This is a genomic window from Streptomyces sp. NPDC047453 (assembly GCF_040643155.1).
Classification (GTDB): Bacteria; Actinomycetota; Actinomycetes; order Streptomycetales; family Streptomycetaceae; genus Streptomyces.
On the sequence record NZ_JBEYTS010000027.1, the window covers coordinates 56848 to 105171 of the forward strand.

Sequence of the window (48324 nt, forward strand, 5' to 3'; positions counted from 1 at the left end):
CGGCCTCGACGCGGCCGTCCCGCACGGCCAGCGCGGTCGGCGGCGGCCCGGCGTCGGCCGGTACCGGCAGACCGGTCCACACGGTGCCGTTGCGGAAGACGGTGAGGGGCATACGTACTCCCAAAGCGAATGCCGTTCGTTTTAGTGGACGCAGGTTAGACTCACGCGACGACGCTTGGGAAGAGGGGCGGGGACACCGGATGAGCGCCGGGACACGAAGGTCGGGACGGCCGAGCACGCCCGTACTCGATCGCGAGGTGATCGTGCGCGGCGCGCTGGACCTGATCGACGAGGTCGGCGCCGAGGGGTTCTCCATCGCCCTGTTGGCCCGGCGGCTCCGGGTCCGGCCCTCGTCGCTCTACAACCACGTCAAGGGCAAGGACGACATCCTGGCCGGAGTGCGCGAGCTGGTGGCCGACCCGATCGACGCGAAGGTCTTCGACACCCTGCCCTGGGACGAGGCCCTGGTGAGCTGGGCCCGGCTCTACCGGGCGGCGTTCGCGGCGCATCCGCAGACCATCTCGCTGCTGGCCACCATGCCGGTGTCCGGTGCGCACCGCACCCTGCGGATGTACGAGTCGGTGGTGGGCGGGCTGGAGCGCGGCGGATGGCCGACCGCTTCGGTCATCCCCGTCATGGTCGGCGTGGAGTCGTTCATCCTGGGTTCGGCGCTGGACCTGGTGGCACCGGCCGCGATGTTCGACCCGGGGCCGGACTCGCCCCAGGTGCCCAGGTTCACCGCCGCGGTGCACGCCCGGGACGAGGTCTCGGCCGCGCGGGGACGGCCCGCCGCGGACCTGGCCTTCGAGGTCGCCCTCGCGGCGCTGGTCGACGGCCTGCGCGCTCGGCTGGCCGCGGAAACCGCCTCTGACGCACGGTAGTTGACGTCAAGTCAAGCTGACGCCCTACCAGGCCGACGGGGAATCAAGTACGGGTCTGGAGGCGCGAGGTGCGCTCAATGGTCACCGTTCCAGCAGCATCCGCTGAAGTTCCCTCGCTGCCCTCGGCGGAGCCACGTCGCTGCGGTGGGCCAGCGCGATCGTGCGGTGCAGTCCGGGCCGGGCGAGCGGGGTGACCCGCAGGCCGTGGCCGGCGCGCGTCGCGACCATGCGCGGGACGACGGCCACCCCCAGCCCCGCCCGTACGAAACCCAGCACCGCGTCCATCTCCCCGCCCTCGACGGCGAGGTCCGGCTCGAAGCCCTCGGCGCGGCACGCGGCGACCGTCAGCTCCCGCAGATCGTAGCCGTGCCGGAACATCACCAGACGCTCACCCTCGAGATCCGCGATGCCGACCGGGCGCCGCCCCCGGCCACCGGGCGCCGGCGCCTCCGGCGAGGAGACCACCACCAGGTCCTCGCGCAGCAGCTCCACCGTGGTCAGGGCCGGGGAGGGGGTGGGCAGGGGGAGCACGACCAGCGCCAGGTCCAGGGCGCCGCGGGCCAGCTCCCGCACCAGGTCGTGGGAACCGCCCTCCTCGACCAGCAGCCGGATGCCGGGGTAGCGGTCGTGGAAGGCGCGCAGCACGTCCGGCAGCAGGCCGGTGCACAGGCTCGGGGTGGCACCGAGCCGCACCCGGCCCCGGCGCAGCTGCACCAGTTCCTGCACCTCGTGCCGTGCCGTGTCGGCGTCGGCGAGGATGCGCCGGGCCAGCGGCAGCAGCGCCTCACCGGCGTCGGTGAGCGTGATGTTGCCCCGCGCCCGCAGGAACAGATCTGCGCCCAACTCCCGCTCCAGCGCCTTGATCTGCTGCGAGAGCGACGGCTGGGCGACATGGACCAGATCGGCCGCCCGGGTGAAGTGCCGGGTCTCGGCGACCGCCACGAAGTACTGGAGCTGCTGGAACTGCACGAGACCAGCATAGCCAATCCCTATCGAAACGAGCCGGACCATGTCTTGGACCGATGGGGTCCTTCGGCCCTAGCGTCCTGAGACATGGCACTGGCAACGCGGACGGACCGACGGCCGTCCATGGCACGCACCGTGTGGGGCTCGACCGTCGGCAAGAAGACCGTGATGGCGGTCAGCGGCCTGATCATGCTGCTGTACCTGGTCGTCCACATGATCGGAAACCTGAAGATCTACTTCGGGGCGGCCGAGTTCAACCACTACGCCCACTGGCTGCGCACACTCGGCGAGCCGTTCATGCACTACGAGTGGACGCTCTGGCTGGTCCGTGTGGTGCTCGTGGCCGCCGTCGTCGCCCACGCCGTCTCCGCCTACCAGCTCAGCCGCCGCGACATCAAGGCGCGGCCCAGCAAGTACGTGCACACCAGGCCCCGGGCCAGTTACGCCACCCGCACCATGCGCTGGGGCGGGATCATCCTCGGCCTGTTCATCGTCTGGCACATCCTCGACCTGACCACCGGCACCGTGCACTCCGGTGGATTCCAGCCGGGCCACCCGTACCAGAACGTCGTGGACACCTTCTCCACCTGGTACGGCAACGTCATCTACATCGTCGCCATGCTGGCGCTCGGTCTGCACATCCGGCACGGCTTCTGGAGCGCCGCCCAGACCCTCGGCGTCGGCAGCCGCACCCGCGACCGTGCCCTGAAGACCGCCGCCAACGTTCTCGCACTGCTGCTCACGGTCGGCTTCATCGCCGTCCCGGTGGGCGTCATGACCGGAGTGGTGAGCTGACATGACCTCCTACGCCGACTACGCGACCGGTGCGCCGGTCGCCGACACCAAGGCCCCGTCCGGCCCGATCAACGAGCGCTGGGACAAGCGCCGCTTCGAGGCCAAGCTGGTCAATCCCGCCAACCGGCGCAAGCACACGGTCATCGTGGTCGGCACCGGCCTCGCGGGCGGCTCGGCCGGTGCCACCCTGGCCGAACAGGGCTACCACGTGGTCCAGTTCTGCTACCAGGACTCGCCGCGCCGCGCCCACTCCATCGCCGCGCAGGGCGGCATCAACGCGGCGAAGAACTACCGCAACGACGGCGACTCGGTCCACCGCCTGTTCTACGACACCGTCAAGGGCGGCGACTTCCGCGCCCGCGAGTCCAACGTGCACCGCCTCGCGCAGATCTCGGTGGAGATCATCGACCAGTGCGTGGCCCAGGGCGTGCCGTTCGCCCGCGAGTACGGCGGCCTGCTCGACACCCGCTCCTTCGGCGGCGTCCAGGTCTCCCGCACCTTCTACGCCCGCGGCCAGACGGGCCAGCAGCTCCTGCTCGGCGCCTACCAGGCGCTGTCCCGGCAGATCGCCGTCGGCAACGTCGAGATGCACCCGCGCACCGAGATGCTCGACCTGATCGTCGTCGACGGCCGGGCCCGCGGCATCGTCGCCCGCGACCTGATCACCGGCAAGACCGACACGTACTTCGCGGACGCCGTCGTCCTCGCCTCCGGCGGCTACGGCAACGTCTTCTACCTGTCGACCAACGCCATGAACTCCAACGCCACCGCGATCTGGCGGGCGCACCGGCGGGGCGCGTACTTCGCCAACCCCTGCTTCACTCAGATCCACCCCACCTGCATCCCGCGCACCGGCGACCACCAGTCCAAGCTCACCCTGATGAGCGAGTCGCTGCGCAACGACGGCCGCATCTGGGTCCCGAAGGCCAAGGGCGACAACCGTCCGCCGAACGAGATCCCCGAGGACGAGCGCGACTACTACCTGGAGCGCATCTACCCCTCCTTCGGCAACCTCGTCCCGCGTGACATCGCCTCCCGCGCCGCGAAGAACGTCTGCGACGAGGGCCGCGGCGTCGGCCCCGGTGGCCAGGGCGTCTACCTTGACTTCGCCGACGCGATCCGGCGGATGGGCCGGAAGAAGGTCGAGGAGAAGTACGGCAACCTCTTCGACATGTACGAGCGGATCACCGCGGAGAACCCGTACGAGGTGCCGATGCGGATCTACCCCGCCGTGCACTACACGATGGGCGGCCTGTGGGTCGACTACGACCTCCAGACCACCGTCCCCGGCCTGTTCGCGGTCGGCGAGGCCAACTTCTCCGACCACGGCGCCAACCGCCTCGGCGCCTCCGCCCTGATGCAGGGCCTGGCCGACGGCTACTTCGTCCTCCCGGCCACGATCAACGACTACCTGGCCCGCAACCCGCACCAGGAGGCCGTCACCGAGGACCACCCCGCCGTCCAGGAAGCCGTCGCCGAGACCGAGGACCGCCTCAACCTGCTCCTGTCCGTCGACGGCGACCGCACCCCCGACTCCTTCCACCGCGAAGTCGGCGAATTGATGTGGGAGTTCTGCGGCATGGCCCGCACCGAGGCGGGCCTGCGCAAGGCACTGGACCGCATCCCACAGATCCGCGAGGAGTTCTGGCGGCGCATCAAGGTGCCGGGCACCGGCGAGGAGTTCAACCAGTCCCTGGAGAAGGCCAACCGCATCGTCGACTACCTGGAGCTCGCCGAGCTCATGTGCCTCGACGCACTGCACCGCGCCGAGTCCTGCGGCGGCCACTTCCGCGAGGAGTCCCAGACCCCCGACGGCGAAGCGGCCCGCAGGGACGAGCAGTTCACCTACGCGGCGGCCTGGGAGTTCACCGGCACCGGCGAGGCCCCCACCCTGCACAAGGAAGACCTGGTCTTCGAGTACGTCCACCCCACCCAGCGGAGCTACGCATGAAGCTCACCCTGCGCGTCTGGCGGCAGAAGAACGCCGACGCCGACGGCGCCATGTCCACCTACGAGGTGGACGGCATCTCGCCCGACATGTCCTTCCTGGAGATGCTGGACGTCCTCAACGAACGGCTCATCCTCTCCGGCGAGGACCCGGTCGCCTTCGACCACGACTGCCGCGAGGGCATCTGCGGCGCGTGCAGCCTGGTCATCAACGGCGACGCGCACGGCCCCGAGCGCACCACCACCTGCCAACTGCACATGCGGTCCTTCGAGGACGGCGACACGATCGACATCGAGCCGTGGCGCGCCGCCGCCTTCCCGGTGGTGAAGGACCTGGTCGTGGACCGCTCGGCCTTCGACCGGATCATCCAGGCCGGCGGCTACGTCACCGCCCCCACCGGCTCCGCGCCCGAGGCCCACGCCACCCCCGTACCCAAGCCGGACGCCGACTTCGCCTTCGAGCACGCCGAGTGCATCGGCTGCGGCGCCTGCGTCGCCGCCTGCCCGAACGGCGCGGCGATGCTGTTCACCTCCGCCAAGATCAACCACCTCAACGTGCTGCCGCAGGGCGCCCCCGAGCGCGAGACCCGCGTCCTGGACATGGTGGCCCGCATGGACGAAGAGGGCTTCGGCGGCTGCACCCTGACCGGGGAGTGCGCCACCGCCTGCCCCAAGGGCATCCCCCTCGTGTCGATCACCAGCATGAACAAGGAGTGGCTGCGCGCGACCCGCAAGGCGTCCAAGCGGTAGCCCATCACAGAACGTTCGCCGAGGGGGCGGACGGGCGGGGCCGGGAGTGGTGCTCATCCCCGGCCCCGCCTCGGTTTTCTCCACGAGGACCCGGCCACGGGCGGGCGGCCCGGTCCCCGAACGGGTCCTCGACGCCGAGGGGAGCGTCAGGCGGGCCGGCCGGACACGGCGCCGCCCGCGCCGTTCAACATCCCCACATCCGTTCTCCCGGCACAGGTCACGCGGACGCCAACCGGCATCGGAAGAACAGGGACGACGGACCGCACCGCCGGTCCGCCGTCCCTCTTCCGTACCGGGTCCACGACCAGGAGAGAACATGACCGGCGTCTCCACGCTCGAAAGCCCCCCGCAACCCGCGCCGCCCACCCGCTACACCGTCGCCCTCGCCCGTGACGAGGCGGACGTGCGGGCCGCGCAGCGGCTGCGGTACGACGTCTTCGCCGGGGAGATGGGCGCCCTGCTGTCCACCCCGCAGCCGGGGTACGACGTCGACCCCTTCGACGCCTACTGCGACCACCTGCTGGTGCGCGACACCACGACCGGGCAGGTCGTGGGCACCTACCGGCTGCTGCCGCCGGAGCGGGCCGCGATCGCCGGACGGCTGTACGCGGAGAGCGAGTTCGACCTCACCGCGCTGGCCCCGATCCGTCCCGGCCTGGTGGAGGTGGGCCGCTCCTGCGTGCACCCCGACCACCGCGACGGCGCGGTGATCGGGCTGATCTGGGCCGGGCTGGCCCGCTACATGGTGGACCGCGGCCACGAGTGGCTGGCGGGCTGCTGCTCGATACCGCTCGCCGACGGCGGCGCCCTCGCCTCCGCCACCTGGGAGCGGGTGCGCGAGAAGAACCTGGCACCGGAGGAGCAGCGGGTGCACCCGCTCCTGCCGTGGATCCCGCGGACCGACCTCCCGGCCGCGCCCCGCACCGAACTGCCCGCCCTCCTGCGCGGCTACCTGCGGCTCGGCGCCCAGGTCTGCGGCGCGCCCGCGCACGACCCCGACTTCGGGGTCGCCGACCTCTACGTCCTGCTGTCGATACGCCGGGTCAGCCCGCGTTACCTGCGGCACTTCCTCTCCCTCGTACCGGCCTGATGAGCCTCTGGCTGCCCAGCGCGCCCTGCACCCCGAGGGCGTGCGTGGAGACGACGGGGTCCACGGGGGCGACCGTACCGCGCGCCGTGCTGCGGCTGACGCTGGTCGCGATCCTCGTACTCGCCGGGGTCGTACTGTCGCCGCTCGGCGCGCAGATCCCCGCCGGCTGGGTCCGGCGCTGGTGCCGGGCGGTCGTCAGGGCCTCGGGGGTGCGGGTCCGGATCACCGGCACCGCCCCGCCCACCGGCGGCCTCCTGCTGGTCGCCAACCACGTCTCCTGGCTGGACATCCCGCTGCTGGCCGCCGTCCGTCCGGCCCGGATGCTCGCCAAGACGGAGATCCGGGCGTGGCCGGTGGCCGGCGCGCTCGCCGCGCGCGGCGGCGCCCTGTTCATCGAACGGGACCGCCTGCGCGCCCTGCCCGCGACGGTGGCGCACATCGCCGGGGAACTGCGCGCCGGCGCCGCGGTCGCCGCCTTCCCGGAGGGCAGCACCTGGTGCGGCCGCGCCCAGGGCGCCTTCCACCGAGCCGTCTTCCAGGCCGCCCTCGACGCCGGGGTGCCCGTCCAGCCGGTCCGCATCCGCTACCTGGGCCACGCCGGGGGAGCGGCCAGCACGGCCCCTGCCTTCGTCGGCGACGACTCCCTGCTCGCGTCCCTGTGGCGGGTGGCGACGGCACGCGGCCTGGTCGCCGAGGTCGACGTGCGCCCCGTGCTTCCTCCAGGCACCTGCCCGGACCGCCGCACGCTGGCCCGCGCGGCCCAGCAGGACCTGCCCGAGGGTTGCCACGATGGTGCCGACCTGCGCTCGAACGCGACGTGCGGTCACGCACCCGCTGGGCACGCTTGCGTGGGTCACGCTTCTGTGGGTGAGGCTTTCGCCGGGCGCGCCTCTGCGGGTCTGGCTTCCACGGCTCACGCCCCCGCCGGTCACGCCCCCGCCGGTCACGCCCCTGCCGGGCACGCCCCTGCCGGGCACGCCCCTGCCGGGGCGGCCGCCTGGCCGCCCCGGCCCCACGTGCCGGCTCAGACGCGGCGCACGGTGTGCAGGGACTCGGCGTAGAGGCCCGTGCCGTCGAGCAGTGAGGCGCCGGCCAGGTCGGCCATGGTGGGCCCGTTGACCGTCTTGCGGCTGGACAGGAAGCGCCGCTTGCCGGCCGCGTCCCGTCCGAGGTAGATCCCCACATGGTCGACCGTGGCGGTCCGCGGGTCCCCGTCGTCCCCGGAGTCGGCGTTGAACAGCACGAGGTCGCCGGGCTGGAGCAGGCTCGCGGCCGGCGGGCGGACGCCGTCGGTCCGGTCGATCAGCACACCGGGCGTGTGGTCGGCCATGTCGCGGGACTGGCGCGGTATCCGGTTCCCGGACGTGTCCGCCTTCGCGGCCATGGGCACACCCATGTGGTAGCCGTAGACCATGCGGGTGTACCCCGAGCAGTCGAGATTCCCGACCTGCCTGCTCGACGGCCCGGTGTAGGCGCCGTCGGGGAAGGTCCAGCCGATGTCCATGTACTCGTGGAAGTCGGCGCCCACCATGCGGTACCCCTGCGCGTTCATATAGCCGTAACCGGACTCGCCCAGGACCTGCTTGCCCTTCGCCGGCCCGTCCCCGGCGGTGACCGCGGGGGCGCCCGGAAGGAACATCGCGGCGTAGGAGAGCACGTCCGGCACGGTGGAGCCGGCCCAGCCGCGGATCGTCCGCTCCAACTCGGCCGTCCAGGTGCCGTCGAAGGGTTCGGGCAGCACCCGCACCCAGTCGCCGTGGGTGACGCTCGGCGGGGTGTGCCAGTTGGCGGCGCTCACCTCGAAGCGGCTCGCCGTCAGGGTGACCGGCAGGTTGGTGCAGCCGGTGTTGGCCAGGGCGCGCAGCCCCACCCGGCCCTTGCCGAAGGCCGAGTCGTTGACGTCGAAGGCCCACGCGGACGGCTCGGCGGTGGCGGAACGCCAGGCCTTCGCCCGGATCCGGGAGCCCTCGCGGCGCACCCGGATCGTCCAGTCCGTGTTCGCCGGATTGCCCGTCGCCAGCGTGACGGCCGGGTCCAGCTGGGTGACGGCGTCGTCGACCTCCTTCTCCACGCGGAACTCGACCGCCCCGGTGGTCAGGAAGGACAGCCGTGCCCGGTAGTTGTTGTGCGTGGTCTGGTAACCGAAGGTCAGCCCGTACGAACAGGCCTGACCGGTGGGCACCTTGTCGAACCGGGCCACGGACCGCACGTCGAGATCGGTGACCTCGTCGTCCCGCAGGTTGGCGTGCCGGCTGACACCCGCGGTGGTGAGGGCGATCAGGCCGGTGCCCGGTACGACCGAGTAGTCGTCGGGACTCGAGGGGAGCGTGTTCCAACTGCCGCCGCCCGGCGAGCTGCCCCAGCCCGTCAGCGAGCGCTGGAAGTCGTCCACGAAGGGCCGCTTGTTCTCCGTGAACGTTCTTCGCGGGCCCGGCAGGACGACGGTCCGGGCGCCGTGGGTCAGCAGTGCGACCCGTCTGCCGTTCGACAGGACCTCCGTGAGGGCCGGGGTCCCGGACAGCACGGAGACGGCGAGCGGGGAGGCCAGCGTCACCGGCGTGAAGTAGGAGGCGTCCAGCGCTGGCAGAGTCACCGAGGAGCGGGCCGTGGTCAGACCCGCCGGTGCGGGGAGGGGATCGACGGGCGCGGGGGCGGCGTCGGCCCGGGCGGGAGCCGCGGCCAGGCCGGTGAGCGGGACGGCGGCCGCGGAGGCGGCGAAGGCGGCGAGCAGGCCGCGACGAGAGGTGTGGATCATGAGCGCCATGATCTCCCGCCTGCCGCGACCGGACCCACCGGACGTGCCAATTCGCCTCAGATACCTCGGCGTTGTGCGGCCGAGCCCTCCGTAGAGCTCTAGACGCCCCGTGGTACGGCCGGCGCCAGATAAGGAGCCGTGGCGCTCCCCGCCGTCCGCGCGACCTCAGCCGGCGGTCCCGCCGCCACGATCCGGCCGCCCGCGTCGCCGCCGCCCGGGCCGAGGTCGACGACCCAGTCGGCGCCGGCCACCACGGACATGTCGTGCTCGACGACGATCACGGTGTGCCCGGCGTCGACCAGGCCGTGCAACTGCCGCATGAGCACCTCGACATCGGCCGGATGCAGTCCGGTAGTCGGCTCGTCGAGGAGGTAGAGGGTGTGGCCGCGGCGGCCGCGCTGCAGCTCGCTCGCGAGCTTGATGCGCTGCGCCTCACCGCCGGACAGTTCGGTGGCGGGCTGACCGAGTCGCAGATAGCCGAGGCCGACGTCGAGGAGGGTGCCGAGACTGCGGGCCACGGCCGGGGTGTCGGCGAAGAACTCCGCCGCGCTCTCCACCGTGAGGTCCAGCACCTGGCCGATGTCCCGCCCGCGGTACGTCACTTGAAGCGTCTCGGGGTTGTAGCGGGCCCCGCCGCAGTCCGGGCACGGAGCGTACGTACTCGGCAGGAACAGCAGCTCCACGCTGACGAATCCCTCGCCCTGGCAGGTCTCGCACCGGCCTCCCGCGACGTTGAAGGAGAACCGCCCGACCCCGTAACCGCGCGTCCGCGCCTCGTCGGTGTCCGCGAACACCTTCCGTACGACGTCGAACAGCCCTGTGTAGGTGGCCAGGTTGGAGCGCGGAGTGCGCCCGATCGGCTTCTGGTCGACGCGGACCAGCCGTCCGACACCGGACTGCTCCTCCGTGATCTCACCGATGAGCGTGGACTTCCCGGACCCCGACACCCCGGTGACCGCGGTGAACGCGCCGAGCGGGAACTCCGCCGTCACCGCCCGCAGGTTGTGCCGGGTGACCGGCCCCACCGTCAACTGTCCGCGCGCACGCCGTACTTCACGCACCGGCCCGGGGGAGCCGTCGAACAGGAACCGGCCCGTCGCCGACTCCGCGACCCCCACCAGCTCGGCGACCGGCCCGCTGTGCAGCACCCGCCCGCCGTGCTCGCCGGCCCGCGGACCGACGTCGACGACCCAGTCGGCGCCACGCACCACGTCGAGGTGGTGCTCCACCACGAACACCGAGTTGCCGGCCGCCTTGAGCCGTTGCAGGACCGTGAGCAGGGCCTCGGTGTCCGCCGGGTGCAGCCCCGCCGACGGCTCGTCGAGCACGTACACCACCCCGAACAGCCCTGACCGCAGTTGCGTGGCGAGCCGCAGCCGCTGCAGCTCGCCCGCCGACAGCGTGGGTGCCGCCCGGTCGAGGCTGAGATAGCCCAGGCCCAGTTCGACAACGGGCGCGATACGGGACTTCAGGTCCGCGGTGAGTACCCGCGCGGGCTCGGAGGTGCCCCGCAGGTGCTCTGCGAGTTCGGTCAGGGGCAGCGCGGCCAACTCGGCGATGGTGCGCCCCGCGAAGGTCACGGCCAGCGCCTCGGGCCGCAGCCTGCTGCCGCCGCAGGCCGGGCAGGGAGCGGCGGTGAGGAAACGCTCGGCCTTGGCTCGCAAAGTCGAGCTCTTCGAATCGGCGAACGTCTTCATCACATACCGCCGGGCGCTCATGTAGGTGCCCTGGTACGGCCGTTGGATCCGCTCGGCGTCCCGCACCGGGTGCACGGTCACCACCGGCTGCTCGTCCGTGAACAGGATCCACTCCCGCTCTCCGTCGGGCAGTTCACGCCACGGCCGGTCCACGTCGTATCCCAGCGCGTCGAGGATGTCCCGCAGGTTCTTGCCCTGCCAGGCACCCGGCCAGGCGGCGATCGCGCCCTCACGGATCGACAGCGAGGGGTCGGGCACCAGCAGCGCCTCCTCCGTGCGGTGCACCTGCCCGAGACCGTGGCACTGGGGACAGGCCCCGGCAGCCGTGTTCGGCGAGAACGCGTCCGAGTCCAGCCGCTCGGCCCCCGGCGGATAGTCCCCGGCCCGGGAGTACAGCATCCGCAGCGAGTTCGACAGGTTGGTGACGGTACCCACCGAGGACCGCGACGTCGGCGCCGCCCGCCGCTGCTCCAGCGACACGGCCGGCGGCAGCCGGGAGATCTCCCCGACCTTCGGCGCCCCCACCTGGTGGATCAACCGCCGCGCGTAGGGCGCCACCGACTCGAAGTACCGCCGCTGGGCCTCCGCGTAGATCGTCCCGAACGCCAGCGACGACTTCCCCGACCCCGACACCCCCGTGAACACCACCAGCGCGTCCCGCGGAACATCCACGTCCACCCCTTGGAGGTTGTGCTCACGAGCACCACGGACGCGGACGTACGGGTCGTGCGGGCTGTGCATGGAAGGGCTCCGTACGGGGGTGCGGGCGGGCAGGGGCAAACCCTGAAATTCTACGCGAGCGGTCCTGCCGGCCAACGGGCCCGTCGGTTGGGCCGTCACTCAGGGGTGGCGGGGCCCCGCAGTGAGGTGGCGAGCAGCTCGATCATGCGGCCGTAGCGGGCGGGGAAGTCGACATGTGCGGCGAGGAGCGCGGGGTCCTCGACGGCCGCGACGACGGTGGGTCCGGGGTGGGCGAACGGCCACAGGCCGGCGATGAGCACGGTGGTCGCCGAGGCCAGTTCCTTCGCGGCCGCCTCGTCCAGTTCGGGGAGGCGGGCGTGGATGATGCCCGCGAGCCGGTCGTTGTTGGCCAGCGCCTGGCGCTTGTAGGCGCGGACCGTCTCCACCGAGACCGTGCGTTCCAGCACGCTGGCCAGCACGCTCGCCAGCTCGCACATCACCGGCCGGGCGGCGAGTGAGGCGGTGTAGGCCTCGGCGAACCCGCGCACCCGCGCTGCCGGCCCGGTGCCGTCCGCGTCGGCGGGCGCCAGCTCGGCCGGGAGCGCGTCCAGCCAGGCGCCGTAGTCCCGGTTGAGGAGCTCCAGGAAGACCGCCTCGCGGTTCTCGAAGTACCGCAGCACGTTCGAGGTGGCGATGCCCGCCTGCTGGCCGATGTCGCGCAGGGTGATGTCCGCGACCTGCGACTTCTCCAGCAGATGCTCGGCTGCGTCCAGGATCGACTGCCTGCGCAGCTCCCGGTTCTCGGGGCTGCGCGCGCGGATGAACCCCTGCTTCGACTCGCTCATGACCCTCTCTTCGCTCGCGGTGTCCCTGCGGTCAGGATATCGACCATCCTGGTTAAGGGAATGAGGTTCTATTACGGTCAGAGAAGAGTTAAGAGAATGCCATTCGGCTAACTCGGCCGGACCGGCTCCGTATGGATCAGGGAGGACATCGTGATCACGTTCGACAAGCTGCTGGTGGGTGGCGCCTGGACCGCCCCCGCCACCTCCGACGCCCTGGAGGTCCGCTCCCCGCACGACCAGTCCCTGGTGGGCGTCGTGCCCGAGGCGTCCTTCGCCGACGTCGACCGTGCCGTGGCGGCGGCCCGCGAGGCCTTCGACCATGGCCCCTGGCCGCGTCTGGCGCCCGAGGAGCGGCGACGGATGGTCGCCCGGTTCAAGGAGCTGCACGCGACGCGCGCCGGCGAACTGGCCGCGCTCATCACCTCGGAGAACGGCTCGCCGATGTGGTTCACCGGCTGGCTTCAGCGCAGCCTGAAGGGCTTCAACGACGACTTCGTCGACGTCGCCGCCGGCTTCGACTGGGAGTCCGAGCTGCCCGGCCGGAACGGCCACCGCACCGTGGTGCGCCGAGCCCCCGTGGGAGTGGTCGCGGCGGTGATCCCGTGGAACGCGCCGCACCAGTCCGCCCTGGTCAAGCTGGTCCCCGCGCTGCTCGCGGGTTGCACGGTGATCCTCAAGCCGTCGCCCGAGACGGCCGTGGACGGCCTGCGGCTCAAGGAACTCCTCGCCGAGGCGGGTTTCCCGGAGGGCGTGATCAGCATGCTGCCCGCCGACCGCGAGGTCAGCGAGTACCTCAGCGCCCATCCCGGCGTCGACAAGATCGCGTTCACCGGCTCGACCGCGGCCGGGAGCCGTATCGCGGCCATCGCCGGGGAGCGGTTCAAGCGCGTCAGCCTGGAACTCGGCGGCAAGTCCGCCTCCATCGTCCTGCCGGACGCGGACGTCGCCCGGGCCGCGGCGGCCCTGAAGGGCCTGTCGCTGGGCAACAACGGCGAGGCCTGCGTCGCCCACACCCGCATCCTGGCCCCGCGCAGCCGCTACGACGAGGTCGTCGAGGCGATCGCCGCCATGATGCGGGGCGTCACCGTGGGCGACCCCATGGACCCGGACACCTGGATCGGCCCCATGGTCAAGCAGGCCCAGCAGCAGCGCGTCCAGTCCTTCATCGCGGCCGGGATCGCCGAAGGCGCCCGCCTGGTCCTCGGCGGCCCCGGCGCTCCGGACACCCCGGGCCTGGAGAAGGGCTTCTACGTGCGCCCGACCCACTTCGCCGACATCGCCAACACCATGAGGATCGCCCAGGAGGAGATCTTCGGCCCGGTCCTGGCGGTCATCCCGTACGACACCGAGGACGAGGCCGTCGCCATCGCCAACGACTCCGCCTACGGGCTCGACGGCGGCGTGTGGACCGCCGACCCGGAGCACGGCCTCGAAGTCGCCCGCGGCATCCGCACCGGCACCTTCGGCGTCAACGGCGCGTCCCGCGACATGCGCGCACCGTTCGGCGGCTTCAAGGCCAGCGGCCTCGGCCGCGAGTTCGGCCCGGCGGGCTTGAGCGCCCTACCGACGCCCGGGCGGCACCGCCTCTTCCACCGCGTAGCCGGGCACGGACGGCCACCGAACGGTCAGCACCACCGACTCCTCCTCCGCGCACCACGAGTGGTCCACTCCGCGCCCCCACACGACATAGTCCCCCTGCTCCTTCAGGAGAACGCTGCGGCCCGGGAGTTCCACCCGGAAGCGCCCACTGATGAGCACCAGCAGAGCCGTACGTTCCTCCCCCTCCACCCACCGCACCCGCTCGTCGCCACGAGGATGGACCCCCCACTTGATCTCCACGGCCTCACTGCGACGCGGATCACCGACACCCTTGAAGTGCCCGAGCAGCCACCCCCGGTCGAGCGCCGCGTCCTTGCCACCGTTCCCCACATACACACCGTCACTCACGCGGGCGGACGCTAGCAGTTGGGCGCCCACATGGGCGGCTTGTAGGGCCGGCGGCCGCGAGTACCTCCTCAGGACTTGCGGTCGTCCGCCGTGGACACGGCAGGTCCATCAACTCTCGTATCCGGATGGGAGTTTCGCACCCTGACGAACTCACCGGACTTCTAGGATGATCGCGTAGAACACTCTTGGAGGGCCGAGTGGCAACCACAAGCTCAGGCACGGAACGGCTCACCCTGGCTCTCGTCGCGGGTTACGCCGGGTCCGGCAAGTCGGAGGCCGGCAAGCTGCTGGCGGCGGCGACGGGCTGGGCGATGCTCGACAAGGACACGCTCAGCCGTTCCATGACGGAACGACTCCTCCAGGCAATGGGAGGCGACCCGGACGACCGGCACAGTCCGGCCTACCTTGATCACGTCAGGCCGCTGGAGTACGAGTGCCTCATGAAGGCAGCCTGGGAAAACCTCGAATGCGGCATTTCCGTGGTCCTGGTGGCCCCGTTCCTCAGCGAGGCCGCCGACGCCCAATGGACCAGCCGGGTGACGAGGCGATGCCGTCGGCTCAGCGCCCGGTTCGAGGCACTGTGGGTGGACAGCGACGCGGAGTCCATGCGCGAGCGCCTGATCTCACGTAACGCCTCCCGGGACACCTGGAAGCTCGCCCACTGGCCCGCGTACGTGAACGGCATCGACCTGACGCTCCGTCCGGTCACCCCGCATCACCTGATCGACAACCGCATCACCGCGTCACGACCGCTGGCCGAGCAGTTGGAAGCCGTGGCGCACCGTCTTCTGGAGAGGTCATGACCGCCGTCGTCCTCTACGGTCCGCCAACGGCCGGGAAGGACACCGTCACCGCCGCGTTGTCCGCTGTCGACCCCCGGTTCCAGTTGCTCACCAAGCTCAAGCAAGGGGCGGGGCGGTCCACCGGATACCGATTCGTCACGGAAGGCGAACTGGACGAACTGCGTGACCAGGGCCGCGTCGTGGTGGAGACCCGGCGCTACGGCAACGTCTACGCCGTCGACCGCCACTTGCTGGAAGAGTCCCAGGCACGCGGGCTGGTGCCGGTGGTGCACATGGGAAACGTCGCCGATCTGCGCACCTTGCTGAGCCGTACGGAGACCGGATGGCTACGGGTGTTGCTGTGGGTACCGAGGGACGTGTGCCAGACCCGATCCCGCACGCGGGGTGATGCCGACACCGCCAAGCGGCTGAGAGCCTGGGACGAGACCGTACAGGACCTCCTCGACTCCGATCTGAACGACCTCTTCGACCTGGTGGTGCGCACCGACAGGGCGGAACCCGAGGAGGCGGCGAAGAAGGTCGCCGCCGCGCTGGACCGCCCGGTTTCCGCACGGCTGCCCGAAGAGCTTCGGGCGGCATTGGACCTCACGACCTGACGACGGTCCTGTACTGACGAAGCCCGTCACCGCAAGCAGTAGGGGGATGCCTGTGGGAGCGATCCGCACACTCGAGGACCTGGCGAGAATCGGCCGGCAGCGCACCGTCGCCGGCCGCAGCGTCCACTTGCGTCAGGAGGAGGTGGAGGCGGATCTCCTTCTGGACGCCGTCTCCGCCGACCGGGTCACCCTCGAACGAGTCACCATCGACGGGACACTGACCGTTCGCTCCTGCCACATCGACGAACTCGTCATAGACCACGTGGAGGCAGACGCGGTCTTCGTGGCGAACTCGCGCATCGGGCGCCTGACCGTCCGCAACGCCCCCGTGGGATGCGAAGTGATCATCACTGACACCTCGCTCGTCTCCCTGGCCCTCCACTCCTGCGGCACCACTCGGCTGGAGCGCCTGCGCGTCGACGAACTCGCCCAGCTCAACGCGCTGCGCGGAGACGTTCGCATCACCCAGACCCGCTTGTCTGCCCTGGCAGTCAAGAGCCAGGTCACCGCGGGACGCCTCGGTCGCCCGCGCGTGGACGTGCGTGCACTGCGTGCTCGCGAGGACATCACCTTCGACGACCTCTGGCTGTCCGCTCTCGATCTGCGTGACGCCGAAGCGAAGGAGCTGAACCTGCAACGGGTGCGCCTGGACGAGCCGTTGAGAGCCACGGAACTGCGGTGCAGCGAGACTTTACGCGTCAACGGGCTGGTGGTCCCCGCCCGAGAAAGCAGCACGATCACCGAGAGCACCGTACGAGGGCCCGTGGAGGTGCGTGACCTCCAAGTCTGCGAGGGCGACCGTAGCCGGCCGGGCGTGAAGGCCCGCCTGTCCCTGGACAACAGCACCGTGATGCGCTTGACGGCCACCTCCCGGGAACCCGCGGTGATCAGCCTCCGCGGGTCCTCGGTCACCGACACCCTCGGACTGCCCGGCGGCGGCTCGCGCTACAGCCTCGACGCCGACTCCAGTGTCGGCGACATGGAACTCGCCGGTCAGGTCTTCCGCGACGGACGCCAGATCGTCGCCTTTCTGGAGCGTTCCTTCACCGAAGTGACGGGCACAGCCATGGAGTCGGTCCGGGCGGCGCTGGCCAGACGGAACAGGAACCGCGAGGTCGACCAGCTCTACTACCTCACCCGGCAACGCGAAGCTTCCCTGCTGCCGTTGTTCCGGCGCAGTGTTTCCCGAGGCGTCCTCGGAGGCGTCCTCGGCTGGGGCGTACGAGCCCGTAATCCCGCACGGGTCCTCCTGGCAGGAATCCTCCTGACCGCCGTCGGACTTCACTTGGCGGGTCCCTTGCGCGGCGCCGGCCAGGGGGTGTCGGACGTGACGTCCGCCGCGAAGTCCCTGGTTCTGGCGCTCGCCCTGTGGCTGAACGTCGGCACCGGCCTGCCGTCGGAACTCAAGACCGCGCAATGGACGGCCCTGGCCGTGACGTTCACCTCGGCCGGTCTGCTGTTCACCACCCTCATCGTGGGCATCGTCATCCGGAAACTGGTCCGCTGAGCGGTCCGGGCGGTCGGATGACAGGCTGAGGGCCATGGAAGAGAGCACAGAGCCCGCCGTCACGTACGGACTGCGAGAGCGGACGTTCCTGGTCACCGGGGGCAGCCGCGGCCTCGGATTCGCTGTCGCACGGCTCCTTGCCGCGGACGGTGCGTCCGTGGCCATCTGCGGCCGTGACGCCACCCGACTCGCCCGAGCCGCGGCCGAACTGGAGCAGGAGTACCACACGCGGGTGATCACCGGAGCCGTGGACGTCCTCGCACCGGACGAACTGGAGGACTTCACGGACCAGGCCGGGCGCGCGCTCGCCGGACTCGACGGCCTGGTGGCCAATGTCGGCGGCAAGCGTGGCGGCGGACTCCTCGACTCCACGCGTGAGGACTGGCACACGACTTGGGAACTGAACGGCGGCCATGCGGTCCGGGCCGTCCGAGCAGGACTGCTTCACCTCCGCGAGGGCAGCTCCGTGGTGCTGGTCTCCTCCATCTCCGGCTGGAAGCCCCGGTTCCCCGCCCAATACGGGGCTGCCAAGTCCGCCGAGATCTATCTGGCCGGAGCACTGTGCCAGGAACTTGCCCCGCACCGCGTCCGGGTCAACACCGTGAGCCCAGGCTCCATCCTCCTGCCGGGAAAGAGCTGGGATCGCCTGCGCCTCCGGGACCCGGAAACGTACGCCGCCTATGCGCAACGCAACCCGAGCGGGCGGTTGCTCACCGCCGAGGAGGTGGCCCGTGTGATCACCTTCCTCCTCTCCCCGGCCTCCGGCGCCGTGAACGGCGCCCACATCCCCGTGGACGGCGGGCAACCCCAGGCCGGCCTCAGTCCTGCCCCTGGCCCGCGCACCACCGGAGAAGGGGAGCCTGGGTAGCAGAGACACCCCATGCACTCGGCGGATCTGCGGAGCTCCAGGAGAGGACCGCCTGGACTTGGCTGGGAAGAAGTCAGTCGTCGTAGCGGTTGGTTCAGTTCTCCAGGCGGACCGGCATCAGCAGGGAGAAGGTGTGCTCGTCGTCGGGGCGGCGGATGACGAGGAGGCCGTGGGGGCGGCGAACTCCAGGAGGATTTGACGAGGGCCAGAAGGGCGAGGACCGCGGCCGCTGGCGGCTGAGGGGCCCGTTCACGGGCGAGCTGGTCACCATCACAGGGCAGGGGGAGCGGCGCATCATGGTGGAGGAGGTCCAAGTCCGGCCAAGCCACCTGGCCTTGCTCCCCGAATCCCGATTCCTGCTGGTGTGCGGCCGTACGTTTCGTAGCGAGACGGACGGCCTCAGGACACCCAACGCCGTGGTGTTCTCCGCATCGGGGACGCCCGAGAGTGAGTTCTGCATCGGCGACGACATTCCCGCTCTGACCACCGACCGCCACGGAGGGATCTGGACGGCCTACGGGGACGAGGGCATCTACGGCGGTCATCCCGAGTCCGGCGCCAGTCTCGCGGGTTGGGACACCGAAGGCTGTGCGACGTGGGCCCCGGGGGACCGGCTGCCCGCCTACCCGCTGGAAGGCTGCACGGCAGCGACGGAGGGCGGCCGAATGTGGCTGGTCTGGTACTCCGGCGGCCGATCTGGCACCTTCCTGACCAGGATCACCCCGTCCACCGGCGAAGTGACCAGCTACCCCAGCCCGGACGGCTTCGCGGTCCGTGACAACCGGGCCGTGCCGACCCGCCGCGACCACAACCGGCGGACCGTCGAACTCACCGGCGCCGAGCTTGATGGCAGGACCTGGACGCTGACCGACCGCCGCAGGCTCGACGTACCCGGACGCGTCGTCCTGCGCTGCGGCCAGGGTCGCGACGGAATCCTTTGGCTCCGCACGGGCGACACCTGGCTGTGCATAGAGGCGTGAGCCTTTCCAACACCCCGATCGTCCCGCCCGGAGACCCGGACGGAACCTCACCCGGCCGCGAGCGTGTCACGATCGCAGCCCACCCGTCCGGGGCGCCCCGCAGTTCGTGGCGCGCGCCGAGGAAGCTCTGGGTGCCGTGGAGGGCGTGCGGGGCATGGGGCAGGTACGGATGCGGTGGATCGGCCACGCCCTGCGCGCGGAGGCCGGTATCGCTCGTAATGAAGCACCGCATGCCCCGGCCGTGCGGCCGGGGCATGCGGTGTCGTCGCTCCACGACAGCCGTACCGCTAGTCGTCGATCGCCGCCCCGTACAGCGCGTCCGTCGGCAGGCCGCCGAACGCCCTCAGGCTGTAGCTCCAGGAGCCGGAGGTGGTCAGGCCCGAGCGGCCCGCGGAGAACACCCAGACGTAGCCGTCGTTCGTGTTCTCACCGGGTGCCGAGACGAGCAGGCCGAAGCGGCCGTCGCCGTTCGGGTCGGTGAAGGAGACCTGGCCGCCGAACTTGTCGCCCTTCTCGACGGTGCCCGGGACGTTCTTGGTGCCCTGGTGCACGGACAGTGCGCCGGTGGACGTCATGCCCTTGGCCGAGCCACGCAGGACCGTGACGGCGCCCGCGTCGGTGACGGCGCCGATGTCCTCGCCCGCGACACCGATCGCCACGTCCGCGTATCCGTCGCCGTTGCTGTCGCCGACGGAGAGGTCGGTGCCGAAGCCGTCGCCCCGCTCGTTCGTGCCCGGCACGCCCGCCGAGTTCTGGGTCCACCACACGGGAGGGGTGCCCGGCCCCTTCCGGCCGGCGGGGCCGTCCGGACTGCCGTAGTAGACACCGATCATGCCGCCGGTCATGTTCTCGCCGCCGTCGTCCGGGCTGTGCGGCTCGCCGGTGACCAGGTCGTCGTAGCCGTCGCGGTTGATGTCGCCGGACGCGACGACCGGGCCGCCGCGCACCGCGGTGATCGGCAGCGGCTCTTCGTTCGACGCGCTGCCGGGCAGGATGTACGACCAGCCGTAGCCCGGCTCGTTGCCCACGCTGGTGCCGGAGACGACCAGGTCGGCGAAGCCGTTGTTGTCGTAGTCGCCCGTGGTCATCGACTTGGGCCGGATGCCCGGCGCGTTGGCGGCGGAGGCCTTGCTGAGCGTCTTCCGCGTGGGCGAGGTGAGCGTGGTGCGTGACTTCTGGACCGGCCGCCGCGCCTGCGCGTCCGCGCTCTTGGCGGTGGGCTGGGGGGAGGGCTCGAAGGTGTAGACCGTCAGCCCGACCGAGTCCATGACGGCGAGGGAGTCGCCGGGAGTGGTGTCGTCGAAGCGGGCCGCGGCGAGCGCGGCGCCGAACCTGCCGCCCGTGGTGAGGTCGTCAGACTGCAACCAGTCGCTGGCCGATCCAGTGAGGCCTTTCGGCGTGCCCCACAGGATGACCGCGGCGCCCGCGTTGGCGACGGCGCCGAGGTCCTCGCCGGGGATGCCGATGATCGCGTCGTCGTAGCCGTCGCCGTCGAGGTCGCCGGTGGCCAGTGACTTGCCGAAGTTGTCACCGGTCTCGGCGGCGCCGGGGACGCCCGTGGAGTTCTGGCTGAAGGCCTTGGCCCTGGTCGTGCCGATGCCCTTGGGTCCGCCGTACTGCACGGTCACCATGCCGGCGCCCTTGCGCCCGCCGACCGTCGCCCCGGGGGCGCCGACGAGCACATCGTCGTATCCGTCGCCGTTGAAGTCGGTGTTGCGGTCGTTGGCGTGTGTTCCGCCGGGTGTTCCGGCGTAGGCACTCGGAGCGGTCGCGGTGACCGCGCCCGTGATGAGGAGAAACGATGCCGCCGCGACGGCGGCCGAGCGGTGCTTGCGCATGAGCGGCTCCTTGGCTCAGATACGACCGGCTGGCTCGGGGCGCGGGGGTGTCCGGACAGGTCCCGTGCCTATGTCCGGCGCCGTGTTTGACACCGCATGGGGAGGAAGGGTTGTACAGGAGGCATGTCCTTTTTGTTGAAGAAGATCACCTCTTCGTCGAGGAGATCGCGGGCCCCCGTACAACAAGGGCGCCAGCGAACCGCCCCGGCCGTACGACAAGCCCGACGTACGGCAGCGGCACCGTCGTTCGCACACTGGATGCCGTACAGCGCGGCAGGGCGCGGAGCTGAAGCTCAGCGGCGCGATCACGGTGACGGGCGTGGACGCCAAGGCGACACCGATGCACGGGCACTGATCCGACGTCCGGCGCGGCCGCGTCACCGATATCCGATCGGTGACACGGCCGTGTGTGGCCTTGCTCGGGAGACACCATCGCCTGGGCCGCTGAACCAGTGTTCCGGCAGGCAACGTTCGGAACCCGTTCATCAATCACCCGGAGTGGGTCGAGGCGATCTCGGTAGCAGTCACGTTCCGCCGTGGTAGGCGACACCGCAACGAGCATCACGGGAAGGCGCTGTGCCCGACTACTGGTGACGGGGTGTCGGATGCGGGTTCGGGCGCCCGCCCCGGGGATGGCGGCGTGCAGGGTCGGGGCTCCTGTCCGTTTCCTGCAGGGCGGGGATGCTCCCCGGTGTGTGGTGGTAGGACAGGGCTGTAATCAGCACTGCGGACAGCGGCCAGAGCGCGGGCCGAACGAGGGGATCGCGAGAGGGGAGTTGGGCATGGCGGCAGAGAACATCGACGATGTCGTGGACGGGCTTGCCGGGATCGTGCGGGAGGCCGGCCGCGCCGGTGACCGGGTCGGGTACTTCGCGGCGCTGTACCGACAGGTGACCGTTGAGGTCCGTGCGGCCATTCACGGTGGGCTGTTCGACGACGGCGCCCGCATGGACCGTTTCGACACGCTCTTCGGCAACCGCTACTTCGACGCGTACGACGCCTGGCGTCGTGACCAGAGCGGGCCGCGTTGTTGGCGCGAGGCGTTCGGGCTGCTCGACGAAGCCGACACCATCATCGTCCAACACCTGATACTCGGCGTGAACGCGCACATCAACCTCGACCTGGCCATCGCCGCCGCGTGGACCAGCCCAGGCGAGGCCATCCACGCGTTGCGGCGCGACTTTCTGCTGATCAACGACATCCTTGCGCGGGTGGTGTTGGCGGTGCAGGACTCGGTCGGTGCCCTGTCGCCCTTCCTTTCGCTGCTGGATCGGGTCGGAGCCCGCACCGACGAGCGGATCCTTGACTTCAGTGTCCGTCAGTCCCGCGAGGAGGCGTGGTACAACGCCGTCCTGCTTGCCGGCCAGAACGAGGAGGAGCGCGAGGCCACCATCCAGCGGCTCGATATCCGGGCCGCCGTGCTCGCACGGTTGATAGCGCGCCCGGGCGGCCTCGTCCGGCCGGCCCTGCAGCTGATCCGGCGCACCGAGAGTGGTGACGTGCCGGCCGTCATCACTCATCTGGACAACGCCCTGGAGCGACCCTCCGTCCGGCAGGGGACGGGGTGAGGCCCGTCGGATTGACCGTCCGGCATCTGGCTGGAGCCGGTGCCGAACACTTGCTCACCTAGCGTCAGAACTAGCCTCAGCCGTCACTCGACGAGAAGGGTGTGAGGCTCACCCGCGACCAGGCCCAGCGTTCTCGAGCCGGGGCCGGACGGCTGGTACCAGGTGCGGTGGCGCGGTGCGGACGTCCGCTCGTTGGGCCCGAGTCTCTTCTACGCGCTGCAGATCACGATGAAGAGCTCCCGGCTCTGGGCCCTCGGAGGGGACTTCTACGTCCGTCCCCTGAAATACGCCAAGCCTTGACCTCGTCGGCCGTGACGAGTGAGCCTTTCCCGGAGTCGGTGCTGACTGGGTGACGGTCAAGTCCGCCGTCGAACCGACCGGATCAGTTCTCCAGGCGGACCGGCATCAGGAGCGAGAACGTGTGCTCGTCGTCGGGGCGGCGGATGACGAGGGGGGCCGTGGGGGTGGTGAACTCCAGGAGGAGTTCGGGGCGGGATCCGGCGGTGAGGGCGTGGTGGAGGAAGTCGCGGTTGACGGCGATGTGGTGCTGGTCCTCGTCGCCGTCGCCGCAGACGGTCACCGTGCCGTCGTCCGCGAACTTCAGCACGCTGAGGGCACAGGGCGGGCCGTCCTGGTTCCGTGGCTCACTCGTACGGACGGGGCCGGTCGCCAGGGTCTCCCGGAGAGCGGCGACATCGACGAGGGTGCGTCGGCGGTCGGGCAGGTGGACGAGGCGGCGGTAGTCGGGGAAGTCGTGGTCCAGGCACTGGCCGGCCGTCTGGCGGTCGCCGGCCTCCAGTGTCACGCGGCCGCCGTCGACGGTGAGTTCCGCGGTTTCCTCTCCGTCCAGCAGCGCCCGCATCGCGTCGGCGAGGGGAAGGGGCACGATGATCTGCACCCGTCCCGCGTCGTGTCCGGTGGTCCGGGTCCGCGCTACGGCCAGCCGGTACCGGTCGGTGGCCACCGCGCGCAGGTCTTCGCCCTCGATGTCGAACAGGAGCCCGCAGAGCATCGGCAGTTCCGGATCGGTACTGGCCGCGAAGCGGACCGCGTCCAGCGCGGCGGCCAGTTCCGGGGCGGGGGCGGACAGCCGGACTGTTGCGGTGCGGAGCGAAGCCATGGGGTTCTCCCTGTGGTCGAGTACGGCTCGAAGTGCGGAGAGCTCGCTGCGGGCGTCGGACAGGCCCCGTTCGAGACGGCGCAGGTGCGCCTGAAGGAGCCCGCGCACCAGGTCGGTGTCCGCGTTGGACCAGCCGGCCAGCACCAGCCGGATGTCCGCCAACGGCATCCCGGCCCGACGCAGCCGGGCCAGCAACCGCGCCTCGTCGAGCTGACCGGGCTCGTACCAGCGGTAGCCGCTCACCGGATCCACCCAGGCGGGGACCAGCACCCCGGACCGGTCGTAGAACCGCAGCGCGCTCACGCCCAGTCCGCTGTCCCGGGCCATCTCCCCGATACTGCGCATCTCGCTCTCCACACCCCGAACCCTGAGGCCTCGACCAGGTCGAGGGTCAACTGAGCGCGGGATCAGCCTTGGATCAGCCCTCGCCCGCCTCCCGCGCGGTGCGCTCCAGGCGGCCTCGGTGGTTCTCCCACCAGGCGCGGTCGCCTGGAGGGATGTTGCCGACGCCCTGTGACAGGCCTACGGTCCCGTCGATGAGTTCCCGGACGATGTCGGCGTGGCCGGCGTGCCGCTGGGTATCGGACAGCACGCGGACCAGGACGTGGTGCAGGGTCACCTCTCGCCGCTCCTCCGGCCACCACGGGACGTGACCGGTCGCGTCGAGCGGCAGCTGCGAGATCGTCCCGTCCGCGTGCCCCCAGGCCTGCCGGTAGAGCCCGACGATCTCCTCGCGCGACTCGTCCGCGGTGGCCCACATGTCCGCGTTGGGCTCGGCGTCCTCCGTGTACCACCAGGGCGGCGGATCCCCCTTGAAGAACGGCCGTCCGAACGTGTCGCCGAAGTAGCCGAGTTCCACGCCGGCGGTGTGCTTGACCAGCCCCAGCAGGTTGGTGCCCGTGGGGGTCAGAGGGCGGCGTACGTCGTATTCCGAGAGCCCTTCGAGCTTCCACAGCAGGGCGTCACGGGCGTCTTGCAGATAGCGGAGAAGGTTCGCCTTCGGGTCTGCTTCGATCATGCCGGGCAGTCTTCCAGCCGCCACTGACAACGGGGCCCGCCTGTCGCCCGGGTGCGTGGGGCGGGTGCGGGAGACAAGCTGAGAGTACGGATCCAGGGCAGGTGAGTCACGAGCGACCTGACGGTGTCCGCCGCACGGATCGTGGTCGGCGTCGACGGCTCCGAGCCGTCGAAGGCCGCCCTGCGCTGGGCGGCGCGGCAGGCCGCCCTGACAGGTGCCGTGATCGAGGCGGTGACCGCGTGGGAGTACCCGCTGTGGTACGGCGCCAGCCCCATGGCCGCCGGTTTCGATTTCGCGGACAACGCGGCGAAGATCCTCAGCCAGGCGCTCGACGAGACCTTCGGCCCCGACCGGCCGGTCGAGATCCGGCCCCGGGTCGAGCACGGACACCCGGCGGCCGTGCTGCTCGAGGCCTCCCGGGAGGCGGAACTGCTGGTCGTGGGGAACCGGGGGCACGGCGGATTCACCGAGGCGCTGCTCGGGTCGGTCGGCCAGCACCTCGTTCAGCACGCGGCGTGCCCGGTGGTCGTCATCCGCGGCCCCGTACCGAGCGCCGCCCATGGGGCCAACGGTGTGGGGTGAGGCCATGTGGCCCTATGACACAGGGCGTCGGCCGGGCGAGTGTGGAAGGGCGCGGGACCCGAGCGCGGGAGCAGGAAGGATGGGTGACGTCATGGCCGCATCATGGACCACCCCCGGGGTCTTCACCGGCCGGGGCGGCGTACGGACCGACGAGGCGGGGGTCGTCACCGGCAACCTGACCGTCCACACCACCTGGGACGGCAACCATGCCGACGTGACGGTCGGGTACACCGGCACCTCCGAATGGTTCACCCTCACCGGAAGCCCCGTGCCCTGCCGTTCCGAGCGGCGCAGCCGGGAGCTGCACCAGGCCGTGGTGGCCGCCGTCGGCGAGGGTGGCGGAGCCACCATCGAGCAGACGCGGGTGAAGGAAACGACCTGACCGACTCGTTCTGTTCCTTCCCGGCGGATCGTTACCGTGGCGCTCAGGCGCGCGTGTCGTCGGGTTCGGGACCCCAGTACTCCGGGCCGCCCCCGCGCCAGTCGATCAGCGGGGAGACCGAGACCTCCACGGGATCGACGTCCAGCCCCGCGCGGCGCAGGAACTCGGCGACGTCGGCGACGCTGTAGGCCAGCCCCAGGATCTCGCCGTTCACGCGGACGCGCCGGCCACCCGTCGGGGAGGGCGGGTGCACGATCACAGGCAGTGGTCCGGGCATGTACCCAGCATCGGATGCGGGCCGCGCCGCCGCATCCGGACGGCGGCGGTCCGTGCCCCGGCCTGCTCCGGGGAGGGCCCGATTACGCTGTCCGGGTGACGGACAGCTACAGACGGCCGCTCGCCGTGTTCGACCTGGACAACACCCTCGCCGACACGGCGCACCGGCAGCGCTTCCTCCAGCGCCGCCCGCGCGACTGGGACGCCTTCTTCGCGGCCGCGCCCGACGATCCGCCGATGGGGCAGGGGGTGGAGCTGGCCCGCCGGAGCGCGGTGGAGTGCGAGATCGTCTACCTCACCGGGCGGCCCGAGCGGTGCCGCCGGGACACCCTGGACTGGCTGGCCGCCCACGGACTGCCCGAGGGGCGCCTGCACATGCGGCGCGACGGCGACCGCAGGCCGGCCCGCCGCACCAAGCTGGAGATCCTGCGGCGGCTCGCCCGCGGCCGGGAGATCCGTGTCCTCGTGGACGACGACGAGCTGGTGTGCGCGGACGCCGAACTGGCGGGGTTCCGCGTCCTGCGCGCCCGCTGGACGGCGCCGTCAGCCGAGTTGAGGACGGCGCAGGAGAGCGAGGGGCGTACCTGAGCCGCAGGAGGGCCGGAGCCACGCAGCAAGAGGGACGCAGCAAGAGGGACGCGCCAAGAGGGATGTACGAGGGGGAGGGACGAGAGCGGGGGCCGCAGGCGCGTCAGTCCGCGTCCTCGATCCGGAAGCCGACCTTCAGGCCGACCTGGTAGTGCTCGATCCGCCCGTCCTCGATCTGGCCCCTGACCTGGGTCACCTCGAACCAGTCCAGGTTGCGCACGGTCTGCGAGGCGCGCGTGATGGCGTTGCGGATGGCCTGGTCGACGCCTTCGTGCGAGCTGCCGACGATCTCCGTGACCCGGTAGGTGTGGTCGGTCATGCGGGTGGCTCCTCTCGGCGGGCGGCGCCGGTGACGCGGGTATGGGGCGCCATGACTTCCGGGCGCGCGTGTGGCGCGCGTCACTCCACCGTGCCGCATGCGGAGGCGCGGCGCGAGACGAAGTAGTGCGGCAAGCGGGACATCACTTGACCCGGGCATTGGTCCATACCAAAATCGCAGCCACACCCGCGCGAGCCCCTGCTCGTCCCCCCACGTCGGGCCCTTCCCTGTGCGTCGGAAAGAACAGGACCCCTCGTGAGACCTCGCCTCCTCGCTCTGGTGTGTGCGTCCTCCTTCCTGGTCAGCGCCTGCGGCGTGCTGTCGCCGGGCGGAAGCGGGCGGCACACCGTCACCGTGTGGATGATGAAGGGCAGCGCGTCGCAGGACTTCCTGAACCGCTTCACCGAGGACTTCGAACGCACCCACGGCGACCTGCGCCTCGACATCCGCATCCAGGAGTGGACCGGTATCGGTCCGAAGGTGCAGGCCGCGCTCACGAACCGCTCCGAGGGCGGCCCCGACGTCATCGAGGTCGGCAACACTCAGGTCGCGCAGTACGCCAAGGGCGGCAGGCTGACCAACCTGACGCTGGAGTCGATGCGGGACTGGGGCATGCGGGACTGGCTGCCCGGCCTGGCCGAACCGGGGCTGGACAACTCCTCCCAGTACGGCATCCCGTGGTACGCGGCCAACCGGGTCGTCATCTACCGCAAGGACCTGTTCGAGCAGGCGGGCATCACCAAACCGCCCCGCAACCGGACCGAGTGGCTGGCCGCGAGCGAGAAACTCAACTCCGGGGCCAACCAGGGGATCTACCTCGCCGGACAGGACTGGTACACGCTCTCCGGCTTCATCTGGGACGAGGGTGGCGACCTCGCCACGGAGACCGACAGCGGCTGGAAGGGCACCCTGGACAGTGAAGCCGCTCTGCGCGGCATGGACTTCTACCGGCAGCTCCAGGCGCTGGGCCGGGGCCCGGTCGACGCCGACGAGGAACACCCGCCGCAGGCGGAGGTGTTCGCCGAGGGCAAGGTGGCGCAGATCGTGGCGGTGCCCGGCCTCGCCCAGACCATCGTGGAGAAGAACCCCGACCTCAAGGACAAGTTGGGCTTCTTCCCCGTGCCGGGCAGGACCGCCGCCCGGCCGGGCTCGGTGTTCACCGGCGGCTCCGACCTCGTCGTGCCCCGTAACACCACCGACCGGGACGGCGCCGTCGCCGTGGTCGCCGCCCTCACCGGCGCCAAGTGGGACACCGACCTCGCCCGCACCATGAACTACGTTCCCAACAAGACGAAGCTCGCCGCCGCCGTCGCGGACGAGGAGGGGGTCGCGGCCATGGCGGCGGGCGCCGCACACGGCCGGGCGACCCCCAACACGCCGCTGTGGGCCACGGTCGAGGCCGACAACCCGATCAAGGACTACATGACGAAGGTGCTCTCCGGGGGCGACCCGGGGACGGAGGCCCGCCGCGCCTCACAGCGGATCACCGAGCAGTTGGCGTAACCCCCGGGCCCGCGGCGATGGACCCCGAGCCCTCCGGGCAACGGCCCGGAGGGCTCGGAGGGCTCGGAGGACCAGGAGGCCCTCAACGGCGTCCGGAGCCCCGCCCTCGACACCGGCCTCCCGTCACCGCACCACACTCAGCGACAGCGCGAAACGTTCCTCACCGTCGGTCCACCACCGCTCCAACTCAAGCCCCGCAGCGGCGAGTTCCACACTCACCCGGTCCTTGCGGAACTTCGCCGACACCTCGGTGCGCAGCTCCTCGCCCGCCGCGAAGTGCACGGCGAGATCGAGCGCGGGCACCTTCACCGTCTGCGCGGTGCGTGAGCGCAGCCGCATCTCGATCCGCTCGTTCGTCGTGTCCCAGAGCGCCACGTGGTCGAAGGCGTCCGGCTCGAAGTCGGCGCCCAGCTCGCGGTTGACCACGCTCAGGACGTTCTTGTTGAACGCGGCCGTCACCCCGGCCGCGTCGTCGTACGCCCTGACCAGCACGTCCTCGGCCTTGACCAGGTCGGTGCCGAGCAGCAGCGCGTCGCCGGGGGAGAGCAGGGCGCGCACCGAGGCCAGGAACTCGGCGCGTTCGCCGGGCAGCAGGTTGCCGATCGTGCCGCCGAGGAACGCCAGCAGCCTCGGGCCGGGGGAGTGGGGGAGGGCCAGGCCGGCGGTGAAGTCGGCGATCAGCGCGTGCACGTTCAGTCCGGGCCGCTCGGCGACCAGGGCCCGCCCGGCCTGTTCCAGCGCGGTGTCGCTGACGTCGACGGGGACGTAGGTGTGCAGTCGGGGCAGCGCGTCGATCAGATGGCGCGTCTTCTCCGAGGAGCCGGAGCCCAGTTCGACGAGTGTGCGGGCGGGCAGCGCGTCGGCGATCTCGGCGGCGCGGTCGGCGAGGATCTCCCGCTCGGCACGGGTCGGGTAGTACTCGGGCAGTTCGGTGATCTGCTCGAACAGCTCGCTGCCGCGCGCGTCGTAGAACCACTTCGGCGGCAGCGTCTTGGGGTCGGAGGTCAGGCCCTTCTGGACGTCGGCGCGCAGGGCCGCGGCCATGGCGTCCTCGGGCAGGGTACGGGTGATACGGAACTCACTCACGTGCGGGGCTCCTCGGATCGTGCGGATGCCAGGTCCTCGGTGGGGTCCTTGAGCGGGGTGAGCAGGACGTCCGTACGGCTCGCCGCGAGCAGGGTGCGGTCGGGCACCTCAACCCAGTGCGGGTCGTCGTCGTAGGGTTCGGAGGCCACCACCGTGCGGCGGCCGGGCTCGGCCAGGTACCACAGGCTGTCGCCCCAGGCGGTCGCGGTGATCGTCTCGCCGTTGGTCAGCAGCAGGTTGAGCCGCGAGCCGGGGGCCGCCGCGGCGACCTCCAGGACGGTGTCGGCTAGCGCCTGCCCCTCCTCGTCGCCGCCGCGGAGCCGGGCCAGCACCAGCGCCCACACGAGCGCCGAGTCGTTGCGGGCCTCCAGCGTCAGCAGGTCCCGCGGCGGCAGGGTCCGGGACACCGCGGCGAGCGAGTCCGGCCAGCCGGTGACGGCGCCGTTGTGGCTGAACAGCCAGGTGCCCGCGGCGAACGGCGCCGCCGCGGCCTCCGCGTCCGCGCCCGAGAGGGTCGCGTCCCGCACCGCGGCGAGCAGCGCCGAGGTGCGTACGACCCGGGACAGGTCGGCGAAGGACAGGTCGGCCCAGATGGGCCCGGCGCGGCGGTAGCGGGCCGGCACCGGGTCGCCCTCCGCGTACCAACCCACCCCGAAGCCATCGGCGTTGACCGTCCCGTGCCGCTGGTGCCGGGGCGCCCACGCCTGCCGGTACAGGCTGTGCGCCGGTTCCACCAGATACCGGCCGAGCGGCTCCTCGGGTCCCAGATAAGCCAGGTGACGGCACATCAGATGGCCTCCGAGCGGGCCGTGCGGAACCCGGAGAAGATCTGCCGCCGCACCGGGTAGTCCCAGTTGCGGAACGTGCCCCGGCAGGCCACCGCGTCCACGGCGAACGAACCGCCGCGCAGCACCTTGTACTCGGGCCCGAAGAACACCTCTGAGTACTCCTTGTAAGGGAACGCGGCGAAGCCCGGGTAGGGGAGGAGGTCGCTCGCCGTCCACTCCCACACATCCCCGATCAACTGCCGTACGCCGAGCGGCGACTCCCCGGCCGCATGGCTGCCTGCCGGGGACGGGCGCAGATGCCGCTGGCCGAGGTTGGCGTGCTCCGGCGTGGGGTCGGCGTCACCCCACGGGTAGCGCGTCGAACGCCCGGTCACCGGGTCGTGGCGCGCCGCCTTCTCCCACTCGGCCTCGGTGGGCAGCCGGCGCCCGGCCCAGCGGGCGTAGGCGTCGGCCTCGTACCAGCACACGTGCAGGACCGGCTCGTCGGGCGGTACGGCCTCGGTCGCGCCGAACCGGCGGCGGAGCCACTGCCCGCCGTCACGCCGCCAGTACAGCGGCGCATCGATGTCGTGCCGCCGTATGTGCGCCCAGCCGTCCGGCGCCCACCAGCGGGGCTCGGTGTAGCCGCCGTCCTCGACGAACGCCTGGTAGGCGGCATTGGTCACCGGGGTGGTGTCGATCCAGAACGGCGCGACCTCGCGCACGTGCGCGGGCCGCTCGTTGTCCAGCGCCCACGGCTCGGTGGAGGTGCCCATGGTGAACGGGCCACCGAGCACGAGGACTTCGGGCGGACCGGTGAACGGCGGGGCCGGCTCCGGGTCCGGTGCGGTCAGGGCCTGCGGGCCCCGGCGGAGCTGGTGGGTGATCAGCATGGTCTCGTCGTGCTGCTGCTCGTGCTGCGCGATCATGCCGAAGGCGAAGCCGGCCTCGGTCAGCCGGGTGCCGTGGAACGCGGTGGACTCCAGTACGTCCAGCACCCGGCCGCGCACCTCGGACGCATAGCCCCGGGCCTCGTCGGGGGCCATCAGCGGCAGCGAGGGGCGTTCGGCACGCGGATGCTCGAAGGCGTCGTAGAGGCTGTCGATCTCGGGGCGCATCGCCTCGCGGCCGGCGACCGCCCGCAGCAGCCACAGCTCCTCCTGGTTGCCGATGTGGGCGAGGTCCCACACCAGCGGGGACATCAGCGGCGAGTGCTGGGCGGTGAGGTCGGGCTCCTCCACGCAGGTGGTCAGCAGCGTGGTGCGGTCACGGGCCGTGGTGAGCGAGCGCAGCGCGCGCTCGCGCAGCGTCTCGGCGTCGGACGGCTCGGCGTCGAACGTCTCGGAGTCGATCGTCTCGGCGTCGAGGGCGGGATCGGTCATGGCGCGATGTCCTTCCCGTGGGCGGTGGGGGTTCCCCGGGTCGTACGGAGACCGGACCCCGGGTTCTCCGAGCCGTGCAGCCGGTCCAGCAGGTCGTCGGCGGGACAGCGGCCCCGGCGGACGTAGCGGTCCTGGAACGCCGCGACGGCGTCCGTGACCTCGGTGGTGGCGCCGAGCCGGGGCAGGGCCTCCAGGGCGGCGGCGAAGCAGGCGACGGCCGCCTCGCGCAGGTCGGGGTCGGCGAGCCCGGAGCGGGCCGCCTCGGTCCACAGCGGATTGTGCGGCGCGGGCAGCGGCCCGGACCGCTCGGCGAGGGGCTTCACCACCCGGTAGACGGTCTCTGCCGCCTCCGGGTCGTCGAAGAGCGCCGCGGTGACCGCCAGCGGCACGATCCACCCGTCGTCGCCGGGCTGAGCGTCGATCATGCGCAGTTCCAGATGGCCCCGCGGCCGGATCGGCGGGAACAGCGTCGTGAGGTGGTAGTCGAGATCCTCGCGGGTCGGCGGCCTCGGCCGGCGCGAGCTGATCCACCTGCGGAAGGTGAGCCCGTCGGGCACCTCCCACGGCCCGTCCTCGTGCCGTACGCACATCACCGGCGCGTCCAGCACGTGCCGGGCCCAGGCGGTGCGGGGACTGCCGTTCAGCGCGGGGGCGCCGGCCCGGCCCGGGCCGATCTCCATCCACATCAGCTGCCGGGTGGAGAGCCAGCCGGTGGGGCGCCGCGCCACCAGCGGGGAGTGGGCGAACGCGGCCACCAGCACCGCGCCCAGGTGGTGCGCCAGCCACCAGCGGCGCCCGTGGCCCAGCGGTCCGGGCTCCTCGTGGCCGGCGTCCACGCAGACCTGCACGGACGCCGAGGCGCACATCATGTGCCGGCCGGCCGGGCCACCGCGGTCCAGGCAGGCCTCCAGGGCGTCGTAGCGCTGCTCGCGCAGGAATCTGCGGGGGGTGTGCCAGGGATCGTGGCCGACACCGACGAGACGGAGTCCGTCCTCGGCCAGTACGGCGCGGACGGTGTCGAGGTCGGCGGAGACGGTACCGATGCACTCCATCAGGGAGGCGGCGGGCGGCGAGCTCAACTCCAGCTGGCCGCCGGGTTCGACGGTGAACGCCGACCTCAGGGGCATGGTCCGCAGTGCGGCATAGGCCGCTTCGAGACGTTCGGGTGTCACGGGGAGCCGCGGCGTACGCAGCTCATGGACGAGCCATTCCACTTCGACCCCTAGGGCGCGGGGCGGTCCGGTCTTGAAGCAGATGCCGCTGACCAGAGCCTCGGCCTCGGCTTCGGTGACGACGGTACGGGGTTCCGCACGGCCGTCCGCCGAGGTGGGTTGCGCATCGGACATGTCGGGATCCTCCTGAGATTCCACCATGCCGCCGGCCCGGCGGTCGGAGGGCCGGGCCGGGGCCGCACCGTCCCAGCCAAAACCCTCCGGCCGATTCGCACAAGGGTGCAAATCGCGACAATCGTGGCGCCAAATCTCCGTATCCGCGATATTTCAGACGCTCACCCGAGGTGCCGGGGCCCGGCGCATCCGCATGGGTCCGCCCCCTTCGCAGGGGGTCCCGCGGGTGCACCGGGCCCCGCGCCCGGTTCTACTCCGACCGGGTGACGTGGGCGCCGTGGCGCGCGGCCCGCGCGTCAGTTCCAGCCGTAGCGCTCCCGCAGGCGGTGCACCACGAGGCCGAACCGCATCCGGTCCAGCGCGCACGCCTCACGGCGCATGCCGTCCTCGTGCAGCCGCAGCACCCGGTCGACGTCCACCCACGAATCCCGTCCCGACCGGTCCCAGGGGCCGCTCCCGATGGCCACCCACTCGCGGTCGCCGTCGTGCGCCTTGCTGGACAGCTGCACCGCCAGGAGCGTCCCGGTGACCTCTCGGGCCACCACCAGCACCGGCCGGTCCTTGCCCCGGCCGTCGTTCTCCTCGAACGGCACCCAGGTCCAGACGATCTCCCCGGGGTCGGGGTCGCCGTCGTGCGCGGGCGCGTACTCGGTGTGCACCCGGCCGACCTCGCGCGGGTCGGCCTCGGTGGTGGCGGTGGGGCCGTAACGGCCGGGCACGTTCTCATCGGTGTCATCGGTAAAGGCAGTCACGGGGGAACCCTAGAACGTACGTATCAAGCCCCGTCACGGGGGCGGATCCGCATGCCGGGGCGGCGCCGGTGGACGGTGAGATAGGCCAGGCCGTCCGGGCCGGCGGTGAGGCTGCGGGTGGAGCCGTACGGCAGCCAGACGGTCGCGCCCTCCGTCAGTTGCCGGGGCTCGTCGCCGGTGCCCGCGCCGAGCACACCGCCGCCCGCGACGACGAACAGCAGGACGTCCAGGTCCGGTTCGCGGTGCGGTGCCACGCCCGTGCCGGGCGCCAGCCGTACGACGTTCGCGTCGAGCTGGCGCCCGGACTCCGCCAGCTTCCACAGCACGCCGCCCGGTACCGGCGGGGCGTCGGCCAGTGCCCGGGCGTCACACAGGATCCGCGGTTCCGGCTCCGCCGGGTCGCCCGGCCCGGTGTCGTACTCGGAAGGCGATGTCATCGTGCACCCCTCATTTCCCGGGCCCGTCATTCCCCATCGGGGCGGTCATCCCCCGGGTCCGCGTCCCGGGTCTACGATTATTACATGTAAGATTCGTGAAAATTGCCGGGTGAGAAGAGCTTCGGGTGAAAAGAGCTGAGTGGACGTGACCACCCCACGGGAGAGCCCCCGCCGAGGCGAGGTGCTGGACATGCTGCGGGCCGCGGCCGAGCCGCTGGGGGTCGCGGAGGCGGCCGAGCGGATCGGACTGCACCCCAACACCGTGCGCTTCCATCTCGACGCCTTGGTGGCCGAGGGCGTCGTCGTGCGCCAGGTCGAGGAACCCTCGGGGCCCGGCCGCCCCCGTACCGTCTACGCCCCCCGGCCCGGCATGGACCGCCGGGGCACGCGCAGCTACCGGCTCCTGGCGCAGATCCTGCTCGGGCAACTGGCCTCCCAGGGGCCCGGGGCGCGGGAGGCCGCGACGGAGGCGGGCCGCGCCTGGGGCGGTTACCTGGTCGATCCGCTGCCGCCCTCGCCGCCGCCCACGGCCGAGCGGGCGGCGGCCCGGCTCGTCGCCCTCCTGGACGACCTGGGCTTCGCCCCGGAGCCCGAGGGCGGCGGCGCCGGAGAACCACCGGAGCGGATCCGGCTGCGCCACTGCCCCTTCCTCGAACTTGCCGAGGAACACGGCCAGTTGGTGTGCCCGATCCACCTGGGCCTGATGCAGGGGGCGCTGGCCGAGCTACGTGCACCGCTGGTGGCGACCGGACTGGAACCCTTCGCGGAACCCGACTCCTGCCTGGCCCACCTGTCCACCCGCCCGGCGGGGTCGCCCGCGCCGGCGCCGGGTGGCTGACGTGAAGGGCGGAGGGGGCCGCGCTTTGGTGGATCTGGTGGGCCCGGTGGCCCGGTGGCCCGGTGGGCTCGGTGGCCGGTCCGGCGGCCGTGGTGGCCCGGCGGTCTGGTCGTCCGGTGGACCGGATGGTCCGGTGGGCCTGGCGGCTTGGTGGCCGTGGTGGCCCTGCCAGCCCTGGCAGACCTGGTGGGTTCCGTGGTCCGGCGTCCCCGGTGGCCGCGTGGCCTCGGTGGGTCTGGAGGTCCTGTCGGTCCGGCGGCCGTGGTGGCCCGGTAGCTCTGCCAGATCCGGCAGACCTGGTGGGTCCGGCAGCCAAGCGGCCTCGGTGGGCCTGGTGGCCTGTCGGCCCTGGCGGCCTGTCGGTCCGGCGGGCGTAGTGGCGCGGCACACCCGTCAGCGTCGGTGGACCTGCCGGATCCCGGCAGACCTGGTGGGTTCGCTGGTCCAGTAGGCCGGTGGGTCGGCGGCCCCGGGGCCTGGCGGCCACGCGGACTCGGTGGGCCCGGTGGCCTTGTAGGCCCGGCGACCCTAGTGGCCCGGAGACCTGCCAGTCCCGGCAGACCTGCCAGTCCTGGCGGACCTGGTGGGTCCGGCGGCCTAGCGGACCCGGGTGGGTGGCGGTCCCGGTGGGTCCGGCGGCGTCCCGGTGGCCTGGCTGGCCGGTGGTCCGGTGACTCTGGCGGACCCGGTGACTCTGGCGGGCCGGTGGCCCTGGTGGGCCCGATGGGCCGAGGGCCCTGTGGAGCGGCGGCCCGTTCGTCCCGGCAGGCCCGGCAGTTCCTGCACACCTTGCAGAAAGGCAATACATCGATGAACACCACGGCGGCCGCCATCGCGAGTGCGGTCACCTTCGTTTGGCTCGGTATGGTGCTGGCTATTTCCTTTCTTGAGGCCCCGTTGAAGTTCCGGGCCCCCGGCGTGACCATCCCCATCGGGCTGGGCATCGGCCGGCTGGTCTTCCGGGCGCTGAACCTCGTCGAGACCGTCCTGGCCCTCGTGCTGATCGTCGCGGTCGCCGCGGGCGAGCCTCCGGCCGGGGTCGCCGTGCTGACCGCGGCCGCCGCCGTGCTGCTCCTCGCCCAGTTGGCCTTCGTACGCCCCCGCCTCAACCGCAGGTCCGACCTGGTCCTGGCCGGTGAAGAGGCCGGCGAGGACCGTCCCCGTTCGCGCGGCCACCTGGCGTACGTGGCCCTGGAGATCGCCAAGGTGGCCGTCCTGATCGCCCTCGGCATCGGCCTGCTGACAGCGTGATCGGCGGCCCACCGCCCTGCCGCCGGTCCAGGCGGGGCGCCTCGCCGATGCCGTGCCGCGGTCAGTTGTTCCGCAGCCAGTGCGCGACCTGCTCCGGAGTGGAACGCGGCGCGTCGATGAGGTGGGGAACGAAACGGGACCGGCGGTCGGTGACGATCTCGTTGGATTCGCGGATGCCGACCCCGGCCGACCTGCCGCCGATGACCCACGAGCCGATCACCATGTGGTTGCCGTCGAAGGAGGGTGGCCGGTGGAACTGCTGGAACAGGAACGGGCCGTCGTCGAACCGGCCGGCCTGGTCGAAGTGGTGCTCCGCGGAACGGACCTTGATCGAGGCGCCCTCCCAGCCCCACAGGGGCTTGGCGACCCATTCGGCCAGATCGCGGGGACCGTCGAGGTAGGACGGCAGGAGGTTCGGGTGTCCGGGGTACAGCTCCCACAGCACCGCCAGCAGCGCCTTGGTGGACAGCAGCGCCTTCCACATCGGCTCGAGCCACTGCGTCGAACGGGGCTCGGCCTCCAACTGCGGGGCGTAGGCGCTCTCGAACGCCCAGTCCCACGGGTACATCTTGAAGCAGGAGTCGATGGGTACGTCGCTCAGATCCACGAAGCGCCGGATGCCGCTGTGCCAGCCGACGTCCTCCATCGTCAGGCCCACCGTGGGAAGGCCCGCTTCGACGGCCGTGTCCCGCAGGTACGCCGTGGTGATGATGTCCTCGTCGGGCTCGTCGACGGAGTGCGCGAAGTGGACCTGGCCGCCCAGCCGCGGAGCCAGTCGCTGCCACGTCCGCACCAGACGCTCGTGGATCGTGTTGAACTGGTCGCGGTCCGGATGCACGTCCTCCAGCCACTGCCATTGCAGCACCGCGGCTTCGAGCAGCGCCGCCGGAACGTCGCCGTTGTACTCGTACAGCTTGGCGTCGCCCGTGCCGCCCCAGGCGAAGTCGAACCTGCCGTAGATGCTCGGTGACTCGTTCTCGAAGGTCTCGAGCATCGGTCTCGCCCAGCGGGGGTCGATGCCGAGGCGTTCGACATCACCCTTCTCCAGGACGTTCCGGGCCGCTGTCACGCACATCGCGTGCAGTTCCTCGGTGACGTCCTCCAGGTAGTCCACCTCGCGCGAGGTGAGCACGTAGGCGGCGCTCTCGTTCCAGTAGGGCAACTTGCGGCCGTCGGGCAGTATTTCGGTGTGGAACGGAAGGCCTGACTGGAGCACCGTCTGCTCCCAGCCAGGCCTCGGGGTGCGGGGTTCGCGTCTCATGGATCAGCCGCCGACCGATCCGCCCTTGGCGGAGAAGCCGCCGCGGACGACGCTGCCGGACTTCGGCGCGGTGAACGAGCCGTTGCCCTTGCTGAGGTCGACCTTCTGTCCGACGGCGGGGACGTTCTTGCCCCGCGGGGTGTACCACCAGGCGTAGTTGCCCCCGCCGGCCCCGCCGGAGCTGCAGTGGTGGTCCGTCACGCGTTTCTGCGTCAGCCTGTCCATGCATGTGCCCTGGTAGTCCGGGCCGCTGGAGCAGCCGCTGAGGGCTATCGCCATCGCGACCGCGCCCACGGCGCCGACCGAGACCTCGAAGGAGCGGCGACGTGAACTGGTGTGCTGCTGACTCGTCACGAACAGATCCCTCCGGATACGTCTGCTGATCCGCGGCAGTGGTGTGCCGCGCGATACTGCGTCGCGACGGGCGGAGTCACCGGGGTACGGCCAGGCCACGTAAGCGACTTGAAATCGCCCGCGACAGGTCGACATGCCCCGTTCATTCCGACCGTCCCTCGCCATGTACAGGTACTTGGCCTGTCAAACATACCGTTGGCGCATTTGCGTAAGAACGGCGGAGTCATGTTCCGGTTGTCGTACGGGGCTTGCCGGAGGGACAGGGAGTGGCCTGGGCCGCTCTCCGCATGACCGGTGTCCGGGACCCGACGGTGGGATTTCCCCCTCTTTCATGACTGGTCTACCGTTATTCGCCTGTACCAGCACCACGTGGGGGGAATCCGTGCGAACTCGTCTCGCCGCCGCCGTTCTGACATGTGCCGTGGCCGGCGGCCTCGTGGCCTGTGAGCCCGCGGACGGCACCAAGTCGCCGGGCGGCGCCACCCCTTCGGTGTCGGCCCCCGTCGCCTCGGGGAGCAACGAGCCGGCGCAGGACGGCAAGCGGGGAGCGGACCAGCGGAAGAAGGTGCCGGCCTTCGTCGGTATGGGGTTGCAGTCCGCGCAGGACGCCGCCCAGGAACAGGGCTTCCACTCGCTGAAGTCGCACGACGCCCTGGGCCGCGGCCGGATGCAGGCGTTCGACCGGAACTGGAAGGTGTGCACGCAGAACGTGGCGGCGGGCACGACGGTCTCGACCGGTACGACCTTGGACTTCGGCACGGTCAAGCTGGAGGAGTCCTGTCCCGCGAAGGACGAGGCTCCGCCCTCGGTCAAGGGCGGGAGGATGCCCGACTTCAAGGGGAAGTCGGTGAAGGCGGCTCGCGCCGCCCTCGCCACGAGCACGTCGCTCACGGTGAAGGACGCGTCGCCGGACCACCGGTGGGTGCTGGTGGAGAGCAACTGGCAGGTGTGCTCGCAGACTCCGGGCCCGGGTACCGAGCTGAAGGGGCAGCCGGTGTCCTTCACGGCGGTCAAGTTCGGGGAGTCCTGCCCGTAGGCACGGGCATGGGACCGGGGCTCGGAGCCCCGCGGAAAGCCGGAAGGGGCCGGCGCCCAGCGGGCGCCGGCCCCTTCCGGGGCGCTCAGGCGGCAGCCACCTCGCCGGTGTGGCCGTGCAGGCGCGCGACGACCTCGGTGAGCTGGGCGGCGACCTCGGCGTCGTCGACCGGGTGGGTCTCGGCGAAGCGGGTCACGGAGCCGGGGATGGAGAGCTTGATGTCCTCGATCACCTTGCCGCCGGCGATGCCCACGGCCTTGCGGGTGTCGTCCTGCGCCCACACGCCGCCGTACTGGCCGAAGGCGGTGCCGATGACGGCGACGGGCTTGCCGACGAAGGCACCGGCGCCGAACGGGCGGGACAGCCAGTCGATGGCGTTCTTCAGGACGGCCGGGATGGTGCCGTTGTACTCGGGGGAGAAGAGCAGGAAGGCGTCGGCGGACCCGGCGACCTCGCGCAGCTTGGCGGCGGCGGCCGGCACGCTGCCCTCGACGTCGAGGTCCTCGTTGTAGAACGGGATGTCGGCCAGGCCCTCGAACAGCTCGACCTCGGCGCCCGCGGGGGCGAGCTTGATTGCGGCCTCGGCGAGCTGGCGGTTGTGCGAACCGGCGCGGAGGCTGCCGACGAGCGCGAGGATGCGAACAGACATGGGGGACTCCAAGGGGGGATGACACAATGGCGTTACAGATCCGGACCGAGGTCCGTTTAATTTTCTACCACCATAAGCGGACCACGGTCCAGTTCTGTTCCCGATGCCTTACGCTGTCTTCATGTCCCGCCCCTTGTCGCCCCTTCCGAAGCCCCAGGAGCCTCAAGAACCTCAGGAGACCCGGGAGCCGCTGACACAGCCGGTGTTGCTCGACTTCGGCGCCGGCGAGGACGAGCCCTGCCTGCGGGCCGACGCGGCCCGCAACCGCGCCCGGCTGCTGAACGCCGCCGCGCGCCTGGTCGCGGAGCACGGCGCGGCCGGAGTCACGATGGAGGCGGTCGCCGCGGCGGCCGAGGTGGGCAAGGGGACGGTCTTCCGGCGCTTCGGCGACCGCACCGGCCTGCTCAGGGCGCTGCTGGACCACTCGGAGCGGAAGTTCCAGGCCGCGTTCCTCAGCGGGCCACCGCCCATGGGTCCTGGCGCGCCGCCCGCCGAGCGGCTGCGGGCCTTCGGCTGCGTGGCGCTGCGCCGCGCGGCCGACGAGTTGGAACTGCAACTGGCGGCCGATCCGGGTCCGGCCCGCCGCTTCGGCGTACCCGCCCGCCAGGTCCAGTACGCCCATGTGGCGATGCTGCTGCGGCAGGCGGCCCCGGACGCGGACAGCGAACTCCTCGCTCACACGCTGATGGGGTACCTCGAGCCCGCCCTCATCCACCACCTGACCCGGCAGTGCCAGATGCCGATGGAGCGGCTGCAGGCGGGCTGGCACGACCTGGTCGCCCGAATCACCTCCACGGGGCCGACCTGCTGAGAGCCGGGGGACCGGTACGGCCGACTCGGCCGTGAGCGGCGTGTGCTTCCGTCGAACACCTCCGGCGGGCTTGTGTGGTGTTCGTGCCGAAGGGCGGAAGAACGGCGCTGAGAGCGGGCGTGCCCTGCGGGACGCCCGGATCGCCTGTGCCCCCGCCATCGCGGCCTCCGCGCGCGGCTTCCCGTCCGTGACCTACGTGTGTGCGGTCTTCCCGTACGTGGACGCGGTGGCCCCGTCATCACCCGGTGGGCGACATGGGCGGGCCGCGCGCCGGTCGGCCCCGTGGGGCCGGCCGCGATGTCCCCGGGGTCGCGCCGCGGGGCCGACACCAGCACCGGCACCAGCGCCGCGTCCTCGCCCGCCGCCCGCCGCCCGGGGCGTCGGACAGGCGGCGCGGCCCCGCAGAGTGCCTGGCAGGGTTACCCAGCCCGGCGGGGCGACCTACGCGTCCTTGCCCTCCGCGTACTGCCCCGCATCTGTTGCCGCTTCAACTTCCGTCTGGAATAGGGCAGTTCACCAGACGGACGGCCCACGGCTTCTGCCAAGATGCCGTACGTCATGGTGCAGATTCCCAAACCCGCCGCGCCCCCGTCGCCCGCTCCGCGCTCCGTGCCCACGAGCGCCGACGTGGCCCGACTGGCCGGCGTCTCGCGCGCGACCGTCTCCTACGTCCTGAACAACACCAGAGCGGTCCGCATCAGCGAGCCCACCCGCCGCCGGGTCCACGAGGCCGCCGAGGAACTCGGGTACGTACCGCACGCGGCGGCGCGCAGTCTGCGCGCGGGGCACAGCCGCATGGTCCTGATGCCCGCCCCGGCCATCCCGGCCGGCCCGCTCTACAGCCGCTTCCTGGAAGAACTCCAGTGGGCGCTCGGCCTCCTCGACTACACCGTCGTACAGCACGCCACCGCGGGCCTGCCCGGTGACGAGGCCGCCCGGGCCTGGGCCGAACTGCGCCCGGTAGCCGTCCTGGTGTCCGGCGTGGGCCTCGGACCCGCGGGCGTCTCGGTACTCAAACGCTCCGGCGCGCGTGCCGTCGTCACCCTCGGCCCGGAGCCCGTCGAGGGTGCCCACGCGCTGCTCATGGACCACGAGAGCGTCGGCCACCGGGCCGGTGTCCACCTGCACGCCCGTGGCCGGCGCCGTATCGGCGTGGTCGTGCCCGAGGAACGCGGACTGGACATGTTCTCCCGACCCCGGCTCGCCGGCGTACGGCGCGCCCTGCGCGGCACCGACAGCAGCGTGACCGAACTGCCCCTCGGCTACGACGAACGGTCCGCCGCCCACCTGGCCGCCCGCTGGCGCGACCTCGGCCTCGACGCGGTGTTCGCCTACAACGACGAGTACGCCATGCTGCTGATGCGCGCCCTGCAGGACGGGGGCGTACGCATCCCCGAGGAGACGGCCGTGATCGGCGCCGACGACCTCATGCTCGGGCGGCTGCTGCGGCCCCGGCTCAGCACCGTCCACATCGACCTGCCCTCCGGCCGCGACCTGGCCGAACTGGTCGACCGCGCCGTACGCGACCCCGGCGCCCCGCCCGAGCGGCACGCGGTACTGGGCGCGGCGGTGGTCCACCGCGAGTCCACATGACCCGCGAGTCCGCGTGACCGCGAGTGCACGTGACCCGCGCGACCCCCGTATGACTGACCCGCGACAGGCCGGCCGGCGCTACGACAAAGCGGTGGGCGCCACTCCCGAAGGGAGGACACCCACCGCCCGGCACGCTCGGAAAGCAGCCCGTCGAGACCTTACGGTCCGATCCGCCGACCGATCCACTGGCCGTGTCTACAGACCGTTCTGCTGCTCGGTGACCGCCTTGCGGACCTCGTCCATGTCCAGCTTGCGCGCCTGGCCGATCACGTCCGACAGGGCGGCCTCGGGCAGCGCACCCGGCTGCGCGAACACGGCGACCTGGTCACGGACGATCATCAGTGTCGGAATGGACTGGATGCCGAAGGCCGCCGCCAGTTCCGGCTGGGCCTCGGTGTCCACCTTGCCGAACACCAGGTCCGGGTTCTCCTCGGCCGCCTTCTCGTAGACCGGGGCGAACTGACGGCACGGTCCGCACCAGGACGCCCAGAAGTCGATCAGGACGAATTCGTTGTCCGTGACCGTCTGGTCGAAGTTCTCCTTGGTCAGCTCCACGGTGCTGCTCATGGCGTATCCCTCTTCCTGGTGCTTCCTGGTGTCGGCTTACCGGCGTGGGGTGAAGCCGTGGGCACAACACGGCCGACCCTACGGGTATTCCGCGCACGTACCCGTGTGGCCAGGGCGCACACCACCCACCAGACTGACCCCATGACCGAAACGGAAACCATCGCGTACGACGTCGTGGTGCTGGGCGCCGGACCGGTGGGGGAGAACGTGGCCGACCGCACCCGGGCGGCCGGCCTGTCCACCGCGATCGTGGAGAGCGAACTGGTCGGCGGCGAGTGCTCGTACTGGGCGTGCATGCCCAGCAAGGCCCTGCTGCGCCCGGTCATCGCCCGCGCCGACGCCCGCCGTCTGCCGGGCCTGGGCCAGGCCGTGCGCGGCCCCCTCGACGCCCCCGCGGTCCTCGCCCGCCGGGACGAGTACACCTCGCACTGGCACGACGACGGCCAGGTGCGATGGCTGGACGGCATCGGCGCCGACCTCCACCGCGGGCACGGCCGACTGGCCGGTCCGCGCACGGTCACGGTCGACGGCCCCGACGGCACGCGCAGGACGCTGACCGCCCGGCACGCCGTCGCCGTCTGCACCGGAACCGGCGCCCGGCTGCCGGACCTGCCCGGGCTCGACGCCGTCAAGCCGTGGACCAGCCGCGAGGCCACCAGCGCCGAACAGGTGCCCGGGCGGCTGATCATCGTGGGCGGCGGTGTCGTCGCCACCGAGATGGCCACCGCCTACCAGGCGCTCGGCTCGCAGGTCACCGTCCTGGTCCGGGGCAAGGGGCTGCTGCCGCGCATGGAACCCTTCGCCGGCGAACTGGTCGCCGACGCCCTCGCGGAGGCGGGCGCCGACCTCCGCACCGGCACGACGGTGGAGTCGGTCGCCCGCGAGAACGGCACCGTGGTCGCAGTCACCGGCAACGGCGACCGTGTCGAGGCCGACGAGATCCTCTTCGCCACCGGGCGCGCGCCGCGCACCGACGACATCGGCCTGGAGACGGTGGGCCTGGAGCCCGGCTCCTGGCTGCCGGTCGACGACAGCCTGCGCGTGCAGGGCAGCACCTGGCTGTACGCGTGCGGCGACGTGAACCACCGTGCGCTCCTCACCCACCAGGGCAAGTACCAGGCCCGGATCGCGGGCGACACGATCGGCGCCCGTGCGGCCGGTGTGCCCCTGCTGGAGGCGGACCCGTGGGGCGCGCACGCCGCCACCGCCGACCACCACGCCGTACCGCAGGTCGTCTTCACCGACCCGGAGGCCGCGGCCGTGGGCCTGTCCCTGGCCGAAGCCGAGCAGGCCGGCCACCGCGTCCGGGCCGTTGACGTCGACCTCTCCTCGGTCGCCGGGGCCGGTCTGTACGGCGACGGCTACCGCGGCCGCGCCCGCATGGTCGTCGACCTCGACGCCGAGATCCTGCGCGGTGTCACCTTCGTCGGCCCCGGCGTCGGCGAACTGCTCCACTCGGCGTCCGTCGCCGTCGCCGGCCAGGTTCCGATCAGCCGCCTGTGGCACGCGGTCCCGTCGTACCCGACGATCAGCGAGGTGTGGCTGCGCCTGCTGGAGGCCTACCGGGGCTGACCACGCGCCTTCAGAACCGCCCCGGCCGTTGCGGCAGTTCGCGCAGGGGAGGTGCCCCGGTGCTCGCCTACGGCAACTCGAAGCCGAGCGCCCGCGCGGCCTCCGCCGGGGTCGGCTGGGTCCAGCGGTGCGCCATCGCGTCGTTGGAGGAGAGGGAACGGAGTTCGGCGCGGTCGAGGTAGAGGGTGCCGCCGAGGTGGTCGGTCTCGTGCTGGACGATCCGGGCGGGCCAGCCCGAGAACGCCTCGTCCACCGCGCGCCCGTGCTCGTCCAGGGCCCGCAGGCGCACCTCGGCGTGCCGTGCCACCACGGCCTGCCAGCCAGGGACGCTCAGGCAGCCCTCGTAGAACGCGGCGCGCGCGGTGCCGACGGCCTCGTACGACGGATTGACCAGCACGCGGAAGGGGAGCGGCACCCGTCCGCGCGCCACTCGTACCTCGTCCGGCACCGGTGCCGGGTCCTCCACGACCGCGATCCGCAGTCCGACCCCGACCTGCGGTGCGGCCAGTCCCACGCCCGGCGCCGCGTGCATGGTGAGGCGCATCGCCTGAACGAAGCGGGCCAGCAGCTCGGGCTCCAGTTGGCCGTCGAACGGTTCGGCGGCGCGTCGCAGCACCGGGTCGCCGGCGGCGACGATGGGCAACGGGCCGCCGTCGGCGAGGAGTTCCTCGACCTGCTCGGTCAGGGGCGTACGCGCACGGGGGGTAGCCATCACGCCAGGATGCCACGGCGCTCGCCCGGCCCGGCCCGCCTGGCGCAGGCAGGCCACCAACCTGGCGCGTGACCGGCGCCGGTACGGCCTGACGGGGGTGAGGCGGCGCCGGTTCCCGCTGGGCGTGCAGCACCTGCGGCAGCACCCCCGACCGGGCCGCCGGTGTGAAGTAGCGTGGTGCGACACGCCGACGCCGGAGGGAGACGCACATGACGACACAACACCGGCGTGCCCGGCGCGGGCAGGGCGAACTGGAGAGCCAGGTGCTCGGCGCGCTCCGTGAGGCGGACGGCCCGGTCACCGCGGCCTGGGTGCAGCAGCGGCTCGGCGGCGACCTCGCCTACACCACCGTGGTCACCATCCTGACCAGGCTGCTCGCCAAGGATGTCGTCTCCCGCGAGCGCCGGGGCCGCTCCTTCGTGTGGACCCCGACCGCGGACGTCGCCCGCCTCGCGGCGCTCCGGATGCGCCGGCTGCTGGACGGTGAACGGGACCGCGAAGCCGTGCTGACCAGCTTCGTCACCACGCTGCCGCCCGGCGACGAGCAGGTGCTGCGCGCACTGCTGGACACCGCGGACGCCGCGGACAACGCCGACAGGGCCGACAGGGCTCGACACCCGAGGGACGTCGGTACGGAACACTGACGCCTCATGGGGCTCTACGTCTTACTGCCGCTGTTACTGCCGCTGTCCGCCTGGCCCGTCGCACGCCTGGCCGCACCGCGCCTGCACCCGCGCACGGCCACCCGGCTGCTGACCCGGGTGGCCGCCGTCATGGGCGGATGCAGCACGCTGTGCCTCGCCCTGCTCACGGTCGTCGGCAGCGCCCAACTGACCGGCAGCCCGGTTCCGGACGAATGGGCCGATCCCGAGTTCAGGGCGGCCGTCTCGCGCGACCGGGTCGCGGGCCGTGCGGCGATCCCCGCCCTGGGACTGGTCGCGGTGGCCTGCGGGCGCACCCTGTGGCGCCACCGGCGGGTGGCCCGCCGCGCCCGGCGGGCCCTGACCGGGCTGCGCGGCGCACCCGTCGTGGTCCTGCCCGACACCACGCCGTACGCCTACGCCCTGCCCGGCAGCCTTGACCGGATCGTCGTCACCACGGCACTTCTGGACGGCCTCGCCCCGGACGAACGGCGGGCCCTGTTCGCGCACGAACGCGCCCACCTGGCGGCCCGCCACCACCGTCACCTGCTCACCGTGCACCTGGCGGCCTGCGCCAACCCCTTCCTGCGGCCGCTGCGGTCCGCCGTCGTCTACACCGCCGAGCGCTGGGCCGACGAGGACGCGGCCCGCGCGGTCGGCGACCGGCGCGTGGTCGCGCGGGCGATCGGCAAGGCGGCCCTGCTGTCGTCCGCCGCGCCCGCGCCCACCCTCGCCGCGGTGGCCGCCGGCGGCCCGGTTCTGCGTCGGGTCGCCGCCCTGCTGGCGCCGGCACCGGCGGGCCCGGACCGGCCGTCGGTCTTCACGGCGGTCGGCGCCGCCGTGTGGGGCGCCGCCGCCGGTGCGGTGGTGTCCGCGATGTCCTCGGCGAACTCCGCGGTCACCCTGTTCCTGCTCCTCCACCCGGCGGCGCCGCTCTGACCGCCTGTTCGCTCCGACCGTTCACCGGTCCCCGAAGTCGCCCGCGAGGGCGGAGGCGACGCGCAGGTGCGTCTCGGCCTCGTCCTGGCGGCCCTGCCGCTGGAGGGTGCGGCCCAGCATCAGCCGGGCGTAGTGCTCCACCGGATCGCGCTCGACGATGACGCGCAACTCGGCCTCGGCCCGGCGCAGTTGGGCCGAGTGGTAGTACGCACGCGCCAGCAGCAGCCGGGGGCCGGTCTGCTCCGGCACCTCCTCGACCAGCCCGCTCAGCACGCGGGCCGCGGCGGCGTAGTCCCGGGCGTCGAAGAACATCTGCGCCCGCTCCCAGCGCTCCGCCGGGGTTCCGTGCTCGTAGTACGTCGTGTCCACCAGTGACCTCCTTCGGTGCCTCGTTCGGAGCCACCGGCCGCAACAACAGGCACGATTGGTTGAATATTCCACTATGCTGCCGTCGCCGGCCGCGAAGGCCCGTGAACGACGGCAGCGGGGACTTTCGGCGCCCCCTGGGGCTAGGTTGGGTGCCATGAGCAATCTTGACCGCGAGTCGGTCCCCGCGGTGTGCGGCGGCCGTGGCTTCGTGGTGGCAGAGCCCGTACGGGAACTCCTCAGTCCCCGCCGCGTCAGGCTCGGCGAGTCCACCGAGGTGAGGCGGCTGCTGCCGAACCTGGGCCGCCGCATGGTGGGCGCCTGGTGCTTCGTCGATCACTACGGCCCCGACGACATCGCCGACGAGCCCGGCATGCAGGTCCCGCCGCACCCGCACATGGGCCTCCAGACGGTGAGCTGGCTGCACGAGGGCGAGGTGCTGCACCGCGACTCGACGGGCAGCCTTCAGTTGATCCGCCCCGGCGAGCTGGGCCTGATGACCTCCGGCCGGGCCATCAGCCACTCCGAGGAGAGCCCCAGGTCGCACGCCCGCTTCCTGCACGGCGCGCAACTGTGGGTCGCCCTGCCGGACACCCACCGCCACGCCGACCCGCGCTTCGAGCACCACGCCGAACTGCCGACGGTCACCGCCCCCGGCCTCAAGGCCACCCTGATCCTGGGCGACCTCGACGGCGCGACCTCGCCGGGCACGACGTACACCCCGATCACCGGCGCCGATCTGGCCCTGACCCGCGGCGCCGACGTACGCCTCCCGCTGGACCCGGACTTCGAGTACGCCGTGCTCTCCATGTCCGGCGAGACCCACGTCGACGGCGTACCCGTCCTGCCCGGCTCGATGCTCTACCTGGGCTGCGGCCGCACCGAACTCCCCCTGCGCGCCGAGTCGGCCGCGGGCCTGATGCTCCTGGGCGGCGAGCCGTTCGAGGAGGAACTGATCATGTTCTGGAACTGGATCGCCCGCTCCCAGGAGGAGATCGCCCAGGCCCGCCGGGACTGGATGGAGGGCACCCGATTCGGCGAGGTGAAGGGCTACGACGGCGCCCCGCTGCCGGCCCCCGAGTTGCCGCCGACGCCCCTCAAGTCGCGAGGAAGAGTTCGCTGACCTGCCGAAATGGCTGATCGGTGGTGACTGGTGGGCGACTCGCCGTCACGCGTTGCCCCCAGCCGTTCCGTCGCATGCGGGAAGGCGGCTGGGGTGGGCTGCAAGCTCGATGCGCGGGCGAGGGACTGTGGAAGGCCCTCGACTACCTGCGCGAGGGTGACACCTTCGTCGTCCCGTTGCTGGACCGGCTCGGCCTTTCTATCCAGGACCCCTCGCGATCGTGTCCGGCCTGCGCAAGCGTGGCGTCGGCTTCACCTCGCTGCACGAGGCGCTCGACACGACCACGCCCGGCGGACGCCTGGTCTTCCACGTGTTCGCGGCCCTGGCGGAGTTCATTCGCGAACTCACTACGTGCCCGAGCTGAAGGGCGGTCGCCTCGCACTCGCCGAAGCGACGAGCACGCCGGAACCATCCCAACCCACCAGGTCCGAGGACTGATCACCGCCGTTTGCGGCTGGGTTGGGTCGGGCCGGGGGGCGGTACTGGCCTTGCGACCAGCCCGTTTCCCCGACCCGCCCGCCGCACCCGCCGTGCGTGTC

Annotated in this window: 48 protein-coding genes and 4 pseudogenes (1 of these 52 only partly in view); 28 read left to right on the forward strand and 24 right to left on the reverse strand. The window is 71.8% G+C overall.

Annotation, left to right across the window (positions count from 1 at the left end):
- A protein-coding gene (locus ABZ818_RS23215) for an amidohydrolase (RefSeq protein WP_361417685.1) crosses the window boundary here: on the reverse strand, positions 1-112 show its 5' end (the start). 1517 nt of this gene lie to the left of the window's left edge; 112 of the gene's 1629 nt are visible here — the first part of the coding sequence; it begins with the start codon at positions 110-112; its stop codon lies beyond the left edge, outside the window.
- Positions 113-200: 88 nt separating this feature from the next.
- On the opposite strand from ABZ818_RS23215, the gene ABZ818_RS23220 reads away from it, so the two are divergent.
- Complete coding sequence (locus tag ABZ818_RS23220; RefSeq protein WP_361417688.1) at positions 201-881, forward strand: TetR/AcrR family transcriptional regulator C-terminal domain-containing protein; 681 nt, start codon at positions 201-203, stop codon at positions 879-881.
- Between the two features lie 81 nt (positions 882-962).
- Here ABZ818_RS23220 and ABZ818_RS23225 read toward each other — a convergent pair whose 3' ends face one another.
- The gene (locus ABZ818_RS23225; protein WP_361417691.1) at positions 963-1850 is read right to left on the reverse strand and encodes a LysR substrate-binding domain-containing protein; all 888 of its coding nucleotides are present in this window, start codon (positions 1848-1850) and stop codon (positions 963-965) included.
- Between the two features lie 120 nt (positions 1851-1970).
- On the opposite strand from ABZ818_RS23225, the gene ABZ818_RS23230 reads away from it, so the two are divergent.
- From ABZ818_RS23230 to ABZ818_RS23250, 5 genes are all read left to right on the forward strand, one after another.
- Complete coding sequence (locus ABZ818_RS23230) at positions 1971-2642, forward strand: succinate dehydrogenase (protein ID WP_361417694.1); 672 nt, start codon at positions 1971-1973, stop codon at positions 2640-2642.
- A gap of 1 nt (position 2643) precedes the next feature.
- Positions 2644-4593 carry a fumarate reductase/succinate dehydrogenase flavoprotein subunit gene (locus tag ABZ818_RS23235; protein ID WP_361417697.1) on the forward strand — a complete coding sequence of 650 codons (1950 nt, stop codon included), beginning with the start codon at positions 2644-2646 and terminating at the stop codon, positions 4591-4593.
- A complete protein-coding gene (locus ABZ818_RS23240; RefSeq protein ID WP_361417700.1) occupies positions 4590-5339 on the forward strand; it encodes a succinate dehydrogenase/fumarate reductase iron-sulfur subunit in 750 nt (249 codons plus the stop codon). The genes ABZ818_RS23235 and ABZ818_RS23240 overlap by 4 nt, the downstream gene beginning before the upstream one ends.
- 316 nt (positions 5340-5655) lie before the next feature.
- A complete protein-coding gene (locus tag ABZ818_RS23245; protein ID WP_361417703.1) occupies positions 5656-6429 on the forward strand; it encodes a GNAT family N-acyltransferase in 774 nt (257 codons plus the stop codon).
- Complete coding sequence (locus ABZ818_RS23250) at positions 6429-7490, forward strand: lysophospholipid acyltransferase family protein (RefSeq protein WP_361417706.1); 1062 nt, start codon at positions 6429-6431, stop codon at positions 7488-7490. The genes ABZ818_RS23245 and ABZ818_RS23250 overlap by 1 nt, the downstream gene beginning before the upstream one ends.
- Here ABZ818_RS23250 and ABZ818_RS23255 read toward each other — a convergent pair.
- The 3 genes from ABZ818_RS23255 to ABZ818_RS23265 form a co-directional block, all read right to left on the reverse strand.
- Positions 7454-9184 carry an NlpC/P60 family protein gene (locus tag ABZ818_RS23255; protein WP_361417709.1) on the reverse strand — a complete coding sequence of 577 codons (1731 nt, stop codon included), beginning with the start codon at positions 9182-9184 and terminating at the stop codon, positions 7454-7456. The two genes, ABZ818_RS23250 and ABZ818_RS23255, sit on opposite strands and share 37 nt — an antisense overlap.
- 98 nt (positions 9185-9282) lie before the next feature.
- On the reverse strand, positions 9283-11622 hold the full coding sequence (locus ABZ818_RS23260) for an excinuclease ABC subunit UvrA (RefSeq protein ID WP_361417712.1): 2340 nt from the start codon (positions 11620-11622) through the stop codon (positions 9283-9285).
- A 95-nt stretch (positions 11623-11717) separates the two neighbouring features.
- A complete protein-coding gene (locus ABZ818_RS23265; RefSeq protein WP_361417715.1) occupies positions 11718-12407 on the reverse strand; it encodes a TetR family transcriptional regulator in 690 nt (229 codons plus the stop codon).
- 150 nt (positions 12408-12557) lie between these two features.
- Between ABZ818_RS23265 and ABZ818_RS23270 the strand changes: the two are divergent.
- Positions 12558-13961: pseudogene (locus ABZ818_RS23270) on the forward strand (aldehyde dehydrogenase); the annotation flags it as partial.
- 6 nt (positions 13962-13967) lie between these two features.
- Here ABZ818_RS23270 and ABZ818_RS23275 read toward each other — a convergent pair.
- Positions 13968-14354 (reverse strand): signal peptidase I, encoded by a 387-nt coding sequence (locus ABZ818_RS23275; RefSeq protein ID WP_361417828.1) that lies wholly within the window; start codon positions 14352-14354, stop codon positions 13968-13970.
- Positions 14355-14551: 197 nt separating this feature from the next.
- Here ABZ818_RS23275 and ABZ818_RS23280 point away from each other — a divergent pair, with 197 nt between their 5' ends.
- Genes ABZ818_RS23280 through ABZ818_RS23295 form a run of 4 tightly spaced genes read left to right on the forward strand, consistent with a single transcriptional unit; the run spans position 14552 to position 18128 of the window.
- Complete coding sequence (locus tag ABZ818_RS23280) at positions 14552-15157, forward strand: AAA family ATPase (RefSeq protein ID WP_361417718.1); 606 nt, start codon at positions 14552-14554, stop codon at positions 15155-15157.
- Positions 15154-15753: a guanylate kinase gene (locus ABZ818_RS23285; protein WP_361417721.1), complete on the forward strand. Its 600-nt coding sequence runs from the start codon at positions 15154-15156 to the stop codon at positions 15751-15753. The genes ABZ818_RS23280 and ABZ818_RS23285 overlap by 4 nt, the downstream gene beginning before the upstream one ends.
- A 46-nt stretch (positions 15754-15799) precedes the next feature.
- Positions 15800-17260: a hypothetical protein gene (locus ABZ818_RS23290; protein ID WP_361417724.1), complete on the forward strand. Its 1461-nt coding sequence runs from the start codon at positions 15800-15802 to the stop codon at positions 17258-17260.
- 34 nt (positions 17261-17294) lie between these two features.
- On the forward strand, positions 17295-18128 hold the full coding sequence (locus tag ABZ818_RS23295) for an SDR family oxidoreductase (protein ID WP_361417727.1): 834 nt from the start codon (positions 17295-17297) through the stop codon (positions 18126-18128).
- 94 nt (positions 18129-18222) lie between these two features.
- On the opposite strand, the gene ABZ818_RS23300 is transcribed toward ABZ818_RS23295, so the two are convergent.
- Complete coding sequence (locus tag ABZ818_RS23300; RefSeq protein ID WP_361417730.1) at positions 18223-18381, reverse strand: hypothetical protein; 159 nt, start codon at positions 18379-18381, stop codon at positions 18223-18225.
- Between the two features lie 43 nt (positions 18382-18424).
- Between ABZ818_RS23300 and ABZ818_RS23305 the strand changes: the two genes are divergently transcribed.
- Positions 18425-19108, forward strand: coding sequence for a hypothetical protein (locus ABZ818_RS23305; RefSeq protein WP_361417733.1), 684 nt, complete (start codon positions 18425-18427; stop codon positions 19106-19108).
- A 106-nt stretch (positions 19109-19214) separates the two neighbouring features.
- Positions 19215-19319 (forward strand): annotated as a pseudogene (locus tag ABZ818_RS23310) (cation diffusion facilitator family transporter); the annotation flags it as partial.
- 76 nt (positions 19320-19395) lie between these two features.
- Here ABZ818_RS23310 and ABZ818_RS23315 read toward each other — a convergent pair.
- The gene (locus tag ABZ818_RS23315) at positions 19396-20946 is read right to left on the reverse strand and encodes an esterase (protein ID WP_361417736.1); all 1551 of its coding nucleotides are present in this window, start codon (positions 20944-20946) and stop codon (positions 19396-19398) included.
- Positions 20947-21728: 782 nt separating this feature from the next.
- On the opposite strand from ABZ818_RS23315, the gene ABZ818_RS23320 reads away from it, so the two are divergent.
- Positions 21729-22514 carry a DUF5995 family protein gene (locus ABZ818_RS23320; protein ID WP_361417739.1) on the forward strand — a complete coding sequence of 262 codons (786 nt, stop codon included), beginning with the start codon at positions 21729-21731 and terminating at the stop codon, positions 22512-22514.
- A gap of 382 nt (positions 22515-22896) precedes the next feature.
- On the opposite strand, the gene ABZ818_RS23325 is transcribed toward ABZ818_RS23320, so the two are convergent.
- Together ABZ818_RS23325 and ABZ818_RS23330 are read right to left on the reverse strand one after the other, a co-directional pair.
- Positions 22897-23979 (reverse strand): MerR family transcriptional regulator, encoded by a 1083-nt coding sequence (locus ABZ818_RS23325; protein WP_361417742.1) that lies wholly within the window; start codon positions 23977-23979, stop codon positions 22897-22899.
- 73 nt (positions 23980-24052) lie between these two features.
- On the reverse strand, positions 24053-24652 hold the full coding sequence (locus ABZ818_RS23330; protein WP_361417745.1) for a DinB family protein: 600 nt from the start codon (positions 24650-24652) through the stop codon (positions 24053-24055).
- A gap of 123 nt (positions 24653-24775) precedes the next feature.
- Here ABZ818_RS23330 and ABZ818_RS23335 point away from each other — a divergent pair, with 123 nt between their 5' ends.
- Positions 24776-25234 (forward strand): universal stress protein, encoded by a 459-nt coding sequence (locus tag ABZ818_RS23335; RefSeq protein ID WP_361417748.1) that lies wholly within the window; start codon positions 24776-24778, stop codon positions 25232-25234.
- 91 nt (positions 25235-25325) lie between these two features.
- Positions 25326-25616, forward strand: coding sequence for a hypothetical protein (locus ABZ818_RS23340; protein WP_361417751.1), 291 nt, complete (start codon positions 25326-25328; stop codon positions 25614-25616).
- Between the two features lie 43 nt (positions 25617-25659).
- On the opposite strand, the gene ABZ818_RS23345 is transcribed toward ABZ818_RS23340, so the two are convergent.
- Positions 25660-25893 (reverse strand): hypothetical protein, encoded by a 234-nt coding sequence (locus ABZ818_RS23345; RefSeq protein ID WP_361417754.1) that lies wholly within the window; start codon positions 25891-25893, stop codon positions 25660-25662.
- Positions 25894-25988: 95 nt separating this feature from the next.
- Here ABZ818_RS23345 and ABZ818_RS23350 point away from each other — a divergent pair, with 95 nt between their 5' ends.
- Entirely contained in the window at positions 25989-26480 is a 492-nt protein-coding gene (locus ABZ818_RS23350) for a hypothetical protein (protein ID WP_361417757.1), read from the forward strand.
- A gap of 103 nt (positions 26481-26583) precedes the next feature.
- On the opposite strand, the gene ABZ818_RS23355 is transcribed toward ABZ818_RS23350, so the two are convergent.
- On the reverse strand, positions 26584-26799 hold the full coding sequence (locus tag ABZ818_RS23355; RefSeq protein ID WP_361417760.1) for a dodecin: 216 nt from the start codon (positions 26797-26799) through the stop codon (positions 26584-26586).
- Between the two features lie 255 nt (positions 26800-27054).
- Between ABZ818_RS23355 and ABZ818_RS23360 the strand changes: the two genes are divergently transcribed.
- Complete coding sequence (locus tag ABZ818_RS23360; protein ID WP_361417763.1) at positions 27055-28302, forward strand: extracellular solute-binding protein; 1248 nt, start codon at positions 27055-27057, stop codon at positions 28300-28302.
- A 123-nt stretch (positions 28303-28425) separates the two neighbouring features.
- Here the strand turns inward: ABZ818_RS23360 and egtD are convergent, their stop codons facing one another.
- The 6 genes from egtD to ABZ818_RS23390 form a co-directional block, all read right to left on the reverse strand.
- Complete coding sequence (gene egtD, locus ABZ818_RS23365; protein WP_361417766.1) at positions 28426-29388, reverse strand: L-histidine N(alpha)-methyltransferase; 963 nt, start codon at positions 29386-29388, stop codon at positions 28426-28428.
- Positions 29385-30176: an ergothioneine biosynthesis protein EgtC gene (gene egtC / locus ABZ818_RS23370; protein WP_361417769.1), complete on the reverse strand. Its 792-nt coding sequence runs from the start codon at positions 30174-30176 to the stop codon at positions 29385-29387. The genes egtD and egtC overlap by 4 nt, the downstream gene beginning before the upstream one ends.
- The gene (gene egtB / locus ABZ818_RS23375; RefSeq protein ID WP_361417772.1) at positions 30176-31537 is read right to left on the reverse strand and encodes an ergothioneine biosynthesis protein EgtB; all 1362 of its coding nucleotides are present in this window, start codon (positions 31535-31537) and stop codon (positions 30176-30178) included. Before egtB ends, egtC begins: the two co-directional genes overlap by 1 nt.
- Positions 31534-32883 (reverse strand): ergothioneine biosynthesis glutamate--cysteine ligase EgtA, encoded by a 1350-nt coding sequence (egtA, locus tag ABZ818_RS23380; RefSeq protein WP_361417775.1) that lies wholly within the window; start codon positions 32881-32883, stop codon positions 31534-31536. The genes egtB and egtA overlap by 4 nt, the downstream gene beginning before the upstream one ends.
- Positions 32884-33179: 296 nt before the next feature.
- Positions 33180-33635 (reverse strand): type II toxin-antitoxin system PemK/MazF family toxin, encoded by a 456-nt coding sequence (locus ABZ818_RS23385; protein WP_361417778.1) that lies wholly within the window; start codon positions 33633-33635, stop codon positions 33180-33182.
- Between the two features lie 23 nt (positions 33636-33658).
- Positions 33659-34072 (reverse strand): hypothetical protein, encoded by a 414-nt coding sequence (locus ABZ818_RS23390; protein ID WP_361417781.1) that lies wholly within the window; start codon positions 34070-34072, stop codon positions 33659-33661.
- Positions 34073-34217: 145 nt separating this feature from the next.
- On the opposite strand from ABZ818_RS23390, the gene ABZ818_RS23395 reads away from it, so the two are divergent.
- A complete protein-coding gene (locus ABZ818_RS23395; RefSeq protein ID WP_361417784.1) occupies positions 34218-34910 on the forward strand; it encodes a helix-turn-helix domain-containing protein in 693 nt (230 codons plus the stop codon).
- Positions 34911-35720: 810 nt separating this feature from the next.
- Positions 35721-36161 carry a hypothetical protein gene (locus ABZ818_RS23400; protein ID WP_361417787.1) on the forward strand — a complete coding sequence of 147 codons (441 nt, stop codon included), beginning with the start codon at positions 35721-35723 and terminating at the stop codon, positions 36159-36161.
- A 61-nt stretch (positions 36162-36222) separates the two neighbouring features.
- Here the strand turns inward: ABZ818_RS23400 and ABZ818_RS23405 are convergent, their stop codons facing one another.
- Entirely contained in the window at positions 36223-37422 is a 1200-nt protein-coding gene (locus ABZ818_RS23405) for a glutathionylspermidine synthase family protein (RefSeq protein WP_361417790.1), read from the reverse strand.
- Positions 37423-37425: 3 nt separating this feature from the next.
- Positions 37426-37776, reverse strand: a complete 351-nt coding sequence (locus ABZ818_RS23410) for a hypothetical protein (protein WP_361417793.1) — start codon at positions 37774-37776, stop codon at positions 37426-37428.
- Positions 37777-38158: 382 nt separating this feature from the next.
- On the opposite strand from ABZ818_RS23410, the gene ABZ818_RS23415 reads away from it, so the two are divergent.
- Positions 38159-38812 (forward strand): PASTA domain-containing protein, encoded by a 654-nt coding sequence (locus ABZ818_RS23415; RefSeq protein ID WP_361417796.1) that lies wholly within the window; start codon positions 38159-38161, stop codon positions 38810-38812.
- Positions 38813-38897: 85 nt separating this feature from the next.
- Here the strand turns inward: ABZ818_RS23415 and ABZ818_RS23420 are convergent, their stop codons facing one another.
- The gene (locus tag ABZ818_RS23420; RefSeq protein ID WP_361417799.1) at positions 38898-39461 is read right to left on the reverse strand and encodes an NAD(P)H-dependent oxidoreductase; all 564 of its coding nucleotides are present in this window, start codon (positions 39459-39461) and stop codon (positions 38898-38900) included.
- 121 nt (positions 39462-39582) lie between these two features.
- Between ABZ818_RS23420 and ABZ818_RS23425 the strand changes: the two genes are divergently transcribed.
- Both ABZ818_RS23425 and ABZ818_RS23430 read left to right on the forward strand, forming a co-directional pair.
- Positions 39583-40272 (forward strand): TetR/AcrR family transcriptional regulator, encoded by a 690-nt coding sequence (locus ABZ818_RS23425; protein WP_361417802.1) that lies wholly within the window; start codon positions 39583-39585, stop codon positions 40270-40272.
- A 546-nt stretch (positions 40273-40818) separates the two neighbouring features.
- Positions 40819-41865, forward strand: coding sequence for a LacI family DNA-binding transcriptional regulator (locus ABZ818_RS23430; protein ID WP_361417805.1), 1047 nt, complete (start codon positions 40819-40821; stop codon positions 41863-41865).
- A gap of 195 nt (positions 41866-42060) precedes the next feature.
- On the opposite strand, the pseudogene trxA reads toward ABZ818_RS23430, so the two are convergent.
- Positions 42061-42441, reverse strand: a pseudogene (trxA, locus tag ABZ818_RS23435) (thioredoxin); the annotation flags it as partial.
- Between the two features lie 132 nt (positions 42442-42573).
- On the opposite strand from trxA, the gene ABZ818_RS23440 reads away from it, so the two are divergent.
- Positions 42574-44004 carry an NAD(P)/FAD-dependent oxidoreductase gene (locus ABZ818_RS23440; protein WP_361417808.1) on the forward strand — a complete coding sequence of 477 codons (1431 nt, stop codon included), beginning with the start codon at positions 42574-42576 and terminating at the stop codon, positions 44002-44004.
- A gap of 67 nt (positions 44005-44071) precedes the next feature.
- On the opposite strand, the gene ABZ818_RS23445 is transcribed toward ABZ818_RS23440, so the two are convergent.
- Positions 44072-44716, reverse strand: coding sequence for a peptide deformylase (locus tag ABZ818_RS23445; protein ID WP_361417811.1), 645 nt, complete (start codon positions 44714-44716; stop codon positions 44072-44074).
- 209 nt (positions 44717-44925) lie between these two features.
- Between ABZ818_RS23445 and ABZ818_RS23450 the strand changes: the two genes are divergently transcribed.
- Together ABZ818_RS23450 and ABZ818_RS23455 are read left to right on the forward strand one after the other, a co-directional pair.
- Positions 44926-45360, forward strand: a complete 435-nt coding sequence (locus ABZ818_RS23450) for a BlaI/MecI/CopY family transcriptional regulator (RefSeq protein ID WP_361417814.1) — start codon at positions 44926-44928, stop codon at positions 45358-45360.
- 6 nt (positions 45361-45366) lie between these two features.
- Positions 45367-46296 carry a M56 family metallopeptidase gene (locus ABZ818_RS23455; protein WP_361417817.1) on the forward strand — a complete coding sequence of 310 codons (930 nt, stop codon included), beginning with the start codon at positions 45367-45369 and terminating at the stop codon, positions 46294-46296.
- A gap of 21 nt (positions 46297-46317) precedes the next feature.
- Here the strand turns inward: ABZ818_RS23455 and ABZ818_RS23460 are convergent, their stop codons facing one another.
- Complete coding sequence (locus tag ABZ818_RS23460; RefSeq protein WP_361417820.1) at positions 46318-46665, reverse strand: tetratricopeptide repeat protein; 348 nt, start codon at positions 46663-46665, stop codon at positions 46318-46320.
- 154 nt (positions 46666-46819) lie between these two features.
- Between ABZ818_RS23460 and ABZ818_RS23465 the strand changes: the two genes are divergently transcribed.
- Both ABZ818_RS23465 and ABZ818_RS23470 read left to right on the forward strand, forming a co-directional pair.
- A complete protein-coding gene (locus ABZ818_RS23465; protein ID WP_361417823.1) occupies positions 46820-47785 on the forward strand; it encodes a pirin family protein in 966 nt (321 codons plus the stop codon).
- Positions 47786-47907: 122 nt separating this feature from the next.
- A pseudogene (locus tag ABZ818_RS23470) lies at positions 47908-48131 on the forward strand (recombinase family protein); the annotation flags it as partial.
- Between the last annotated feature and the right edge of the window lie 193 nt (positions 48132-48324).

Excerpts from the sequence above, each read along its gene's own strand:
- ABZ818_RS23345 (WP_361417754.1), bottom strand. The coding sequence starts at position 25,893 with ATGCCCGGACCACTGCCTGTGATCGTGCACCCGCCCTCCCCGACGGGT.
- ABZ818_RS23230 (WP_361417694.1), top strand. The coding sequence starts at position 1,971 with ATGGCACGCACCGTGTGGGGCTCGACCGTCGGCAAGAAGACCGTGATG.
- ABZ818_RS23250 (WP_361417706.1), top strand. The coding sequence starts at position 6,429 with ATGAGCCTCTGGCTGCCCAGCGCGCCCTGCACCCCGAGGGCGTGCGTG.
- egtA (WP_361417775.1), bottom strand. The coding sequence starts at position 32,883 with ATGTCCGATGCGCAACCCACCTCGGCGGACGGCCGTGCGGAACCCCGT.
- ABZ818_RS23315 (WP_361417736.1), bottom strand. The coding sequence starts at position 20,946 with ATGCGCAAGCACCGCTCGGCCGCCGTCGCGGCGGCATCGTTTCTCCTC.
- ABZ818_RS23260 (WP_361417712.1), bottom strand. The coding sequence starts at position 11,622 with ATGCACAGCCCGCACGACCCGTACGTCCGCGTCCGTGGTGCTCGTGAG.
- ABZ818_RS23340 (WP_361417751.1), top strand. The coding sequence starts at position 25,326 with ATGGCCGCATCATGGACCACCCCCGGGGTCTTCACCGGCCGGGGCGGC.
- ABZ818_RS23245 (WP_361417703.1), top strand. The coding sequence starts at position 5,656 with ATGACCGGCGTCTCCACGCTCGAAAGCCCCCCGCAACCCGCGCCGCCC.
- ABZ818_RS23220 (WP_361417688.1), top strand. The coding sequence starts at position 201 with ATGAGCGCCGGGACACGAAGGTCGGGACGGCCGAGCACGCCCGTACTC.
- ABZ818_RS23290 (WP_361417724.1), top strand. The coding sequence starts at position 15,800 with ATGCCTGTGGGAGCGATCCGCACACTCGAGGACCTGGCGAGAATCGGC.
- ABZ818_RS23235 (WP_361417697.1), top strand. The coding sequence starts at position 2,644 with ATGACCTCCTACGCCGACTACGCGACCGGTGCGCCGGTCGCCGACACC.
- ABZ818_RS23405 (WP_361417790.1), bottom strand. The coding sequence starts at position 37,422 with ATGAGACGCGAACCCCGCACCCCGAGGCCTGGCTGGGAGCAGACGGTG.
- ABZ818_RS23240 (WP_361417700.1), top strand. The coding sequence starts at position 4,590 with ATGAAGCTCACCCTGCGCGTCTGGCGGCAGAAGAACGCCGACGCCGAC.
- ABZ818_RS23295 (WP_361417727.1), top strand. The coding sequence starts at position 17,295 with ATGGAAGAGAGCACAGAGCCCGCCGTCACGTACGGACTGCGAGAGCGG.
- ABZ818_RS23390 (WP_361417781.1), bottom strand. The coding sequence starts at position 34,072 with ATGACATCGCCTTCCGAGTACGACACCGGGCCGGGCGACCCGGCGGAG.
- ABZ818_RS23330 (WP_361417745.1), bottom strand. The coding sequence starts at position 24,652 with ATGATCGAAGCAGACCCGAAGGCGAACCTTCTCCGCTATCTGCAAGAC.
- ABZ818_RS23455 (WP_361417817.1), top strand. The coding sequence starts at position 45,367 with ATGGGGCTCTACGTCTTACTGCCGCTGTTACTGCCGCTGTCCGCCTGG.
- ABZ818_RS23440 (WP_361417808.1), top strand. The coding sequence starts at position 42,574 with ATGACCGAAACGGAAACCATCGCGTACGACGTCGTGGTGCTGGGCGCC.
- ABZ818_RS23265 (WP_361417715.1), bottom strand. The coding sequence starts at position 12,407 with ATGAGCGAGTCGAAGCAGGGGTTCATCCGCGCGCGCAGCCCCGAGAAC.
- ABZ818_RS23430 (WP_361417805.1), top strand. The coding sequence starts at position 40,819 with ATGCCGTACGTCATGGTGCAGATTCCCAAACCCGCCGCGCCCCCGTCG.
- ABZ818_RS23255 (WP_361417709.1), bottom strand. The coding sequence starts at position 9,184 with ATGATCCACACCTCTCGTCGCGGCCTGCTCGCCGCCTTCGCCGCCTCC.
- ABZ818_RS23285 (WP_361417721.1), top strand. The coding sequence starts at position 15,154 with ATGACCGCCGTCGTCCTCTACGGTCCGCCAACGGCCGGGAAGGACACC.
- ABZ818_RS23465 (WP_361417823.1), top strand. The coding sequence starts at position 46,820 with ATGAGCAATCTTGACCGCGAGTCGGTCCCCGCGGTGTGCGGCGGCCGT.
- ABZ818_RS23425 (WP_361417802.1), top strand. The coding sequence starts at position 39,583 with ATGTCCCGCCCCTTGTCGCCCCTTCCGAAGCCCCAGGAGCCTCAAGAA.
- ABZ818_RS23355 (WP_361417760.1), bottom strand. The coding sequence starts at position 26,799 with ATGACCGACCACACCTACCGGGTCACGGAGATCGTCGGCAGCTCGCAC.
- ABZ818_RS23420 (WP_361417799.1), bottom strand. The coding sequence starts at position 39,461 with ATGTCTGTTCGCATCCTCGCGCTCGTCGGCAGCCTCCGCGCCGGTTCG.
- egtC (WP_361417769.1), bottom strand. The coding sequence starts at position 30,176 with ATGTGCCGTCACCTGGCTTATCTGGGACCCGAGGAGCCGCTCGGCCGG.
- ABZ818_RS23400 (WP_361417787.1), top strand. The coding sequence starts at position 35,721 with ATGAACACCACGGCGGCCGCCATCGCGAGTGCGGTCACCTTCGTTTGG.
- egtB (WP_361417772.1), bottom strand. The coding sequence starts at position 31,537 with ATGACCGATCCCGCCCTCGACGCCGAGACGATCGACTCCGAGACGTTC.
- ABZ818_RS23320 (WP_361417739.1), top strand. The coding sequence starts at position 21,729 with ATGGCGGCAGAGAACATCGACGATGTCGTGGACGGGCTTGCCGGGATC.
- ABZ818_RS23325 (WP_361417742.1), bottom strand. The coding sequence starts at position 23,979 with ATGCGCAGTATCGGGGAGATGGCCCGGGACAGCGGACTGGGCGTGAGC.
- ABZ818_RS23445 (WP_361417811.1), bottom strand. The coding sequence starts at position 44,716 with ATGGCTACCCCCCGTGCGCGTACGCCCCTGACCGAGCAGGTCGAGGAA.
- ABZ818_RS23305 (WP_361417733.1), top strand. The coding sequence starts at position 18,425 with ATGGTGGAGGAGGTCCAAGTCCGGCCAAGCCACCTGGCCTTGCTCCCC.
- ABZ818_RS23450 (WP_361417814.1), top strand. The coding sequence starts at position 44,926 with ATGACGACACAACACCGGCGTGCCCGGCGCGGGCAGGGCGAACTGGAG.